36 protein-coding genes and 3 tRNA genes are annotated in these 46,900 nt (G+C 52.1%); 20 read left to right on the top strand and 19 right to left on the bottom strand.

Annotation, left to right across the window (positions count from 1 at the left end; genetic code table 11):
* Nucleotides 1–58: 58 nt before the first annotated feature.
* Nucleotides 59–646 (top strand): class I SAM-dependent methyltransferase, encoded by a 588-nt coding sequence (locus RC73_RS01195; protein WP_039032927.1) that lies wholly within the window; start codon nt 59–61, stop codon nt 644–646.
* A 1-nt stretch (nt 647) separates the two neighbouring features.
* Here the strand turns inward: RC73_RS01195 and RC73_RS01190 are convergent, their stop codons facing one another.
* Nucleotides 648–926: a peptidylprolyl isomerase gene (locus RC73_RS01190; protein WP_039032926.1), complete on the bottom strand. Its 279-nt coding sequence runs from the start codon at nt 924–926 to the stop codon at nt 648–650.
* Nucleotides 927–1,236: 310 nt separating this feature from the next.
* Here RC73_RS01190 and RC73_RS01185 point away from each other — a divergent pair, with 310 nt between their 5' ends.
* Nucleotides 1,237–3,186, top strand: coding sequence for a PKD domain-containing protein (locus RC73_RS01185; RefSeq protein WP_039032925.1), 1,950 nt, complete (start codon nt 1,237–1,239; stop codon nt 3,184–3,186).
* Nucleotides 3,187–3,265: 79 nt separating this feature from the next.
* Here the strand turns inward: RC73_RS01185 and hda are convergent, their stop codons facing one another.
* Both hda and RC73_RS01175 read right to left on the bottom strand, forming a co-directional pair.
* Nucleotides 3,266–3,976: a DnaA inactivator Hda gene (gene hda / locus RC73_RS01180; protein WP_039032924.1), complete on the bottom strand. Its 711-nt coding sequence runs from the start codon at nt 3,974–3,976 to the stop codon at nt 3,266–3,268.
* A 76-nt stretch (nt 3,977–4,052) separates the two neighbouring features.
* Complete coding sequence (locus RC73_RS01175; RefSeq protein WP_082014207.1) at nt 4,053–5,198, bottom strand: DUF2066 domain-containing protein; 1,146 nt, start codon at nt 5,196–5,198, stop codon at nt 4,053–4,055.
* Nucleotides 5,199–5,409: 211 nt separating this feature from the next.
* Here RC73_RS01175 and RC73_RS01170 point away from each other — a divergent pair, with 211 nt between their 5' ends.
* Nucleotides 5,410–6,663: a uracil-xanthine permease family protein gene (locus RC73_RS01170; protein WP_039032923.1), complete on the top strand. Its 1,254-nt coding sequence runs from the start codon at nt 5,410–5,412 to the stop codon at nt 6,661–6,663.
* A 216-nt stretch (nt 6,664–6,879) separates the two neighbouring features.
* On the opposite strand, the gene RC73_RS01165 is transcribed toward RC73_RS01170, so the two are convergent.
* Nucleotides 6,880–8,262: a Na+/H+ antiporter NhaC family protein gene (locus tag RC73_RS01165; protein WP_039032922.1), complete on the bottom strand. Its 1,383-nt coding sequence runs from the start codon at nt 8,260–8,262 to the stop codon at nt 6,880–6,882.
* A gap of 575 nt (nt 8,263–8,837) precedes the next feature.
* Between RC73_RS01165 and RC73_RS01160 the strand changes: the two genes are divergently transcribed.
* The 3 genes from RC73_RS01160 to RC73_RS01150 all read left to right on the top strand — a co-directional run bounded on the left by RC73_RS01160 (nt 8,838) and on the right by RC73_RS01150 (nt 12,094).
* A complete protein-coding gene (locus RC73_RS01160) occupies nt 8,838–10,052 on the top strand; it encodes a pyridoxal phosphate-dependent aminotransferase (RefSeq protein ID WP_039032921.1) in 1,215 nt (404 codons plus the stop codon).
* Nucleotides 10,053–10,160: 108 nt separating this feature from the next.
* Nucleotides 10,161–10,748, top strand: a complete 588-nt coding sequence (gene yfbR / locus RC73_RS01155; RefSeq protein WP_039032920.1) for a 5'-deoxynucleotidase — start codon at nt 10,161–10,163, stop codon at nt 10,746–10,748.
* An 11-nt stretch (nt 10,749–10,759) separates the two neighbouring features.
* Entirely contained in the window at nt 10,760–12,094 is a 1,335-nt protein-coding gene (locus RC73_RS01150) for an anti-phage deoxyguanosine triphosphatase (RefSeq protein WP_039032919.1), read from the top strand.
* 372 nt (nt 12,095–12,466) lie between these two features.
* Here RC73_RS01150 and RC73_RS01145 read toward each other — a convergent pair.
* The 4 genes from RC73_RS01145 to RC73_RS01130 form a co-directional block, all read right to left on the bottom strand.
* Nucleotides 12,467–12,553, bottom strand: a tRNA-Leu gene (locus RC73_RS01145).
* Nucleotides 12,554–12,595: 42 nt separating this feature from the next.
* Nucleotides 12,596–12,669, bottom strand: a tRNA-Cys gene (locus tag RC73_RS01140).
* A 20-nt stretch (nt 12,670–12,689) separates the two neighbouring features.
* Nucleotides 12,690–12,765: transfer RNA gene (locus RC73_RS01135), tRNA-Gly, on the bottom strand.
* Between the two features lie 592 nt (nt 12,766–13,357).
* A complete protein-coding gene (locus tag RC73_RS01130) occupies nt 13,358–14,800 on the bottom strand; it encodes a glyceraldehyde-3-phosphate dehydrogenase (RefSeq protein ID WP_039032918.1) in 1,443 nt (480 codons plus the stop codon).
* Nucleotides 14,801–14,993: 193 nt separating this feature from the next.
* Here RC73_RS01130 and RC73_RS01125 point away from each other — a divergent pair, with 193 nt between their 5' ends.
* The 4 genes from RC73_RS01125 to RC73_RS01110 all read left to right on the top strand — a co-directional run bounded on the left by RC73_RS01125 (nt 14,994) and on the right by RC73_RS01110 (nt 20,147).
* Complete coding sequence (locus RC73_RS01125; RefSeq protein ID WP_313954996.1) at nt 14,994–15,941, top strand: DUF2989 domain-containing protein; 948 nt, start codon at nt 14,994–14,996, stop codon at nt 15,939–15,941.
* Between the two features lie 211 nt (nt 15,942–16,152).
* Nucleotides 16,153–17,163: a type I glyceraldehyde-3-phosphate dehydrogenase gene (gene gap, locus RC73_RS01120; protein ID WP_025010313.1), complete on the top strand. Its 1,011-nt coding sequence runs from the start codon at nt 16,153–16,155 to the stop codon at nt 17,161–17,163.
* A gap of 345 nt (nt 17,164–17,508) precedes the next feature.
* Nucleotides 17,509–19,059 (top strand): YjjI family glycine radical enzyme, encoded by a 1,551-nt coding sequence (locus tag RC73_RS01115; protein ID WP_039032917.1) that lies wholly within the window; start codon nt 17,509–17,511, stop codon nt 19,057–19,059.
* Between the two features lie 11 nt (nt 19,060–19,070).
* Complete coding sequence (locus RC73_RS01110; RefSeq protein WP_082014206.1) at nt 19,071–20,147, top strand: YjjW family glycine radical enzyme activase; 1,077 nt, start codon at nt 19,071–19,073, stop codon at nt 20,145–20,147.
* Here the strand turns inward: RC73_RS01110 and RC73_RS01105 are convergent.
* Complete coding sequence (locus RC73_RS01105) at nt 20,134–21,069, bottom strand: LysR family transcriptional regulator (protein ID WP_039032916.1); 936 nt, start codon at nt 21,067–21,069, stop codon at nt 20,134–20,136. The genes RC73_RS01110 and RC73_RS01105 overlap by 14 nt on opposite strands.
* A 119-nt stretch (nt 21,070–21,188) precedes the next feature.
* Nucleotides 21,189–22,502, bottom strand: coding sequence for a CDP-diacylglycerol--serine O-phosphatidyltransferase (pssA, locus tag RC73_RS01100; protein ID WP_039032915.1), 1,314 nt, complete (start codon nt 22,500–22,502; stop codon nt 21,189–21,191).
* A gap of 348 nt (nt 22,503–22,850) precedes the next feature.
* Here pssA and RC73_RS20935 point away from each other — a divergent pair, with 348 nt between their 5' ends.
* Nucleotides 22,851–23,015, top strand: a complete 165-nt coding sequence (locus RC73_RS20935; RefSeq protein ID WP_100143596.1) for a hypothetical protein — start codon at nt 22,851–22,853, stop codon at nt 23,013–23,015.
* 51 nt (nt 23,016–23,066) lie between these two features.
* A complete protein-coding gene (dacB, locus tag RC73_RS01095; RefSeq protein WP_052247913.1) occupies nt 23,067–24,605 on the top strand; it encodes a D-alanyl-D-alanine carboxypeptidase/D-alanyl-D-alanine endopeptidase in 1,539 nt (512 codons plus the stop codon).
* Between the two features lie 104 nt (nt 24,606–24,709).
* Here dacB and RC73_RS01090 read toward each other — a convergent pair whose 3' ends face one another.
* From RC73_RS01090 to RC73_RS01050, 9 genes are all read right to left on the bottom strand, one after another.
* Nucleotides 24,710–26,479, bottom strand: coding sequence for an acyl-CoA dehydrogenase family protein (locus RC73_RS01090; protein ID WP_039032914.1), 1,770 nt, complete (start codon nt 26,477–26,479; stop codon nt 24,710–24,712).
* 252 nt (nt 26,480–26,731) lie between these two features.
* Nucleotides 26,732–27,466, bottom strand: a complete 735-nt coding sequence (gene bluB, locus RC73_RS01085; RefSeq protein ID WP_052247912.1) for a 5,6-dimethylbenzimidazole synthase — start codon at nt 27,464–27,466, stop codon at nt 26,732–26,734.
* Between the two features lie 174 nt (nt 27,467–27,640).
* The gene (locus tag RC73_RS01080; protein WP_039032913.1) at nt 27,641–29,629 is read right to left on the bottom strand and encodes a cation:proton antiporter domain-containing protein; all 1,989 of its coding nucleotides are present in this window, start codon (nt 29,627–29,629) and stop codon (nt 27,641–27,643) included.
* A gap of 341 nt (nt 29,630–29,970) precedes the next feature.
* On the bottom strand, nt 29,971–30,975 hold the full coding sequence (gene ruvB / locus RC73_RS01075) for a Holliday junction branch migration DNA helicase RuvB (protein WP_039032912.1): 1,005 nt from the start codon (nt 30,973–30,975) through the stop codon (nt 29,971–29,973).
* Nucleotides 30,976–31,010: 35 nt separating this feature from the next.
* Nucleotides 31,011–31,628 (bottom strand): Holliday junction branch migration protein RuvA, encoded by a 618-nt coding sequence (gene ruvA / locus RC73_RS01070; RefSeq protein WP_039032911.1) that lies wholly within the window; start codon nt 31,626–31,628, stop codon nt 31,011–31,013.
* Nucleotides 31,625–32,146 carry a crossover junction endodeoxyribonuclease RuvC gene (ruvC, locus tag RC73_RS01065; protein ID WP_039032910.1) on the bottom strand — a complete coding sequence of 174 codons (522 nt, stop codon included), beginning with the start codon at nt 32,144–32,146 and terminating at the stop codon, nt 31,625–31,627. The genes ruvA and ruvC overlap by 4 nt, the downstream gene beginning before the upstream one ends.
* Before the next feature lie 11 nt (nt 32,147–32,157).
* Nucleotides 32,158–32,904, bottom strand: coding sequence for a YebC/PmpR family DNA-binding transcriptional regulator (locus tag RC73_RS01060; RefSeq protein WP_039032909.1), 747 nt, complete (start codon nt 32,902–32,904; stop codon nt 32,158–32,160).
* 106 nt (nt 32,905–33,010) lie between these two features.
* Nucleotides 33,011–34,792 carry an aspartate--tRNA ligase gene (gene aspS / locus RC73_RS01055; protein ID WP_039032908.1) on the bottom strand — a complete coding sequence of 594 codons (1,782 nt, stop codon included), beginning with the start codon at nt 34,790–34,792 and terminating at the stop codon, nt 33,011–33,013.
* Between the two features lie 188 nt (nt 34,793–34,980).
* A complete protein-coding gene (locus RC73_RS01050) occupies nt 34,981–37,788 on the bottom strand; it encodes a diguanylate cyclase domain-containing protein (protein ID WP_443018371.1) in 2,808 nt (935 codons plus the stop codon).
* 156 nt (nt 37,789–37,944) lie between these two features.
* On the opposite strand from RC73_RS01050, the gene cmoA reads away from it, so the two are divergent.
* From cmoA to RC73_RS01010, 8 genes are all read left to right on the top strand, one after another.
* Nucleotides 37,945–38,676 (top strand): carboxy-S-adenosyl-L-methionine synthase CmoA, encoded by a 732-nt coding sequence (gene cmoA, locus RC73_RS01045; RefSeq protein ID WP_039032907.1) that lies wholly within the window; start codon nt 37,945–37,947, stop codon nt 38,674–38,676.
* Complete coding sequence (gene cmoB / locus RC73_RS01040) at nt 38,673–39,641, top strand: tRNA 5-methoxyuridine(34)/uridine 5-oxyacetic acid(34) synthase CmoB (protein WP_039032906.1); 969 nt, start codon at nt 38,673–38,675, stop codon at nt 39,639–39,641. The genes cmoA and cmoB overlap by 4 nt, the downstream gene beginning before the upstream one ends.
* A 63-nt stretch (nt 39,642–39,704) precedes the next feature.
* Complete coding sequence (locus RC73_RS01035) at nt 39,705–40,469, top strand: ATP-dependent zinc protease family protein (RefSeq protein WP_039032905.1); 765 nt, start codon at nt 39,705–39,707, stop codon at nt 40,467–40,469.
* An 8-nt stretch (nt 40,470–40,477) separates the two neighbouring features.
* Nucleotides 40,478–41,983 carry an inactive transglutaminase family protein gene (locus RC73_RS01030; protein WP_039032904.1) on the top strand — a complete coding sequence of 502 codons (1,506 nt, stop codon included), beginning with the start codon at nt 40,478–40,480 and terminating at the stop codon, nt 41,981–41,983.
* A gap of 1 nt (nt 41,984) precedes the next feature.
* Complete coding sequence (locus RC73_RS01025) at nt 41,985–42,932, top strand: alpha-L-glutamate ligase-like protein (protein WP_039032903.1); 948 nt, start codon at nt 41,985–41,987, stop codon at nt 42,930–42,932.
* Complete coding sequence (locus RC73_RS01020) at nt 42,904–44,742, top strand: M3 family metallopeptidase (RefSeq protein ID WP_152608402.1); 1,839 nt, start codon at nt 42,904–42,906, stop codon at nt 44,740–44,742. The genes RC73_RS01025 and RC73_RS01020 overlap by 29 nt, the downstream gene beginning before the upstream one ends.
* Nucleotides 44,702–45,772: a DUF3541 domain-containing protein gene (locus RC73_RS01015; protein WP_235369943.1), complete on the top strand. Its 1,071-nt coding sequence runs from the start codon at nt 44,702–44,704 to the stop codon at nt 45,770–45,772. Before RC73_RS01020 ends, RC73_RS01015 begins: the two co-directional genes overlap by 41 nt.
* A 58-nt stretch (nt 45,773–45,830) precedes the next feature.
* Nucleotides 45,831–46,727, top strand: coding sequence for a LysR family transcriptional regulator (locus RC73_RS01010; RefSeq protein WP_039032901.1), 897 nt, complete (start codon nt 45,831–45,833; stop codon nt 46,725–46,727).
* Nucleotides 46,728–46,900 lie beyond the last annotated feature (173 nt).

The raw sequence follows: 46,900 nt of genomic DNA, 5'->3' as shown, positions 1-46,900 counted from the left end.
TGGTGCCAAACTCTTTGTTCCTAAACAATAAAGTTTCCATTATTGATGAAGATAAGCAATGACGGCGCAGCTTTGGGATAAGGTTGCCAATCAGGTCAATTTCAATCTGGAAATCGATGTGCAGCGCTTCTGCCACTTGGTAAAACCCGACGCCAGAATACTGGACTTTGGATGCGGTTATGGCCGGATAGCCAAGCAGCTAAAACAGTTAGGCTATCCTGAAGTGCTGGGGGTCGATCCCTCAACCGCCATGATAAAGCGCGGCCTCAGTCTGTACCCGGACATCAATTTAATTCAGCTGCCACAACTTCCATTGCCTTTTGCCGATGAAACATTCGATGTAGTGCTGAGCTGCGCCGTTTTAACCTGCATGTCATCTGAAATAGCGCAAAAAGCCGCCATATTGGAGCTTAAACGCGTGCTTAAGCCGGGTGGCTTGTTCCACCTGAGTGAGTTTTGCGCCCCCATTGCGAAACGTTTCACCTCACGGCTGGGTACTCCTATGTGTTACCACACGCCCATGCAGTTGCAGGAGCTGCTGGAAGACTTTGTCGACCTGAAAGATGAAGTCACAGCCTGTAGAACTTTGGCCGGCGATACGGCTCAATGCTATCGAGCCTTTGCCAGAAAACCGCAGCAGCTTTAGCTTAATTACGATAAATAGTCTGGATCAGATGAAAACCAAACTGGGTTTTGACCGGGCCATGCACTTCCAGCACCGGCTTTTTGAACACCACTTGATCGAAGGCCTTAACCATCTGGCCCGGACCAAACTCCCCGAGATCGCCACCGCGTTTTTTTGAAGAGCACTGAGAGTATTGTTTCGCCAGCTTGCCAAAGTCCTCTCCTTTGGCGATCCGGGCCTTGAGTTTTTCCGCCTCTTCACGGGTTTTAACCAAAATGTGTCGGGCACAAGCTCGGGCCATGTTGTTTCTCCTGAGTCATCTTCGTTTGCTAACCATTAGCAGACGATTTTACCATAATCTTGGATCCTCCCTTCATTCGATATGAAACAAGCTGCACTATGTTGACCTTATTTGCCTGGGGCAAGCTTTAGCCAAACCTATGTCAGAGCTTCAAAATAGCTTCTGCCACCGCTCTCCTACTACAAAAGTCCCAATCCCCCGGACTATTGGTGACCCTAACGGCCCGTGCTATAGTGCCCAATGCTTACAACCATTTTGATACAAAACAAAAACAAGCAACAACAAACTGTCAACCAAGTGGAGTCGTGCCATGAAGATACTGTCTTACCTCCCTTTAAGCTGTACCCTATTGCTCAGCGCTTGTGGCGGTGGTGGCAATGATAATGGCGGCGACCTTATCCCTCCTGTCGTTACTCCACCTCAGGCCTTGTCTCGCTGTGAGCAACAAAGTGAATTCAACAATCAAACAACAGCATCCGGTCTGGTTTTTAAGTTGCAAAGCCGTTATTTAGCCGGCCAGCAAAGCAGTGTTATTGCCACTATGGGCACGCTCAACAGCCGTAATATGCAGTTCCAATGGCAGCAGTTGTCCGGGCCCGGTGTCGATATGAGCATCAATGACAGCCCAGTGCTGGCGTTTGTAGCGCCACAAAGCGGTGATTACCGCTTTCAGTTAAATGTCAGCGGCAATGATCTCAGCCTGCAGGAGACGGTTACCCTGACAGTAGCAGCGGGAAGTGGCCTAAATATCCGCCAGGATCACCAAGTGGTAGAAGGCAATAATGTCAGCGTACGACTGGATAGAGTCAATGGCGCTGCGGCAAACAATATCAACTGGTGTATTGCTGCCGGGCCTGACCTTAATCTGGACTTGTCCAATCTTGAGCGTCCCTTATTTGTCGCCCCCGGGGTTAGCCAGGATACGGGGGTGATCTTGCGAGCCAGCGCCAGTGTCAATGGTGAGATCTTAAGCGATGAAGTCAGCATACTGATAACTGATGAAGCGCAAATTACCTCAGAGTACTTTGATGCGCCAGTTGCCCGCACTCATGCCTACAGGCGAAACTCGCCCTATGCCGATGTACTAAAACGCTGCACTTATTCCAATCAGTTGAGCGCTTGCCAGCTTAGTACCCTGCCCTTGATTGGACAAGTCGGCACCGGCATCAGTGATAAAGAAGCGATAATGGACCGGGTACTGGTATCCCACGATTGGATGGGGCGTAATTTTGAAGCCTTTATCGATCAAATGGACACTCATGGTGACTTTGCCACCTTATTGCAATCTGTCACCGCCGTGGTGATAAGCTACGATGTCCGTCCCTCCTTTTATTGGGTGGTTAGCGGCGCCATCTATCTGGATCCGGAAGATCTTTGGTTGACGGCTACTGAGCGCGACAGCATCAATGAAGCGCCGGATTACCGTGCCGGTTTCGGTAATGAGCTGCAGTTCCTGATCCCCTGGCGTTATGTCAAAGACAACGATTATGCTTCTGTCTATCGTGATCGCAACCAGCGCAGCAATCGTCCTATCAGTGAGTTGACTACCGATCTTTCCTCGCTGCTATACCACGAGTTGGCTCATGCCAATGACTTTTTCCCGCGCAGTGTTCATTCAAGCCTTGAGGGACCAACTTTGCTGGATGATTATTACCGGCGCACGGCGCAAAAAGCCTTGATATCGGATCAGCTCAGCAGCGCTTATCCGCTTAATAGCACAGAAATGAGAGCCCTGGCCAGCGTAAGCTTTATGGGCGAAACCGCCACAGCGACCCAAAAGGCATACTCGCCCGGGGATGTCAGCGGCTTCTTCTTTGCCGACAGAGCCAATGACTTTTACAACTACAGTACCTCCAGGGAAGATGCCGCCATGCTGTTTGAAGAAGCCATGATGAGTTACCGTCTTGGGATGCAGCGTGATGTGGCAGTGACAGACAAACCCGCAACCGTGACCGCAAACAGCATCAGTGTCGACTGGGGCCAACGGGGACGGATCGGTGCCACCGAACTTAGAAACCGAACAGGTTTGGTGTTGAGCGAGATGATGCCTGAGCTCAATAATCAGCTGCTGCTGGATAGTTTGCCGGCGCCGCTGCAGATGCAACCAGGCTTGAGTTGGGCAGCCAACCTCGGCATATCACCCACGCCCATGGCGCCAAAGAGCAATATCCAGCATCAACAACAGCGTGAACAAACTCAAGTGCCGCTGCGTTTGAGTGGCGATCGCCACAGAGCTCCTGTGGGTGTAAACAGACACTGATTGTTATTTTAGTTTGTCATAGTATAAAAAAGCGCTGCTCTAGGGCAGCGCTTTTTTACTATCTTTAGCGACTTAAAGACTAAAGCCGTAGCATCTCTTTGATAAAGGGAATGGTCAACTTACGTTGATGAACCATAGACGCCTTGTCCAGCCTATCCAGTACATCGAACAGGGTACGTAAGTCTCTGGCTAAACGATTAAGCAGAAAGCGGCCTACATCTTCCGGTAACTGTAGGCCACGCATGGCAGCGCGACGTTGCAATGCCACCAACTTTTCTTCATCGGCCATGGGCTGGAGCTGATAATTGAGTCCCCACTGCATCCTTGAGACCAGATCCGGCAAGGCAAAACCGGCATCTATAGGCGCTGCGCTGCCACTGACCACCAGAGCACAATGTTTCTGTTCGGCTACCCGGTTATAGAGATCGAATATCGCCTCTTCCCATAAAGGATGGCCGGCAATCGCATCGACATCATCAATACAAACCAGATCGAGCTGCTCCAACCCTTCAAGTAAAGCGGTGGAGATACTGGCATGAATACCCAAAGGAATATAAAAACTGCTGCGTTCCAACTCATTGGCGTGAGCACAGGCGGCGTGCATCAAATGGGTTCTACCCGATTTTACCGGTCCCCATAAATAAACGGCTCCCTGGCTGTGGCCTTCGGCACAGGCCCTCAGAGTCTGGATAAGTTCATCGTTTCCTGCCGCTGGATAGTAACTGTTAAAAGTCTCATCGTCCGGCAAGTGAACGGGCAGTGAAAGTTGCAAGGGTGAGTTTTGTGTCACTCAGGATCGTTCCCAATCGCGGTCAATCAAAAATGCGGGCGCCAAGTCTAGCATGACTGGCGCCGCGGTTAAAACCTCAACGGCTGTGCCACTGGTAAGGACCTAAGGGCTGGCTCACATTCTCGTTGAATTTTGTGGTCTCGGATGCCTGCGGCAATGAGTTAAAACCATCGTAACCCTGGCCGTCGGCGACATCTTGAAAACCGCTCTGGGCCGAAGATAACCGAGGCTCCAAACGCAACAGGTTTTTCAAGTCGTCTTCCGAGCCAAAAAGTTGCACCTTAAAAGTAGCGCTATCACCCTGCAAAGTGCTAAGGCTTGCTTCACGCACCGCGCTGAGTTGATTGAGAAACGCTTCAATTTCCACCAACTGCTTCATCTGGCTGATGCCGGTAAAACGTACCTTGCTCAGCAAACCATCCCCAGAGTCGGCTATGGCGTACCGGGACACAAAGTAATCGGACAGTGACAACATCATCTCGGCCACAGCCTCGTCTTTACTGACAGCTTGTCCCTGACGATTGAGCAGAGGCTGGCCGAAGGACTGACTGATATCCGTCTTGGGATAAAGTACCAATTGATAGTTAAATTCACTGCCATTTGCCTCAAGTGCGCCCATCGCAAAGAAGTCCGCCTGATAGCGAGTTGAGGCGGTAGCAACAGTATCGGCAAATAAACCGCGCACGTCATTGACATTGATACGCATCAAATCATCAAGATCCATCAAAGGAAACATCAGCGGCACACCACGTTCCATCGAAGCATCGGCAAACGCCTTGCGCTCTTCAGCGCTTGAGTCATCACTTAGGATAACTCTTTCATTGTTGATATCCGTACTGAGCCAAAACAGAGTTAAGGGACGCTGTTTGCCCCATACAGGCAAGCCGGCTTCACGCAACATGTCGACTATCTTCCGGTGTTCGAAATTAGCTTTTAGCTTGAGCCCTTCTTCAGTATCAAGATAACCAAACTGACTGACCAGGGCATCGGCATTGGCAAGTTTGGCTTGGATCTCCGGGCTTTCGAGAGCACTGCGTGAGCCGGAATTTTTTAAAATAACATCTTCCAATGCCTTCTTGAGCCCCTTGCTCTTCTCGGCACTGGATCTGGACCCAACGGCTACAGTAGCTTCATCCAGCTGTTTAACCTCAACAGCCTGAACCAAAGTCGTGGCGCAGAACAGGGAAAGAAAAACAACTGGCTTTACAAATAAATTCAGCATCTTTGCGACGGTAAAAAGTGGTCGGAATGGCAAAAGTGTATCATATATGCCCCACTTGGCGAGCCGGTGGAGATGAAAAACCTGCCTCTTGGTTCATCTCGGGTTCAACTATGGAAATTGTGAAAAATTTGATCTAAAACGGCAAATAGCCCCCCACGCTTTGTGGCCATCTGGTAATATTGGCCGGTTTAACCACAATACGGATAAAAAAATGAAATACCTTGCCCGTCCTCTGCAAGGCGCACAAATGTTATTTGTCGCTTTCGGAGCCCTGGTGCTGATGCCGTTGCTCACCGGCCTCGATACCAGCGTAGCCCTGTTTACCGCCGGATTCGGCACCCTGTTATTCCAACTGATCACCAAACGTCAAATCCCTGTTTTCCTCGCGTCGTCTTTTGCTTTTATTCCACCTGTTATGTATGGCGTCCAAACTTGGGGTATCCCTGCCACCATGGGCGGGTTGATGGCAGCCGGCTGTGTCTACCTAATGCTGGCCTCTGTGGTAAAACTGCGTGGCAGCGGCATTATTATGAGGCTTCTGCCCCCTGTGGTTGTGGGGCCGGTTATCATCATCATAGGTCTCGGCTTGGCACCGGTTGCGGTGAATATGGCGCTTGGTAAAAGTGGAGATGGCAGCCAGGTGCTTGTTGCCCAAGATACCGCGCTATTTGTTTCTCTGGCATCACTCCTGACCACCATAGCCGTGGCCATTTTTGCCAAGGGACTGTTGAGGCTGATGCCGATCCTGGCCGGCATTATAGTCGGTTACAGCTTGAGTCTGTATTACGGCATAGTGGACTTCAATGTTGTACACGAAGCCGCCTGGCTGGCCATGCCTAACTTCGTCGCTCCCGAATTTAACTGGCACGCCATAGCCTTCATGATCCCGGTTGCCATCGCCCCGGCGGTGGAGCACATAGGGGATATTCTGGCTATCTCCAATGTTACCGGTAAAGATTACCTGAAAAAGCCCGGCTTACATCGCACTCTTGCCGGTGACGGTGTTGCCACCATAGCAGCTACCGCTTTTGGCGGCCCACCCAATACCACTTATTCTGAGGTCACAGGCGCAGTAACCCTGACGCGCAACTTTGATCCGAGAATTATGACCTGGACAGCCATTACTGCTATTTTGCTGGCCTTCGTCGGCAAGTTGGGGGCTCTGATGCAGACCATTCCGGTACCTGTAATGGGCGGTATCATGTGTCTGTTGTTCGGCTCTATCGCTGCAGTGGGCCTCAACTCATTGATCAAACACCAGGTGGATCTCAGTGAACCTCGCAACCTTTCTATCGTTGGAGTGACACTGGTATTCGGTATCGGGGGGATGGCTTTCGGTATCGGTTCATTCAGCCTGACCGGCATCAGCCTTTGCGGTATCGTAGCTATATTGATGAACCTGTTGCTGCCAAACAGCAAACCTCACGCGAGCAAAACAGGTAACTCTGTAGCAGATGAAACCTAAGCTGAGTACTGGCTGCGTTAGAACATATTAATTAAAAAACCGATGGCGTTGTCATCGGTTTTTTGACTTATAATCTGTCATTTCCCAATGGGAAGCATAAGAACACATAACGAGCCTCACAGACTCGAATAAAAACCGTCTGGGATGTTCAGAAAACAAAAATCCCCAGGACATACCCGGGGATTTTAGGTCACTGTTTAGAGTTCAGGTTAGGGCTCAAGCCACTATGATAAAGCCAACAAAAGTCAGTGCCGCTGCGATTAAGGCATAAGGCAGTTGAGTGACTGCGTGGCTTACCAGATTACAGCCGGAGCCTTGCGCCGCAAGGACGGTGGAGTCTGAGTAGAAACATGCCTGGCTACCAAAGGATGAAGCTGACAACAAGGCGCCTATCACCAAGGGGATATCGGCACCAACAGATTGCGCCAGCGGCATTACAATAGGAATGGTCACCGCAAAAATACCCCAACTGGAACCTGTGGCAAAGGCCAGAATTGCCATGGCTACAAATACCACTGCCGGCAAGAGCTTAGGTGTCATAAAGGGACTCAGGGAGTCGATGACATACTGAGGCAGCAGCAGTTGATCGCAAACATCCTTGAACACAAAGGCGGCGATAACAGTGCCTATAGCCGGTAGCATGCTCTTGAAGCCATCTATCATCTGATCCATCATTTCGGACAAGGGCATCAAACGCTGTACCGTGTAATATGGCAAGGTAATCACCAAGGTTGCCAACAAGCCTTTCCATACATCGATATCGAAGTAGACGGTAAAGCCAACCAACAGCAAAATAGGTACCAGGAAATTATGTAATTGTCCTTGCTTATCGGCCAGCTCAAACTCCTCTTCCATCGCGCGCACGGCATATTCATCCAAGGTCTGGACTTCATCAAAATTTGTTTGTTCTTTGGCTGGACTACCGGCAGCCGCAGCAAGCTGTGCTTTTTTCATTGGCCCTATGGCCGGGACTATGCCGAGAATCACCAACAACACCATGGCAACTGCCAACCAGGCATAAAACATGTACGGGATTGCCTGCATATAGATTTGGATCCCCTCACCTTCGGCAGCCACTCCGTTGTTGACCAAGAGCCCGCCGAAAAAGACCGCCCAGGTAGATAGCGGCACCAACACGCACACTGGCGCAGCGGTAGAGTCGACCACATAGGCCAGCATCTCACGGGAGATCTTGAATCTGTCGGTGACCCGTTTCATGGTTTCACCGACCGTGAGCGCATTCAGGTAATCATCAATGAAGATAACCAGGCCAAGTACAAAGGTCATTAGCAGGGACGAGCGCGGCCCCTTGGCTAACTTAATTGCCTTGCGGCCAAAGGCCAAGGCACCGCCGGTGCGCACCAATAAGGCAATCAGGGCACCGAAACTGCCACACACCAGGATTAACCAACCTATGGTCTCATCGGCCATCACTTTGAGTGAAATATCGGCGAAGTTATTCAGTACCTGACTGGGATCCAAAAGTAACAGACCACTGACCGCGCCTATGATCAACGCCAGGATGGGACGACGCAGCCAAATGGCCAGCACCAATACAACAATGGGGGGAACAAGACTTAACGCTGTCGGCTCAGACATGCACTTAGGTCCTCAAAAAGATGGCCTTACGGCCCTATAAAGTCATGTGGGGCGTTCAAGACACCGCCAAAACAACTGCTTTATTTACGGCTTTCCGCCAGACGGACAGTAACAACTGGTCGCTTTTGTTGGAGCCTTGCTAAAAACATCGCGCAGAAAATAATGCTCAACTGCATATGAGTCAACCATAATCTGAATCAGTCAGCGCAAATTTTGACCTTGCAGGCAATTACCGAAAAATTTCTATATGATTCAATAGCTTTTACATGCACATTTTAAGCCCTTTTAGTGCTATTGACATATAAGCATTCAGTTAAACTGCCTTTTTATTTTAAACAATGTCAAATGAGTTTTGTGCTAATCACCAGTACCTTGGAGATTAAGCAGTTTTAAATACTGATATCCAACAAATTAGCAGTCGCATCATCTTTTAACTGGCATATTTGTTTGACGTGAAAAGATAAAAATTCTGTTAAAAGCAAAAAATATGGCTCACCCCCCCTTTCTAAGATGCTTTAAATTAGGTATCGTGCCGAAGGTTAAACTCTTTCATATCAGCCAGTTTCGAGGTAGTAATGCGGCCAATCATCAAATCCAATAAGCTCGACAGTGTTTGTTACGATATTCGAGGACCGGTACATAAAGAAGCACGTCGGTTGGAAGATGAAGGGCATCGTATTCTTAAACTCAATATAGGTAACCCGGCCCCCTTTGGCTTTGAAGCCCCGGAAGAGATAGTTCGTGACGTCATCCTCAACCTGCCATCGGCTCAAGGGTATTGTGAGTCCAAAGGTTTGTTTTCTGCCCGTAAGGCGATAGTGCAGCATTACCAGTCCCAGGGGATCTTCGGTGTCGATATTGAAGATATCTATATAGGTAATGGTGTTTCCGAACTGATAGTGATGGCCATGCAAGGGCTACTCAATACCGATGATGAGGTGTTGGTTCCCTCCCCTGACTATCCACTATGGACCGCGGCGGTTAACCTGGCCGGCGGCAAGGCGCGCCACTATCGCTGCGATGAAGCGGCCGACTGGTTTCCCGATCTTGAGGATATCAAGAGCAAGATTGGCCCAAGAACCCGCGGAATTGTGATTATCAACCCCAACAATCCAACCGGTGCCGTATACAGTCGCGAGCTGTTGCTGGAGATTGTTGAGTTGTGCCGGCAACACTCCATCATACTGTTTGCCGATGAGATTTATGACAAAATTCTTTACGATGGCGCTGTGCATATCCCGGCCTGCAGCTTGTCGGACGATATTCTCACAGTGACGTTTAATGGCCTTTCCAAAGCCTATAGAGCCGCCGGTTTCCGGGTCGGTTGGATGATGCTGTCCGGCAATCTCAAGGCGGCGCGAAGTTATATTGAAGGGCTGGAGATGCTCTCCTCTATGCGCCTTTGTGCCAACGTGCCCAATCAACACGCGATTCAAACCGCATTAGGTGGTTATCAAAGTATCAATGAGCTTACCGCCATAGATGGCCGCCTGACCCAACAGCGGGATATCTGTTATGAGCTACTCAATCAAATTCCCGGCGTGAGCGTGGTGAAACCCAAGGGTGCCATGTATGCATTCCCTCGCCTCGACAGCAAGCGTTTCGGCCTCAGGGACGATGAGCGCCTGGTGCTGGATCTACTGAAAGATAAGAAAATTCTCTTGGTACAGGGCACTGCCTTTAACTGGTCAGAGCCGGATCACTTACGAGTGGTGTTTCTTCCTCATAAGGAAGACTTACAGCGGGCCCTGCTCGCCTTCGGTGACTTCCTCGAGTACTACCGCCAATAACAAATGCCAGCCGCCCGTCGAGGCGGCTTTTTTATCGCCGCCCGGCACTGACAGCCTTTAACCACTGAGGTAAAGTAAGGGAAACGCGCAAAAACTTAGAGAAGTTGTATGAGTCACCTTTTTGCCCACCTGGCCAGGATGAAGTTAATTCAGCGTTGGCCTTTAATGTATAACGTCCGCCCCGAGAATGTGCAGGAACACTCATTGCAGGTCGCCATGGTGGCCCATGCGCTGGCCATCATCAGTAACCGTAAATTCAATGGTCAGTATTCGCCCGATCGCGCCGCTACCCTGGCCATCTTTCACGATGCCGGCGAAATTCTTACCGGCGATCTGCCCACTCCGGTCAAATACTTCAATGCCGAGATAGAAGCCGAATACAAGAAGATTGAAGCCATAGCCGAAGCCAGGCTGCTGGAGATGGTGCCCGAAGAGTTTCGTGACGACTACCGCTCGCTGTTTATCAGTGATAACGCCGAGCTCAGCCATCGCAAGTTGGTCAAGTCCGCCGATACTCTGTGCGCCTATCTTAAGTGTCTCGAAGAAAAGCGTGCAGGCAACAACGAGTTCAATAGTGCCCGCAAGCGACTCGAAACCATGCTGGATGCCAACCCCGACCCGGCAGTGGCGTATTTTCGCGAGCATTTTATTCCCAGTTTCACCCTGGATCTGGATGAGATCAATCAACTGCTCTAGCAGGAGATATTATGAGCCAAGCCCACTGGCAAGCCAGGCGCGAGCCCAATAACAGTCAGCGCCGCGACGATAATCGCAGTCCCTATCAGAGAGACAGAGCCAGAATTCTGCACTCTGCCGCCTTTCGGCGCTTACAGGCCAAGACTCAGGTACTTGGGGTGGGCATGAACGACTTTTACCGCACCCGCCTGACCCACTCACTGGAAGTCTCGCAAATAGGCACGGGCATAGCCGCCCAGCTGAAGCAGCGCTATCCCGAAATGGCCTTTTTGCTCGATTCCATGAGTCTGCTCGAAGCCCTGTGTCTCGCCCACGATATCGGCCACCCACCCTATGGCCATGGCGGTGAGGTGGCGCTCAACTACATGATGCGTGAGCACGGCGGCTTTGAAGGCAATGGCCAGACCTTCAGAATTCTTACCCGGCTCGAACCCTATACCGAACACTTTGGCATGAACCTAACCCGGCGTACCCTGCTCGGTGTACTCAAATATCCAGCGCCGGTACGTACGCTGAGAGTCGATAGACCCCAGCCGGAACTGAGTCACTATCGTCAGTTAAGGCCGAGCCAATGGCCGCCGGTCAAAGGGGTTTTCGATGATGATGAAGCTATCCTCGATTGGGTGCTTGAGCCGCTGGATAGTAAAGACAAGCAAGGCTTTCTCAGCCACTATAGCCCGGGCGAAGGGCTGCACCATCGCACCCGCTATAAATCATTCGACTGCACCATTATGGAGCTGGCCGATGATATCGCCTATGCGGTGCACGATCTCGAAGATGCCATAGTGATGGGAATTGTCACCTGCTCCAATTGGCATGAGGATATGCGTGCACCGCTGCAAGCCATTGAGGATGAATGGATCCAAAGCCAGCTCGGGAATATTGAGCTCAAGCTGTTTTCCCGCAAACATCACTTGCGTAAGGATGCCATAGGAACCTTGGTAAATGCGCTGGTAACCGCCATCAGAATCGACCAAACTCCGGACTTTGCCGAACCCTTGCTGAGATTCAATGCCAAGTTGGAGCCGGCCTTTGCCGAGCTATTGGAACTATTGAAGCAGTTTGTACTTAAACATGTGGTACGTAAGCCCGAGATCCAGATGCTGGAGTACAAGGGGCAACAGATAGTGATGGAGCTGTTTGAAGCCTTTGCCTCGGATCCCCTGAGGCTTTTGCCTCACAACACACAATCTCGTTGGCAGCAAGCCAACAACAAGGGCGAAAACAGCCACAGAGTAATAGCAGACTATATCTCGGGAATGACAGATGAGTTTGCCGCCAGGTTACATCAGCAACTGTTTAGCCCAAAGGGCGGTGCCATCATAGACTTGAGCCAGAATTATTGACCACATCAAGCCAATGCCGTTCAGTTAATAATGGGTCGAAAAAATTGATCTTCATTTCACATGAGGGGAATACGATTTACGCAGGCTTTGCCATATCGTTGCGAAGGGGCGAACTCATCAAGGCAGGCCGTATAATAGCTGTTATTTTTTGATGATTTATACCAAGGAGGACATGGCGGTAGTTTTACCATCATGAACCACTACATGATTGATCATGAGCAATCACTCTAGATGGCTGCATAGCCGCTTGATGTTAAAACGTGATTGAAAAAGAGGGTTACCTTTGTTGGGTAGCCATCTAGGGAAATATTCGGAAAGCTAGCTATGGAAATAAAAAAGAGGCCGCAAATTTGCTTGGCCTCTTTTTTAATATGGTACCCGAGGACGGACTTGAACCGTCACGCTGTTACCAGCGAGGGATTTTAAATCCCTTGTGTCTACCGATTCCACCACTCGGGCAAATTGTGCGACAAGGAGCATATCTCATCGTCGCTGAAAGAGTGGAGGCGCGACCCGGAGTCGAACCGAGATCGACGGATTTGCAATCCGCAGCATAGCCATTCTGCCATCGCGCCCCAAGCCGTAAGGCTGGGATTGGAGCGACATATCGGGTTCGAACCGATGACCTGTACCTTGGCAAGGTACCGCTCTACCAACTGAGCTAATGTCGCATCACTTGTTTGCTTCATCTTCCGAGTTGACAATCAACAAAGGTACCGACCTTCTGTTTTACCAACTGAGCTAATGCCGCATCGCTTGTTTGCTTCATCTTCCGAGTTGACAATCAACAAAGGCACCGACCTTCTGTTTTACCAACTGAGCTAATGTCGCATCGCTTGTTTGCTTCATCTTCCGAGTTGACAATCAACAAAGGTACCGACCTTTTGTTTTATCAACTGAGCTAATGTCGCATACCAGTTCCGCTATCCAAGCGAAAGCCAGAGTCTTATCCCCTGACTGCGGAATGGCATTCTACCGATTTAAGGGCGGGAGTCAATCGGCAAATAAGCATTTTTATATCAAAATGGCTTGAATGCTGGCAATTTACTCAACAGGGGACTATTTCCGGTCAAAATGATTAAAATGCAATCTGATTCAGTAGCTTGTCGACTCCCTTCCCTATCAAATGACATCCTAAAAAACCTTGTACAACGCCTCTCTAAAATCACTTCTCAAACGGTCCGAGGTGAATCCAATAATATTCAGGCTTGGATATAACAAGGCCCGGTACTCAGACCGGGCCTTGGCTATTAAGAGTCGGAATTAATCTTCAGACAATGGCAGAGACAAGTAGTTAAGACCTAACATCTTCTGCATTACACCCACCACCTGGCAGCTATAACCAAACTCATTGTCATACCATACGTAGAGGATGGCGCGCTTGCCATCGGCGATAGTGGCTTGAGAGTCAACCACGCCGGCGTAGCGTGAACCCACCAGATCACAAGAAACGATTTCCGTAGACTCGGTGAAGTCAACCTGGTTTTGCAGCTCTGAATGCAGCGCGATATCACGCAGATACGCGTTCATATCTTCTTTGCTGGTTTCAGCATTCAGGTTCAGACTAATGATGGCCATAGACACATTAGGAGTCGGCACCCGAATCGCATTACCGGTCAGCTTACCGGAAAGCACCGGCAAGGCCTTGGCAACGGCTTTGGCGGCACCGGTTTCGGTGATCACCATATTCAGCGGCGCGCTGCGACCACGACGGTCGGCTTTGTGGTAGTTATCAATCAGGTTTTGGTCATTGGTATACGAGTGGATAGTTTCCACGTGACCATTTTCGATACCGTACTTATCATTAACGGCCTTCAATACAGGCGTAATGGCGTTGGTGGTACAGCTGGCAGCAGAAACAATAACGTCTTCCGGCAGAATATCGCTGTCGTTAACACCAAAGACTATGTTCTTGATACTGCCTTTGGCAGGTGCAGTCAGTAGAACCTTGGATGCACCAGGGCTCTTAAGGTGCAGACCCAAACCGTCTTCATCTTTCCAGATACCTGTGTTATCGACCACCAAGGCATCAGTAATACCATACTTGGTGTAATCCACTTCATCGGGTGAGTTGGCGTAAATCACCTGAATATAAGTACCGTTGGCGATGATGGCGTTGTTCTCTTCATCCACCTCAACCGAACCGTTAAAAGGTCCGTGTACTGAATCACGGCGCAGTAGGCTGGCACGTTTTTCCAGATCGCCCTTACGGCCACCGCGCAGTACGATAGCGCGCAGGCGCAACTTGTTGCTGCGACCGGTTTTTTCGATCAACAGACGGGCCAGCAGACGACCGATACGGCCGAAGCCGTACAGTACGACGTTGCGTGGTTCAACTTCATCTTTGCTTTCAATGGCACTGGCCAGCTCGCGGCTCATATAAGCCTCGATTTCGCTGCCATCGGTATGATTACGCCAGTACTTAACCGCCAGTTTACCTATATCCACTTTGCACTGTTTGACATCCAGTTTGCTCAGGGCTTCTACGAAGGGGAAGCTCTCACGCAGGCGCAGCTTGTCGCCCACATGGCGACGAACCAGACGATGGGCCTTGATAATATCGATAGTGGAGGCGATCAGCAGGGGTTTACCATAAACCACCACTTCTACGCCCTGATTGCGATACAACTTGCCCAACAGGGGCTGCATGGCCTCTGCCAGTTCGAAGCGTTCTTGCCAACTTTGTAGGTGTTTATCAGCGCTCATTTACAGATCCTTTATCTCACTTTTCCACTTAAATTAACGGGAAAGGTTTGAGTAACAAAAAGAAAAGACCAATAATCATATTTATGACAGCTAACCTGCCCCTCTTTGGTCGGCGCTATTGTAATGAAAACTGCAGCTTCAAGCTAGTAGGAGATTTTCGCTAAATCTCTAATTAAATTACAGATTTAACCATGTGGAGCGTATTTTGACGCGTAATCTAGTAATAATTACATCATTTATCCTTATAGCATGGGTTAGTGGCTGTGATAACGGCGGTAACCCCGCCACTATTTGTAAGAATAATCCTGAACTTTGTGACGATTTGCATAAGGATAGCTGGTGCAGGCGGGAAAAAAACAGTCTGATTATTCAGCGCTACCAGGTCAAAACCACCGCTGAACCCTCAGGTGAGCAAATTTATCACTTGCTCACTAAACTGGAAAACTACAACCGCTGTGTGGGACTTGCGTCCGGAGTACAACATATTCTCAATCCAGAGCGCACCAATGACAGAGCCAGAGCCTATGGTTTAAGCGCGCAAAGCCTGTCTGAGCTGCAGGCCTCCACCAAGGGCAGTAATGACATTTATATTGCCTTCTATCACTGGGCACATTTAGGTGACGATGCGGCGCTCAAGGTATTGCTTGAAGCAGAGAAACAGCAACAGATAGATTCATCCGAGATCCTTGCCGGGCTAGCGGGCTATTATCTCAAGTTTGATGCCATCAAAGCGAAACAACTCTATCTTAAAGTGTTTTCAAAAAGTACAGATAAGAACTTCGACCCCGATTGGTTATTGGGGCTGGCGAGTGCTTCCCGGCAGTTGCAGGATATGGAGCAGGCCTATCTGCTTTCAAGAACCAATCTACTGTTGACCGACAACCCGGTCGATGAGGTCCAGCTTCAGGCCATGATAGGCAACAACAGTCAGCTGAGTACTCATTTGGATCAACAGGCAAGTAGTCTGGCGGACGCTCTCAAAAGCGGTGATTACCTTGAGAGTGACTGGCCCAAACGCCTGCAAGGCAATGCGGGGACACAAGTTGCTCCTGAGGTTGGAGCAACACAAGCCGCAAATAGCAAACCCATTGATAGCGACAGTAAGCTTGAGAAAAGCGCCGAAGCGGCCAAACAAAACTGATGATCTATTCTCCGGGCGGCAAATTACTTGCCAGTTTGTAATTTACGCCTGTCGGTCGCACAATTAAAGCATTGTTTCGCGACCGCTGTAATAAAAACACCTAATTTGTTAACGGAATAGCCAGTTACAGCGTGATTTAACTTGACGACCCGCGACACTTTTGTAATTTTACTACCAATTACTGTTTTTACATTCACCAGAGGGATATGAGATGACTATCCGCGTAGCAATTAACGGTTATGGCCGTATCGGACGCAATGTTCTGCGTGCTCTATACGAGAGCGAGAAAGACTATCCTATTCAAATCGTTGCCATCAACGATCTCGGAGACGCTTCCATCAACGCTCACCTGACCAAATATGACTCTGTTCACGGCCGCTTCAACGCCAAAGTAGAACACGACGATGAAGCTATTTATGTCAATGGCGACAAGATCCCGACCTTCCAGGAACGCGATCCATCCAAACTGCCATGGGCCGAGCTGCAGGTAGATGTGGTTTTCGAATGTACCGGTATCTTCACTTCCAAAGAAGCGGTACAACCACACCTGGATGCCGGCGCCAAGAAGGTTATCATCTCAGCTCCCGGTAAGAATGTTGATGCCACCGTGGTATACGGGGTTAACAACCAGGAAATCACCAAAGAGATGACTGTTATCTCCAATGCTTCCTGTACCACTAACTGTCTGGCACCAGTGGCCAAGCCATTGAACGATGCCATCGGCATTGAATCCGGCCTGATGACCACGATTCACGCCTACACCAATGACCAGCGTCTGTCTGATGTGTATCACAGCGATATGCGTCGTGCCCGCGCGGCGGCTTTGTCGATGATCCCAACCAAAACAGGTGCTGCTGCGGCTGTTGGTTTGGTTGTACCTGAGCTTCAGGGCAAGTTTGACGGTCTGGCAGTTCGGGTTCCGACTGTCAACGTGTCTCTGGTTGACCTGTCCTTTATCGCTTCCCGCGACACCACAGTGGAAGAAGTTAACGCCATTATAGAAGCGGCAGCCAAGACTTCCCCCATGAACGAAGTGCTGGCGGTTAATAAGGAGCCTCTGGTTTCCATCGACTTCAACCACAACGCCTTCTCATCCAACTTCGACGCCACCCAGACTCGCGTCAAGGGACGCCTGGTGAAAGTCATGGCCTGGTACGACAACGAGTGGGGGTTCAGCAACCGTATGCTGGACAACGCCGTTGCCTTGATGACAGCCAAGTAATATAAGTTCAAAGCCGAACGCCTGCCGAGTGCAGGCGTTTTTTATGCCAGTTGTACTAGCTTTGTCTTGCCACAGACTAGGTCTTTATTTCTCAAACTTCCATAGCCCGTTTTATCCGTCTGTCAGCAGTGCTTCTCCCGATATCCCCCTGCTGTCTCATTGCTCTTTCAATATTTGATGTAAAGCAGCGGATTTCCATTTTAGACAAGCGCCATCAAACACATTTCACTTCCGGAAAATAAAGTCCCTACTTAGACTTAGGTTAAAAGCCATTTCAATTATTGTGTTTGAAAGCCAATTCGGCCATTGCGCCGGTTAGCGCCTTGCCTTTAGCGGAGCCTCACTATGGACAATCAATTTCTTAGTCTTATTACCGATCCCCTGCTTGACCCCAAGCAAAAGACCCTGGCGCTGGCCGGTGCCGCCGATGCCAGTATTCCCTATCTGCCTCGCAGTGAAGCACTGACCCAAGCCATGGATAAAGGCATTATTTGCGATATGTTTGAGGGCCATGCCCCGTTCAAACCCAGATATGTTTTGCCCGATTACCAACGTTTTCTCGAGCAAGGCTCCGAGTATCTGGAGTTGACACCGGCCGAAGATCTGGATGATGCTCTGATGAAGCTGATGGTGCTGTATCACCATGTGCCGTCAGTCACCAATATCCCGGTTTTTCTCGGCTATCTCGATAGTTTATTGTTGCCTTACTGCCAGGACGTCAGTGATGAAGCCCTATATCAGAAACTGAAACGCTTCTGGATCCAGTTGGATCGCACCCTGCCGGACGCCTTTATGCATGCCAATATAGGCCCAGAGGACAACCGTGTCTGCCGCACTATTTTACGCATTGATGCCGAGCTCAAGCAGGTGGCTCCCAATCTAACCTTTATGTATGACCCCAGGCGCACGCCCAAAGCGCTGCTGCGATTGGCGACAGACAATATCATTGCCTGCAGCAAACCTCATATCGGCAACTGGCCGATACATGCCCAAACCTTTGCCTGTGCTCCCGGTGAGGCGCCAAATCAAACGTTCGGCATTGTCAGCTGTTATAACGCGCTCCCCACCCGAGGCGGTGCCAATACACTGGTCAGACTTAACCTCAAAGCCGTCGCCGAAGAAGCCGGTACCCTGGAGGAAATGCTCGAGCGCACCCTGCCCCATTACTGCAACCTGATGTATGAACTGATTGAGCTACGCTGTGAGTTTTTACACCATAGATCCCATTTCTTCGACTCCTTCCTGGTAAAAGAAGGCCTCATTGACGAATCCCGCTTTGCACCCATGTTCGGCGTTTATGCCATGGCCGAAGCCGTCAATCATCTGCAGCAGTTGGCAGGTATGAGTGGCGAATATGGTCACAACGAGCAGGCCAATGCACTCGGTTTAGCCATTACCCGCGCGCTCAGTGACAGAGTGACCACTACCCAAGTCAGTTTTGGCTTTAATGACCGCGCCTTACTTCATGCCCAGGGGGGCCTTTCCATCGACAAAGGCACCACTCCCGGAGTCAGAATAGCCTACGGCCACGAGCCGGACCCTGTCACTCATGTATTGGCGCTGGCGCCGCAACACGCTTTCTATCCTTCCGGGATCAGCGAGATCCTGACCCTGGATGAAACCATCAAGGCCAATCCTGAAGCCCTGCTTGAGCTGTGTATTGGCGCCCTGGATGCCGGCTTTCGTGAATTTACCGCCAATACCGCCGATACCGATCTGGTGCGCATCACAGGTTATATGGTGAAAAAGTCGCAGATCGCCAGTTACCGCCAACAAGGCTCACGTACCAACACCACCTTTCTGGGCACAGAAGCCAGTGAAACCACGGCCGTGACCCAAAGGGCACCGCGGGTAGTGAGCGCAGAGTTCCATGCCGCCGACAAGTCCCAGGTGTAAGGACGCAAGCTATGAAGAGTGCAGCCCCGGGAATAGGAATATTTGATAGCCCGTCTAATCATTCTGAGCTTAATCGCTATGAGCTGAATGGGCGTCAGTCGAATCGCCGTGAGTTAAATAGCGGCGACACTGGCACTTCGGCATTGACTATAAGTTCCAAAGTTGCCAGTGCCGACGTCGCCAGAGTGTTGCCCTTCTCGACCGTTGATGGCCCGGGCAATCGCATGGTGTTTTTCCTTCAGGGTTGCAACTTTCGCTGCCCCGGTTGCCATAATCCGGAAACCATCACTCTGTGTGACGCCTGCCAGGAGTGTATTACGCACTGCCCGGCAGGTGCCTTGAGCCTAAAATCAGCTGCGGCTGACATTCAAGCAGTTTCAAATAGCAAGGCATCTCTCAGGCTTGCCTGGGATAGTACAAGCTGCATCGGCTGCGACACCTGTCTCGATGTTTGCCCTTCGAGCAGCCAGCCCAAAACCCAACGCCTGTCAGTCGAAACAGCATTGACACTGATTAAAAGGCAGAAAGCTTTTATCCGCGGTATCACCTTGAGTGGCGGAGAGGCCAGCTTGCAGCTGAAATTTGTCAGCACCTTGTTCAAAGCCATCAAACAAAGCCCAGAGCTCAAACACCTGACTTGCCTTTTGGATACCAATGGTAGCCTGGGAGCAAGTGGTTGGCAGCGTCTGATCCCTTGGCTTGATGGCGCTATGGTTGACCTGAAAGCCTGGGATGAGCCGGCTCACCGACGACTGACAGGCCGTGGCAATATCAAGGTCAAGCAGAGCCTGCAACTGCTGGCCGAAGTAGGAAAACTGGCGGAAATCAGGCTACTGGAAGTCCCCGGAAAGAGTGATTATTGGCAGCACTTTGACGCTCTGGCGTCGTTTTTGCTCGACTTGCAACGCCGGCAAGCGCTGAAGGGGGAGCCGATGCGGCTGCGCCTAAACGGTTACAATCATCATGGTGTCAAAGGCGAGGCCTTGCGCTGGCCCAAGGCGAGCCAACAGCAGATTGATGACCTGGCCAAGGCGCTCAGCCGCGCCGGTATAGCCAATATCAGTCTGCCACCGGTTAACCTTGGCTGATGGACTGCTTAAAGCCACTCAGCAGGGTCGCTTTTAGCCATTGTAGCGCCGGATCTCGGCTACCACTTTGATGATGCACCATGCTATAGCCCACCTTGCCATAGGCAAAGGGCAATGGCTTAACTACCATGCCGCTTGCCTGCGCCGCCATTGAAGCCCACAGCGCCGAGCAGGTAAACAACAAGTCCGAGTGGCGGCAGATACTGGCGGCGGCGCCGAAGTCGGCGACTTCCAGCGCCAGCTCCCGCCTGCGGCTCAATTGTGCCAATGACTGCTCGAAAAAGGGTTGCTGCAGATCGGCATCCAAGATGCCCACATGGGCGAAGCTCAGATAGGCATCCAGCGTCAGCTCTTTTGCCGCCAGCGGGTGATCGGCCCGCATCAGGCAACACATCTCGTCCTCTGCCAAACGCTCCCAAATCAGTTCGTTGCGGCCAGTTGGCGGCTGTCCCAAGTCGTGAGGCAGAACCAGCAAGTCCACCCGTCCTTCACACAGGGATTGAAACCCCGTGCTCTCTTTGGCATGCACCGCCAGTGTCATTCCCGGCGCCCGCTGCTGCACGCTGGCGATAGCGCTCGCAAGCAGTTCGAAGCTGCTTTCCCTCAGCGCCAAATTCATCCGCCCTTGAAATCTTTCCGGGCGAAAGCCCTCTTCGGTAAACAGGTTATCCATCTCTCTGAGCATGGCGCTGATAACCGGCCCGAGTCGTTTGGCCTTGGCAGTCGGCAACAGCTGATTACCCTGACGGTAGAAGAGCTCATCATCGAGGCAATCCCTGAGCTGAGAGAGTATTTTGCTGACCGCCGAAGGGCTCAAACACAGACGTGTGGCCGCCTGGGTGACGCTTTGCTCTTCCAGCAGCTGTCTGAGCACCAGAAGATGACGGAAATTAATGCGGGATAAGCGGACGATATCACTCATTCTGGCTGTGTTTAACCTTGGCTGGATTTAACCTTGACTGAATAAGCCAAGGCTAAACCAAAACTGAATCAAGTTCTGCAATCAGGCTCTCATTCAGCCAAGCGCTTGGTAAAGCGCTGTCAGAGAATACGCCGCAGCAGAAAGTCGGCCTTGAGCCTGCGAATACGATTCATGATTTTTTTTACCGGCTTGGGGTAACTCTGCAAGGTATCTATCTGGCTGTAATGATACAAACGCTGGCTGTGCAGCAGCAGATGTTGCTGCTCTTTGGCAAAAGACTCGGCCAGCTCTTGTTTGTCATCATGCAGCAGTAAACCATTTTCCAGATCCAGGGCCCAGGCCCGCGGATTGAGATTGCTGCCGGTGAGCAGATGTTTGCGACCATCCATGCTCACCCCTTTGAGGTGATAACTGTTGTTGTCATGCTTCCACAGATGGATATTGAGTAGTCCTTGATCAACCGCCCACTGCTGGCGTTTGACAAACTTGCGCAGCGACTGCTCATAGAGGTACGGCAATGCACCTATGGTGGAAAAATCCTGATCCGGCGAAATATAGAAGTCATTGGCCGTCTTGTCACCCACCAAAATATCCAGACGCTTGCCGTTACGCAGATGTTTAACCAACGCCCGCACCAAAGCATAGGGCGGGTTAAAATAGGGAGTGCAGATAAAAAGCGATTCCTTGGACTCCTCAACCATGGCGAGTACCGCCTTGTTGAGCGGATTGCGCTTGCGTCCAAGCCCCAAAAGCGGCGTGACCCGCAATCCCTCTTCAACGCCCTTGAATTGATAGCTTGCCGCCGACAATCGCTGCTTAAAGCTTCTGACATCAATTTTTTCCGGCAGCACTTCCTCTTCTTCCGGACAGCTCAGGCAACTGACCGCTTTGTCGCTTAAAATAGCACTGTCAATCATCTCTCGCATGCTGGCAGCCAGCTCGGCCGATTCCAGCAAGTGATAGCGATCGAAACGGTATCTGTCTTTCTGCTGCAGGTAGATATTATTGAGGCTGGCGCCGCTGTATATCACGGCATCATCGACAATAAAGCCCTTGAGGTGCAGTACTCCCATAAACTCACGGGATTTCACCGGTACGCCATAGATGTTGAAACGCTGCTGCGCTTGCGCCATCACCTGACGGTACATCAGGTTGTTGCCGCCATCGCCCTTGTGGCCGATAAGGCCGCGGCGGGCACGGTGAAAATCTACCAACACTTTGATTTCGAGTTCGGGTCTGGCTGCCTTGGCCGCCAGCAGTTCGGCAAGTATTTCGCGTCCGGCCTCATCGTCTTCCAGATAGAGTGCCGCAATATAGATGGCCTCTTTGGCGCTACGGATCCGCTCAATCAAGGTCTGTTTGAAGTTACTTGGGGTCAGCAGCCAGTGCAATGCATCCGGCGCTATGGCAATTCCACCCAGCTTATCCAGCAAGGTATCCTCCTGTCACTGTATGTTCCGGCAATCCACTCGCTCCTTGTGTTTCCCGGCAAAATGTCCTTCCCCTGTGATGGCGTAATCGATAAAGATCCACGGCGGGGCGAATAAGGCAATAGAAATTACCCACTTGTCTTCTATCGGGCAAGCCTTTTCTAGTCAACAGCCGCTATTGGTTCACGATTTCGGCGCAATTTGTATCAAAAGAGGCTATGAGGACACCGCGCCAAGAGTAAAACCGACCCAGATCACGCTTTTGTGATGGCAGCCCTGTTATCACAGCATTAGCCTTATACACTAATATGCCCTTAATCCCTCACTCACTTAACTCAAACCTGGACGGCAATGAACAAACAATTCTGGTTGACGCTTATCGGTACCCTGCTCGCGGCCTGGGCTTTGTTTCACTTCAAAACCTATCTCGGCCCTTTGGTACTGCCGCTGTTTATCGGTTTGGTATTGATAGTCACACTTAAACTCTATGCACTGATGGACAAGGACGACAGCTAAGGCTCTGCAGGTTATACTCTCAAAAGCATTCACGGAACCGGAGGCTTTTTTATGCCACAGTTGTCCCTGCAGGGCTTGGCACGTCCACTGTTATTATTGAGCGCCATGGCGCTGTCTTCCCCTTTGAAGGCCGATAATACCTCTCTTGATGATCTTTTGGATCTGATTACTCCGGCTTCATCACAAACTGCCGTCTGGATAGAAGATCTGCAAAGCGGCGAGCAACTGCTGAGCCACAACAGTGAAACCCTGATGATCCCGGCCAGTACTCAAAAACTGCTGACCGCGGTAACGGCCACTGAGCTGCTGGGAGAGGAGTTTCGTTATCACACCAGCATTCTCAGTACCAATTCGCCCAAAAATGGCGTACTTCAAGGCGATCTCTATCTACTGTTCAGTGGCGATCCTACCTTAAAGCGCCAGGATCTGATGGAACTGTTCAAGCGTGTCACCGAAGCGGGTATCAACCAGGTACAGGGCAACCTTATCTTGATAGGAGAAACCCATGAGCAGCTTAGAGCACCCGGTTGGGTATGGGATGACTTGGGGATCTGTTACGCAGCCCCCGTCTCCAGCTATGTGATTAACCAAAACTGTGTCCATGGCAAACTCGAACCCACACTCGCCTCGGACAAAGCCAAAATTTCAGCGCCGGTTTATCTGCCGGTCAAGCTGACCACCAACGCCATTTTCGACAAAGGTCACAAGCAGGGCTTTTGCGAACTGCAACTGGACCGATTACCCGGCAACCACTTTCATTTCAGTGGCTGTTTCCCAGGCGCTCAGGTATTACCGTTGGCGCTGGCGGTCAACGACCCCGGCCAATATGCCATCGACAGCGTCGCCGGCATTATCAAGGGTAAACTCAGTATCAAAGGCAAGATACTGACCTCCAATCAGCTGCCGGCCAGCTCCAGGGTGGTAGCCAGTCATGCCTCGGATGCCCTGCCCGAGCTGTTGGAAATCATGTTACTGGAATCTGACAACCTGATTGCCGACAGCCTACTTAAACAGCTGGGGAAACACTATTATGGTGATGGCGCCAGTTTCAGTGCCGGCGCCAAAGCCATCAGGGAAGTGCTGGCAGAAAAAGGTGTAGTGCTGGAAAGAGCCCAGTTGATAGATGGCTCCGGACTGTCACGCTATAACCTGCTCAATGCCAGGCAGTTGGCGCAGTTGCTGCGATTAATTGCCGATACCCCGGATTACCAATGGTTGATGCACAAGCTACCGGTTTCCGGCCACAGCGGCACCTTAAAGTACCGCAAGCGCTATGCCAACAAGCCGCTCAAGGGCAGAGTCTGGGCCAAAACCGGCAGTATGCAGGGTGTGGTGAATCTGGCCGGTTATGTTACCGATGGCAGTGACAAGCAAGTGCCCAGATACCTGTTTGTAGTGCTGGAAAATGGTTTGAGCCCCCAGAGCAAGGAGCTTGAAGCCGCGCCCTTTGCCACACTTTTGCTGCAGGGGCTGACAGATTTTCGCACAAACAGCCGCGCAGAAGGCCAACTGGCGGCAAAAGAGCAAGACAAACCCAAAGCAGCACAACAGGAAAAAGCCCAGGCCGAGCTGAATGTCAGCGCCCGTTAGTAGGGCAACGTCAAAGCTTGTACTTAGATAAAACGCCAACAAAGCCATGAGAAAAGAGCCGCTTATAGCGGCTCTTTCGATTCAGCTTGAATACTTCTGCGTTCTCAGAACAGCTCGGGCGCAAGGGCCATCACACTGTCATCACCACCGGCCAGCTGACTCAAGTGGAAATCGGCTTTGGCCAACAGTTTGGCAAAGTAGAACTCCTTCAGTTGGTTCTTGACCTCAGTAAAGCCTGGCTCAAGGGTATCGGTTGCAGCGAGTGCCTTATCTGCCATCAACAGCCACAGGTAACCGTAGAGTATGTAACCAAAGGCATCCAAGGCTTCAACCGCCAAGGCGTTAATAAGCGCAGGCTTATCGCCTTTTTGCTCGTTAATGGCGGCAATCGCGCTGGCGAACTGGTCAAACAGGCTTTCAACGCGTTGTTTCTGCTCATTTGATACTTGTCCAAAAGTCGCCATATCGGCCTTGATATCGGCGATAAACTCATTCAAGGTTGCCAAGCGATCACCTGTCAGCTTGCGCCCCAAAAAGTCGATGGCCTGAATACCATTGGTGCCCTCATAAATCTGGGCGATACGGGTATCACGCACCAATTGCTCTATGCCGGTCTCACGAATATAGCCGTGGCCACCGAATACCTGCTGCGCCAATATGGTAGCGTCCAGACCGCGATCGGTCAGGAACGCCTTAGCGACCGGAGTCAAGAGACCCACGTAACGACTGGCTTTGGCTTTAATCGCTTCATCTTCGGCAAACTTGGCCAGATCCAGCTGTTTACCTGTGAGCATAGCCAAGGCCCTACCCGCTTCTGTCATGGCGCGGATATTCAGCAGCATGCGCCTTACGTCGCCATGTACCAAAATAGGATCTGAATCGCTGCCGGTGGGTGAGCCACCGGCGGCGACGCCCTGGAGGCGCTCTTTGGCATAATCGGCCGCCATCTGATAAGCGCCCTGAGCACTGCCAAGCCCCTGGATACCTATGGACAGACGTTCATAGTTCATCATGGTGAACATGCACACCAGGCCACGATTGGGCTCGCCGATAAGATACCCCTCGGCATCATCAAAATTCATCACACAAGTCGCCGAACCCTTGAGACCCATCTTGTGCTCGATGGCACCGACGGTTACACCGTTGGCTGCGCCCAAACTGCCGTCATCGGCCACTTTGAACTTAGGTACCAGGAATAGCGAGATGCCTTTGCTGCCGCTGATTTTGGCCAGCACCAGGTGAACCAGGTTCTCGGTCAAGTCCTGATCGCCACCTGTGATGAAAATTTTTGAACCACTGATAAGGAAACTGCCGCTGTCAGTTGGTTCAGCGCGGGTGCGGATATTACGCAAGTCCGAACCGGCCTGAGGCTCTGTCATATCCATGGCGCCGGCCCATTCACCTGAGTAGAGTTTAGGCAGATATTTGGCCTTGAGCTCCTCACTACCGTGGGCGTGAATACACAGTGCAGCACCTGAAGTCAGTGCACTGTAAAGTGTAAAGGCGTTACAGGCGCTATAGCCCATTTCATCGACCATGACACCGAGCATTTTCGGCATCCCCATCCCCCCCAGCTCAGGGTCGCCGCACAGCCCTACCCAACCACCGGCGGCAAACTCGGCATAAGCTTCTTTATAACCATCGGGTGTGATCACCTTGGCAGCCTCGAAACGGACTCCTTGTTCATCACCATTGCGGTTTATAGGATGAATAAGATCGCGGCACAGTTTGGCGCCTTCTTCGAGGATGGCAGCGGCAGTATCGAGATCGACCATATCGGCCATTGCCGGCAATGAAGACCAGGTTTGTTCGGCATCAAAAACATGTTCAAGCAAGAAGCGCATGTCAGTTAACGGAGCTTGGTAGGGATTCATCTAAAGACTCTTAAACGTTGGATTTAAACACTTGTTTCAATCTAACTCAGTTAACGCAGTAATACAATGCGCCAAAGGTAGAATTACCGAGGCGATATCCACAGAAATGAGGGTTTTATGGGTATAATCATATTCTGATTATCAAGCACAACGACCAAACCCAAAGCGGATATCCCCTGCCGCTTTCCGCCGGGCCACTCTTCAGTCTCATCAAGTAGTTACAGTCAAAACTGTCGCATTGAGTTGTGAAATCTATTCATATCCCTTTTCATGGAGATATTCAGCCAAAAGTTGCTCTGTTTGTTGCTGCTGGGTCGCTTGCCAGCCATCTTCATGGACAGCCAACTCAAGTGGTCGCCGTGGCAACCAGCCTTTACGTTCAAGCTCAGGGATATCGCTAAAGGCACTCACACGACCCAGACATAGATAGGCGATAATTCTTATCTGCTCCGGGATCCCCAATGTCTCACGCAGCACTTCATCATCGAGAATACTGACCCAACCCACTCCAAGACCTTCCGCTCTGGCAGCAAGCCACAGATTTTGCACGGCACAAACCGCACTGTAGTTGTCCATTTCCGGTTTGATGGTGCGCCCAAGTACCACAGGCCCGGTGCGGCTTGGGTCGCAAGTCACGCAGATACCCAAAGGCGCTTCAACAATACCTTCTAGTTTTAGTCGCTGATAATGGCGTCGTCTTTCACCACTGAACTGCTCGGCAGAACGGGCATTGGCAGCGTCAAACCCTTCTTTAATTGCCTGGCGCTTGGCGTCACTACGCACCAGAATAAAGTCCCAAGGCTGCATAAAGCCAACGCTGGGCGCATGGTGCGCGGCATCAAGGATCCGCTGTAAACTATCCTCGGCAACCGGTTTTGACAAAAATTGGCTACGTACGTCACGACGGGCAAATATCGCCTTGTAGAGGGCTTCTCTTTCTTGCAGAGAAAACGCCTGTGCTTCGGAGGAAACGGTAAAATCAGACATGGTTCACCTCTTTGATGACTGCAGTGCCCGGACTATAGCAGGCATTTTACTGATTGGGCCAATCCGACGTTCGCGGATTTGATGCCATATCAGCAAGCGCTTTATGGAAAAATACCAGGTCGTTTGAATGACCCGGTATTTTCAATACAGTTCAAGGCAAAGGTTCAGGCTTTATCAGACACTCACTTCTCCACGATCTTGTTTATTGTCCGTGCCGCCGGCTTTTCCATCTTCACTGCCGTTCTTGCCTTGTTCATCAGATGCCGTTAATGCGGCTTGCTGCTCTTTTGCTTCCAGCTCTTTGGCCTTTTGCTCGGCTTCAGCCCTTGCCTGCTTGAGGGTTTCTTCAGCTTCCTTGAGTGCTGAAGCTTCTGCCATCGCCTCTTTAGGGATAAGGCTGATAAGTTCAATTCCCGTTGGCAAGTCTGTCGTGTTACCGGTCAACATAGTGACCTTGCCGTTTTTCAAATACATCAGTGGTACTACAGTTTCACCATAACGACGGTAAAAATCTTTGTAGCCGAAGCTCTCCGTCAGATTAGTGCTCTTAAGCACTCCGCCCTTAGACATCAAGCTGGCCAGTTTGGCGTAGGAAACTGTCTCCCCGAATAGGCACATACGCTTCAAGTAGGATTCCGATAACTGATGGCGAGCGCTGGTACCATTGTTTTCCGAGTTACTTAGACCATAAACCTTCTTCTGCCCGAGGATATCCTGGAAATGGAAATAGACCAAAGGATTGAGCTGACGATATGGAGACAGGATCAACACCTTGCCGATGCCGGTCAAATCCAGATAAGTGTCGGCGTGTTCGGAAGCCGGATTACCGAAATAAACCGGAATATTATCCATCCGTGCCAAACGAATATTATCCCAGTTACTGTCGGCGAGAATGACCTTGATATCCTTGCTCTTGAGCACCTTGGCCAGCTCCCGGGAAAACTTGGAAGCGCCAAAGATAAGCAGGCCGCGGGCGGACCCCGCTTGTACCCCAAGCATATTGGCCCAGCGCCTGGCCGTGAGTGACTGGATCACAACCGTGCCTATGATGATTAAGAACACCAACGGCACTATAGTTTCAGCCCCGGGCACTTGCATCTTCTCCAGCTTGATGGCAAACAGTGATGACACTGCCGCCGCTACTATCCCTCTTGGTGCCACCCAGCTCAAAAACCACTTTTCAGGGCTGCTAAGAGACGTCCCTATACCAGAGATCCAGATACTCAAGGGCCTAGCCACCAAGAGTACCACTGCCAGTACCCCAAGACCGCCCAGCCCTAAGTCGAGCATGGCAGATGAGTCCAACCTGGCGGCGAGCAAAATAAACAGCGCCGAGATAAGCAGTACCGTGAGAGTCTCTTTAAACTCGAGAATATCGGCAATATCCACACCGCGCATATTGGCCAGCCAAATCCCCATTACTGTCACTGTCAGCAGGCCGGACTCCTCCTGAAGCAGGTTCGAGCCGACAAAGACCCCGAGCATTATGGTTAACACTGCCGTATTGGTGAGATAATGAGGCAAGAGATTACTTCTCAGCATCCGACCAACAAGATAACCGGCCAGAGCCCCCAGGCCCAGGCCTATCCCCAGCATGGAGCCGAGCGCCAGCAGTACATGCGCCGTCTGCCCGGCGCTGACAGTAATATACTCAAACACCAATACCGCCAGCATGGCGCCTATCGGATCTATGACTATCCCCTCCCAGCGTAGAATGCTGGCCAACTGAGACTTGGGTTTAACAGTTCTGAGCATGGGGACTATTACAGTCGGGCCGGTCACCACGACCAAGGCACCAAACAGCAACGCCAGCGGCCAGTCAAAGCTCAACAAAAAATGCGCCGCCGAGGCGATGCAGCCCCAGGTAATCAATGCCCCCACAGACACTAAATGCGTCACCATCCGGCCATGATCTTTGATCTCCTTGAAGTTGAGTGTCAACGCCCCCTCAAACAGAATCACCGCCACCCCGAGGGAAATTATCGGGAACAGCAGATCACCGAAAATCGCGTCGGGATTAAGTAAACCTAGTCCAGGCCCCAGCAATAAACCACACAATAGCAGCGGCAATATCGCCGGCAGACGCATCCGCCAGCCAATCCACTGACACGCCAGAGACAAGACTCCTATCAACGCCAGCATGGCGGTGATTTTTTCAACCATAAATGAATCCTTTTGTTTGGCTCGCCCCGAAAGCCGTTCTACCATCAGCCCAGTAAAAGCCGCATTCGCATTATGAGCATATATGAGTTAACGAAATATATACCAGCTTTGAATATCAATGATTTTCAAAACCCGGTTATACAAGAATAAAATCTGATAAGAACTGGAAGATGCACGTAATATTAAGCAAAAGTGCTTTTCCAAGGAAGTTGATAAGGCTGCAAAACTAACTTTATAAAAACAATAAGTTAACTATCGATTTTCAGTTTGCCAAGATGCAGGGTTTACCTATTTTGCGTGATTAGACAGGGAAAAGTCGTTAAGACCTTTCCCTTTTCTGACTATTCCGGCTTTATCATCTCAAAATGGCTGTAGGCCCTGGCAGTGGCTATCCTGCCCCTGGGAGTACGCTGGATAAAACCTTGCTGAATAAGAAATGGCTCCAGCACATCCTCTATGGTTTCCCGCTCTTCGCCTATAGCCGCCGCCAGGTTGTCGAGCCCCACTGGGCCTCCCATAAACTTGTCGATGATCGCCAGCAGCAACTTGCGGTCCATGTAATCGAAGCCTTCGCCGTCCACATCCAGCATATCCAGCGCTTGCTCGGCCACCAACTTGGTGATCCGGCCATCGTGTTTCACCTCGGCAAAGTCACGCACCCGTCTGAGCAGGCGGTTGGCGATCCGCGGGGTTCCGCGGGCACGGCGAGCGATTTCCCTGGCGCCGTCCGAGTCCATCTGCAGTTCCAACATCTTGGCAGAGCGGGCAACTATGGTGCTGAGGTCGTCCACATTGTAAAACTCTAGCCGCAGCGGGATCCCGAAACGAGCCCTTAACGGCGAAGTGAGCGCACCGGCGCGGGTGGTAGCGCCCACCAGGGTAAATGGCGGCAAGTCCAGTTTGATAGAACGGGCCGCCGGGCCCTCGCCTATCATGATATCCAGCTGATAATCTTCCATCGCCGGATAGAGAATTTCTTCCACCACAGGGCTGAGACGATGAATTTCATCGATAAACAGGACATCGCCCGGCTCGAGATTGGTCAGCAATGCCGCCAGATCGCCGGCTTTTTCCAGCACTGGCCCCGAGGTGGACTTGATATTCACCCCCATCTCATTGGCCACTATCATTGCCAAGGTGGTCTTGCCAAGCCCCGGCGGGCCGTAGATCAACATGTGATCCAAGGCTTCCTGGCGGTTTTTGGCGGCTTGAATAAACACCTTGAGCTGAGCGCGAGCCTCATTCTGACCTGTATACTCGTCCAGCAACTTGGGACGCATTGCCCGATCGATAAGCTCCTCCTGAGGAGAGCTTTGGGGTTGGATCAGTCTGTCGGCCTCTATCATGCCTTTACCTTCATTCCTCAGTTATCCGCTCCATGTTACAGCATGGATTTGAGTGCGGCCTTGATCAGGGTTTCTGAATCTATGCCTTCAACAAAGGCGCTGGAAACCGCTTTGCTGGCCTGGGCGGGTTTATAACCCAAAGAGAGCAAGGCTGCAATGGCATCTTCTTCGGCGTTGTTGGGCGCTTCTGCCGGGGTAAAATTGGACTTGAGCACAAACTCACGCTCATTGCCGCTGGAGGCTTCCATCAGGCTCTTGAGCTTGTCGCGCATCTCAACCAATAAACGCTCGGCGGTCTTCTTGCCCACCCCCGGCAGTTTCACCAAAGTGGCGATATCATCGCGCTCGACACAGCTGACAAATTCCTGCGCCGTCAGCCCCGACAGTATGGTCAGCGCCAACTTGGGGCCGACCCCATTGGCCTTGATAAGTAACCTGAACAGGGCTCTTTCCTGCTTGGTAATAAAACCATACAGCAGCTGAGCATCTTCACGCACCACAAAGTGGGTATAGAGAGTGGTGCTCTGTTGCAGTTCCGGCAACTCATAAAAGCTGGTCAGCGGCATCTGCAGTTCATAGCCCACGCCATGCACATCCAACAACACTTCCGGAGCTTGCTTTTCCAGCAATATTCCCTGTAAACGCCCTATCATCTGTATCTTCCATAGCTGCGGGCCGTTGCCCGGCCGCCGAGGGCAACCAGACTCTGGCAAGTATGATAATGACACACGGCCACGGCGAGCGCATCTGCCGCATCCGCCTGCGGGGCGGCCGGCAGTTTGAGCAGCTGCTGGATCATGTGTTGTACCTGGGTTTTCTGGGCCCTGCCCGTCCCGACCACGGCGCTTTTGATCTGGGTTGCCGTGTATTCAGCCACCGGCAAATGCGCCGCTGTGGCCGCCACTATGGCCGCGCCTCTGGCCTGGCCCAATTTCAGCGCCGAATCGGCATTTTTGGCCAGGAACACTTTCTCAATGGCAAACTGCTCCGGCTGATATTGGCGGATAATCTCCGACAGGCCGTCGAATATCTGTTTGAGACGGGAGGGAAGGTCCTCGCAGCTGGTGCGAATGCAACCGCTGCCGAGGTAAATCTGGTGTCTTCCCTGACACTGGATCACGCCGTAGCCAGTGATCCGCGAGCCAGGGTCAACACCTAAAATAATCGCCATAGTCCGCCTTATCAGCCGAGGCGTTCCATCACATCATCGGCAATTTCCGCGTTGTGATAAACTTCCTGAACGTCGTCGTGATCTTCCAGCGTGTCGATAAGACGCAGGAACTTGGCGGCGGTATCTTCATCCAGATCGGCCTTGGTCGATGGCACCATGGTCACTTCAGCATTCACCGCTTCAACCCCAATCGCATCCAGCGCATCTTTTACCGCACCGAAATCGGCAGGTGCAGTGTATACATCCACAGAGCCGTCATCATTGCTGACCACATCCTCGGCGCCGGCTTCCAGCGCGGCTTCCATGATGGCATCCTCATCAACGCCTTCTTCGTAGCTGATAACGCCCTGCTTGGTGAACAGATACGCCACTGAGCCGTCTGTGCCCAGGTTACCACCTGACTTATTGAAGGCGTTACGTACGCCGGTCACAGTGCGGTTGCGGTTGTCTGTCATGCACTCGACCATAACGGCGGTGCCGCCTGGGCCATAACCTTCATAAACAACGGTTTCCAGCGCCTGGCCGTCGAGCTCACCGGCACCGCGCTTAACCGCACGATCGACTGTGTCACGGGTCATGTTGTTGGACAGCGCTTTGTCGATAGCGGCACGTAAACGGGGGTTGGAATCCGGATCTGAGCCACCTTCGCGGGCTGAAACTGTCAGCTCGCGGATAAGTTTGGTGAACAGTTTACCGCGCTTGGCATCCTGAGCGGCCTTGCGGTGTTTGATGTTGGCCCATTTACTATGACCTGCCATAGGTATATCTCCTCTCAATACCGGCTTAAATTCAGACCGGTAAAAAAACAGACCGAGGCTTATGCCCCGGTTTGATTCACACTTTTATGACTTCAAGCTCAGTCATTCAGACTTCAGCTTTGTCGGCGGCCTTTTCGGCAACCTTGATACCCAATTCCACCAGTTGTTGTGGATTGGCCTCACCCGGTGCATTGGTCAGCGGGCAGGCTGCGGTAGTGGTTTTCGGGAACGCCATTACGTCACGAATCGAGCTGGCGCCTGTCATCAGCATAACCAGACGGTCGAGACCGAAGGCCAAACCTGCGTGCGGTGGTGTGCCGTAGCGCAGCGCTTCCAGCAGGAAGCCGAATTTTTCTTTGGCTTCTTCATCTGTGATCCCAAGAATACGGAATACCGTGGCCTGCATCTCCTGATTGTGGATACGTACAGAGCCGCCACCGAGTTCGGTACCGTTGAGTACCATATCATAAGCGTCGGATACCGTCTCGGCCGGGTTGGCTTCCAGCTCGGCCGGAGTCACGCCCCGCGGCGCGGTAAACGGATGGTGCACTGCGTACAGGCGACCATCGGCCTTTTCGAACATAGGGAAGTCCACCACCCACAGCGGCGCCCACTCGCCCTGGAGCAGGTTGAAATCTTCACCCAGTTTCAGACGCAGCGCGCCCATTGCTTCGGCAACCACGTTGGCCTTGTCGGCACCAAACAGTATGATATCGCCGCTTTGCGCGCCGGTGCGTTCCAGCAGCGCCTTAACGATATCTTCATTGAGGAACTTGAGCACAGGTGACTGAATGCCTTCCATGCCTGCAGCCAGATCGTTGACCTTCATCCAGGCCAAACCGCGGGCACCGTAGATACCGACATACTTGGTGTAGTCGTCTATCTGCTTACGGGACAACTCGGCGCCACCCGGCACCCGGATAACCGCCACACGGCCTTCAACATCGTTGGCCGGGCCGTTGAATACCGCAAACTCAACATCCTTGACCAGATCGGCCACGTCCACCAGTTCCAGCGGGTTACGCAGATCCGGCTTGTCGGAGCCGAAACGGCGCATGGCTTCGGCATAGGTCATGGTCGGGAATTCACCCAGGTCCACGTTGAGCAGTTCGAGGAACAGACTGCGCACCATCTCCTCGGTCTTTTGCATCACCTGCTCAGAGCTCATGAAAGAGGTTTCGATATCAATCTGGGTAAATTCAGGCTGACGGTCGGCGCGCAAGTCTTCGTCGCGGAAACATTTGACGATTTGGTAGTAACGGTCGAAACCGGACATCATCAACAGCTGTTTGAACAGCTGAGGCGACTGAGGCAAGGCAAAAAACTGCCCCTTGTATGTGCGGCTTGGCACCAGATAGTCACGGGCGCCTTCCGGCGTGGCCTTGGTCAGAATGGGGGTTTCGATATCCAAAAAGCCGTTGCTGTCCATAAAACGACGCACGGCACTGGTGACCTTGGCGCGGAAAATCAGTCGCTGGGCCATTTCCGGACGACGCAGATCCAGATAGCGATACTTGAGACGCTGCTCTTCGCTGTTGTTCTGGAAGTTATCCATACTCAGCGGAAGAGGGTCGGCGGCGTTGATTATAGTCAGTTCCTTACCCAGCACCTCAATTTCACCGGTACGCATATGGGCGTTGACCTGGCTGTCGGGACGGGCTCTGACCACACCTTTAACCTGGACACAGAATTCGTTGCGCAGTGTGCTGGCGACATCGAAAACCTCAGGCAAGTCCGGGTCATATACTACCTGGATCAATCCTTCACGATCCCGGAGATCCAAAAACACCACACCACCCAAGTCGCGGCTACGGTTTACCCAACCCACCAGGGTCACTTCTTGTCCAACGTGGGACTTGTTTACGTCCCCACAATAATGACTGCGCATCTGCTTTATATCCTTTATTCCGGCCTGCTGAGCTCTGGAACGATTCAACACGATAAGAGCGGCATTATAGAGAAAATCTGCCGCTTACCAAAGTACTTCACTTTCAGACGGTGAAGTATCAAACAGTTTGCTCCCTTTGACCAGTGGCTGAAACCAGGTCAAGGCACGAGCGTTCAAAATAACAACAATCAGGCACTGCGATAACAGTTACCGCCGCCCTTCTTGGCGCGATACATGAGTTGATCGGCCCGTTTGAGCAGTTCGATGGCGTTGTCACCATCCATCGGATACACGCTGATCCCGATACTGAGCGACAACTGCACACTGATATCTTGCCACTTAAGAGGTCCTGCCAGCGATTGGATCAAGTTTTCCGCCACCTGGCAGACAGCATCGAAATCCTGAATCCGATTGAGGATCACCACAAATTCGTCGCCACCAAAGCGTACCAGGGTATCAGATTTGCGAATAACAGTAGCCAAGCGTTCCGTTACTTGTACCAGCATTCTATCCCCAACCTCATGGCCATAGGTGTCGTTAATGGCCTTAAAGCCATCGACACCCAAAAACAGCACAGCAAAGCGCTCCTGCTCTCTGGCATGTTGCAAAAACGCCTGCTCCAGCCTGTCATCGAGTAGCGCCCTATTGGGTAAGCCGGTGAGCGGATCGTGATTGGCAAGATGCTTCATCTTGAGCTCGGCCTCGCGCCTTAAGCTCGTTTCCCGGCTGAGGCGCCGATTGAGCTGCAACACCAGCAGTGCAATAAACAGCGCAATCAAGAGTGCCAGCAGAAAATAGCCAAGCCACTCCTTATATTGTTGGCTCTTGTCGGTAATCACAGTGCCAATCCATTTTTCATGGATCCTTTGCCTTTGGCTGTCATCTATACCGCTTATTACCCGGTTAATCAAAGGCACCAAAGGTTTGTAGCCTGACGTGACGCCAATATGGCTCTTTTGATCGGCCATATCGGTTATCAGGTTCATCTTCAGTGCCGGATATTGCCCGGTAGAAAGTGCCGAGGCCAGCGATATCACTTTATCGATAAAGAGATCCGCCCTTCCCTGGTTGACCGCCTCCAATCCTTCACGCATGCCGGGCACCAATACCGGGATTATCCCCTGGCTCTTGGCCATAAGTTCACCGGCGAGCTGATAACCTTCAACAATCGCCACCCGCTGGCCATTGAGTTGCCCCAGGCTATAAAGATTCAGATGATTTACAGTGGATACCATGGCCCAGGGCGATGGCCAATAACCATCGGAAAAAGCCAGCGCAGCATCTTGCTCATCCCTCGCCGCCAGGCTGGCGGCCATCACCACATCGCCGCTGCCAAGCGCCTTGAGGAGATCGCGCCACTCATCGAAAGCCACGGGCGCGAGTTTAAGCCCCAACTGTTGCGCCACCCTGGTCATCACGTCGGCATTAATTCCGGCAAACTGCCCCTGCTCATCCTTGAATTCAAAGGGCGGCCAATCCTTGAGATAGCCCACTTTAAGCTTGGGCAAGCTTTCAAGATAGCGCTGCTCTACCTGGGCCAATGGCAGCCGACTCTGCTCCTTGTTGTAAACATGATCGTCACCATTGAGCATCCATCTGTTTTCCAGCGCCGCCAACTCGTCGCGGGTCAACAGATTAAAGCCCGCGCTCAGTCTTTGGGTCAGGCCATGGTCCTGCCTGCGGGTCAACACATAGATATCTGAGCTGAATTGCAAGGCTTTTGCTTGCTGGTAACCGGCCCAGAGTCCATGAGTCAACAGGTAGTGCTGAGTCCAGGCCGAGGGCGAGACGAAGCCTGAGATATCACCGCGGTCGGCGGCATTGACCATGGCATCGAGAGAGTCGAAATATTTGAGCTGTACCTTGGGCAAGGCCTGTTTCAGCTCTGTGATATAAGGTGATGACGGGAAAATGCCTAAGCGTTTGCCGTCCAAAAGTGCAGGCGAATCCACCACCTGCCCTTTGAGAAATAACCGACTGTTTTGGGTGTGCAAGTGCCAGGCACGCTTGAGTCCTGAGCTGAGGTCATCACTTTCCGGATAGCCTATATGGGCATCAACAATCCCCTGCTTGACCTGCTCCAGAGTGCTGTTCATGCTACCGGCAACAAACTCCACCGGCACCCCGGTTTTGGCAGACCATTTGTGCCAGATATCCACATACAGGCCATGGGGTAAACCATCCGGGCCAAGATCGGAAAACGGCTCCATATTCAGTGGCATGGCAACCGTGATCCCATGCTGATCGGCGCGATAGCCCAGCCAGCGCCTCTGGGTCTGGACGATAAACTCAGGAGTAATCTGGGCAAAGCCACTATCGATTTCGGCCACCAATGCCTGCCTGCCTTTGGCAACAGCCGGCGCCACCGGCGAGTGCTTTATCAGCATCCTGTTGGCGGTTGGATATTGCTGGGCAATACTGCGCGCCAATTGCCGATCACGAAGATACCCTTCCATGCCGGCAAACACCTTGATCTCTCCGCGGGATACCGCCTTGAGCAAAGCGTCGCGACCTGGGTATAAGGCAAATGACAGGCCGGACTGCTGCGCCTTAAGATTCGATTCGTGGGACGAGCCTGTGACTATCCCTATCCGATACGGCAGCAGCTCATCGAAACTGTCCTTGCGTCTTAGTTCAGAGTGCAGATAAAGGTAGGTGTCAATACGACTGATGGGCTTGGCAAATTCAAACTCGGCTTCGCGCTCCGGGGTCAGCGCCAACGCCAGGTGCACATCCGCCTTGCCTTCTTTGAGCTGTTTCAAAGAGTCGTTCCAGTGCCGTGCCACTAGTGTGATGGGTCTTTGATTGACCCGGCTCCATTCCTGCCAAAGGTCAACCAATATCCCCCGTGGCTGGCCGGCATCATCAACAAATTGGTAGGGATAGCTGTCCTCCCCCATGACGATGACAAGAGGGGGGGCAGAAGACAGATCTTGGGTGGCCGCTTCCAGCGGCAGACATACGAGCACCAACAATAGACTCAAAAGAGAGGTCAGCGATTTCAAGTGCTTATTTCCTGATAAGGCGATGTAATTATTTTGTTATTCCCGCATCATTAGACAAAAAATTTGCGTCAATTACCAGAGCACACTTGCTGCTTTCAGGCGGGATTCGGTAAAATACGTCACTGATTTTCCCGCACAAGATTTCAGATGAACACTTCTCAAGACACCATATATGCAACTGACTGCGGTCAGGTCTCAGACTTTGCTTTTGATGATAGGGTGGCCGGCGTATTCAGCGATATGATCCGTCGCTCTGTGCCGGGTTACGGCCAGATCATCAACACCATAGGCGATTTCGCCGAACGCTTTGTGACACAAGACAGTAAAGTCTATGATTTAGGGTGTTCTCTTGGCGCGGCGACTTTAAGTATTCGTAGGCGTATTGAAGGCAAGGGCTGCGAGATTATCGCCGTCGACAACTCACCGGCGATGACCGAGCGCTGTCAGGAGTATCTCAATGCTTATGTCAGCGATACCCAAGTGCAGCTTATTTGTGGTGATATTCGTGATGTCGCCATCGAAGACGCCTCCTTGGTGGTACTCAACTTTACCTTGCAGTTTCTGCCACCCGAGGATCGCGATACCCTGATCCAGAAAATATATGCCGGCTTACGCCCCGGTGGTGCCTTGGTACTGTCGGAAAAAATCCGCTTCGGCGATGAAGTTATCCAGCAAGTACTGGATGAACATCATCTGGATTTCAAACGCGCCAATGGCTATAGCGAGTTGGAGATCAGCCAAAAGCGCAGCGCACTGGAAAACGTGATGAAACCCGATCAACTCGACAATCACTACAACAGATTATCCCAGGCCGGTTTTGGCCATTACGGTGTCTGGTTCCAGTGCTTCAATTTCACATCCATGGTAGCTATCAAGTGATCAGTTTCAGTAATTTCTATCAACAGATTGCCGATTCCAATCTGCAGCATTGGCTGGAAACACTGCCGGCCAAACTCGGCGACTGGCAAAGAGAACACAAACACGGCGCCCTGCCCAAGTGGGAAAAAGTACTCGCCAAGCTCAACTACCCCACCCCCGACCGTCTGGATTTCAAAGACAGTGTCACCATAGGTTCAGGTGAGCAATTGGCAACAGGGCAGCGGGAAAAGCTGGAAAACCTGCTGCAGTTACTGCATCCCTGGCGCAAGGGACCATTTCATATTCACGGCATTCATATCGATACCGAATGGCGCTCTGATTGGAAATGGGAGCGCGTCGCGCCCCATATCAGCCCGCTGGCAGGTAGAACCGTGCTGGATGTAGGCTGCGGCAGCGGCTATCACATGTGGCGCATGTATGGTGAAGGCGCCAAAATGGTGGTCGGTGTCGATCCCTCCTCACTGTTTTTATGCCAATTCGAAGCGGTCAAACGCCTCACCGGCGGCACTCCGCCAGTGCACCTGCTGCCTTTGGGGATAGAAGAACTGCCGCCACTGGATGCCTTTGATACCGTGTTCTCCATGGGAGTGCTCTATCACAGGCGTTCCCCCATTGATCACTTGTTGCAACTACGTGATCAATTGCGAACCGGAGGTGAACTCATTTTGGAGACTTTGGTCATAGAAGGTGATGAAAATGCCGTACTGCTGCCACGGGATAGATATGGAAAGATGAATAATGTATGGTTTATCCCGTCCGTTGCCGCGTTGCAACTCTGGCTTGAGAAGTGCGATTTTCGTGAGGTTCGCTGTGTCGACGTCGATGTCACATCACTGGCCGAGCAACGCTCCACGCCCTGGATGCGCAACGAATCTCTGGTGGATTACCTCGATCCGACCGACATCAATTTAACAGTGGAAGGTTACCCCGCTCCCAAACGGGCTACCTTTATCGCGATTAAGTAAATCGAGCTCACCGAGCCCTATATAAAAGTGACGCAATCTGGAAAACAGAATACAGGAAGCAACATGTTGAAACAGACGATTTCAATCGCCGTCATGGCCTCCATGGCAACACTTGCCGGCGGCTGCGCCAGCACTCAGGAAGTGGCCAATGCCCCGGTGCCGGTCGACGCCCAGACCTTGCAGTCCAACCTCGCCTCTCAGGAAGCCAGCATAGTCAATGTGATTGCTCAGGCGCAGAATCAACAGCAACAGCATCTGGATGCCTTGAATACTCAGCTTCAGAGTTTGCAACAGCAGATGAAGAAACTGCAGCAGCCCCCCAAGGAAACCATCAAGGAAGTACAGGTGCCTGCGCCCTGCGAAGCTTCACCTATTGGCGACAAATATATTCTCGGTGAAGTCGAAAGCGTCTTTATCGATGAATTGAATGCCAGTTTCGACACCCGTATCGATACCGGCGCCGAATCTTCGTCACTCGATGCCCGCAACATAATTCTGTTTGAGCGTGACGGCGCCCAGTGGGTTAGATTCGATGTGATGATCAATGGCGCAGATGCACCGGGAAAAACCTTCGAATCCAAGGTGGTGCGTTTTGTGCGTATCAAACAAGAGGCCGATGAAAAGGACGATCGTCGTCCGGTAATCCACGCCCACCTCAAAATAGGCAAATATGCCGCTGAAACCGATCTTAACCTTACCGACCGCAGTCACCTCGAATATCCTTTGCTGCTTGGCCGCAAGTTTATGAAAGACATAGCCGTTGTCGATGTAGGCCAAGCCTATCTGCATGGCAAAGCCAAAGACTTAGTGATTTCGAGCCATAAATAGGAGCGGTAATGCATTCACGGAAACCTTTCTACCTGGTGGTAGCTCTGCTGTTTATTGTTGGGCTAAGCGCCAGTATTTATCGCGGTATTGAACACAATGTGCCCTTCCTGCCCGGTGAGCAGGTGCAAAGTTGGGCTGTCGATGCCAAGGTGAGTTTTCAGGGCACGGGTGGCCCGGCAGAAGTCTCTTTCTCCCTGCCACAAGACCCGGCATTTGAAGTCTTGATGGAAAATGCCACCTCCCCGGGTTATGGCCTGACTATCAGCAACAATGAACAGGGCCGCCGCGCGCTTTGGTCGATTCGTCAAGCCAATGGCCAACAGGACCTCTACTACAAGGTCACCCTGATCCCCACAGGCCGAGAAGAACTCAAGGCACAGGAAGAACCCCTGCCGCCGGCACCTTATATCTGGTCTGCGACCGAGAAAGCCGCCGCCGAACAGGTGATGGACGAAGCCTGGGCCCGCAGTGCCGGTAACCTCTCTTTTGCCCGTGAGATCATGCGCGCCATTGCCGGCCGTGATCGCAGTCAGAACATAGAGCTGCTGCTGTCGGCCAACTCACCCACCAAGCTGTTTGTCCATATGCTCAATAGCCGCGGTATTCCAACTCAGGAAGTCAATGGTCTGTATCTGGAAGATCAGCGTCGTCGGCAGCAACTGTCTCCCTTTGTCGAAGTCTATCAGGACGGTAAATGGCACCTGTTCGATCTGGTCAAAGGCACAGAGGGCCGTCCGGAAAACATGGTGCTGTGGGAGCGCAATGGCAAATCGGTATTGGACGTACTGGGTGGCAGCAACTCCCAGGTCAACTTCTCCATGCTGAAAGACACACGTTCAGCCCTTGCGACCTCCATTGATATGATGGCCAAAAACAGCGCCTTCGACTTCTCTCTCTACCAACTGCCGCTGGAAGAGCAGAGCCTGTTCAAGGGGATTTTGCTGATCCCCATCGGAGTGCTGATGGTGGTATTCCTTAGGGTTATCATAGGAATAAAGACTTCAGGTACCTTTATGCCTGTGCTTATCGCCCTGGCCTTTATCCAGACCACACTGCTGACCGGCCTGATAGGTTTCCTGCTGATTGTGGCCTTTGGCTTGATGATCCGCTCCTATCTATCGCATCTGAACCTGTTGCTGATTTCGCGAATATCGGCGGTGATCATAGTGGTGATAGGCATTATTGGCCTGTTTACCCTGCTGTCGTACAAGTTTGGCCTCAGTGAAGGCCTGACTATCACCTTCTTCCCGATGATCATTCTCGCCTGGACCATTGAACGTATGTCTATCCTCTGGGAAGAGGAAGGCGCCAAAGAGGTGATGGTGCAAGGTGGCGGTTCACTTCTGGTAGCCACTCTGGCTTATCTGGCCATGAGCGCCACTTGGGTACAGCACTGGGTATTCAACTTCCTGGGTATTCATTTGGTGATCCTGGCGCTGGTGCTGCTGATGGGTCAGTACACGGGTTATCGACTGCTGGAGCTCAAGCGCTTCAAGCCACTGGCAGGAGAATAAAATGAATTTTGCCTGGCCATGGCAGCTACGCCGCGCTGGCGTGCTGAATATGAACAAACGCAATATCGACTATATTGGCCGCTACAATCCGCGCAAGTTTTACAAACGGGTGGACGACAAGCTCACCACCAAACAACTGGCGCTTGCCAATGATATTGCCGTGCCCGATCTCATAGGTGTGGTGCGCGAGCAACACGGTATCAATAGCATTCCCGAGCAGGTAAAAGATCGCAGTGGCTTTGTGATCAAACCCTCCAAAGGCTCGGGCGGCAAAGGGATCTTGGTGATCACCCATGTGGAGAATGGTCGCTTCTATAAGCCCAATGGCAATGAAGTCACCCCGAGCGAGGTCGACCGCCACGTTTCCAACATCCTCAGCGGTCTGTTCTCCCTCGGTGGCAAGCCGGATGTGGCCATTATCGAGGGCTTGATTGAGTTCGATCCCGTCTTCGATGGCTTCAGCTATGAAGGGGTTCCGGATATCCGCCTGATAGTGTTCAAGGGGTTTCCTGTGATGGGAATGCTCAGATTGTCCACCGCCGCTTCCGATGGCAAGGCCAACCTGCACCAGGGCGCGGTTGGTGTCGGCTTGGATATCGCCACCGGCCGCGGTCTGCATGCGGTGCAGTTTGACCGCCCGGTCGATTTGCATCCGGATACGGGGCGTAACCTGATTGAAATCGAGGTGCCCCACTGGGATACCTTGCTGCACACGGCTTCGAGCGCCTATGAGATGTGCGAACTGGGTTATCTGGGAACCGATATGGTACTGGACCAAAACAAGGGACCACTGCTGCTGGAGCTCAACGCCCGTCCCGGGCTTGCTATCCAGATAGCCAATGGCATGGGGATATTGCCAAGGCTGCAGCATGTGGAAAGAATGACGGGCAAACCCATGTCAGTGGAAGAACGGGTCGCTTATGCCAAGAAGCACTTTGCCAGCCGCTAACTCCGGCCTGAGTCAATCTCGCCTCAAGTCCAGACTGCCACTGTCGTTGTTGGCTTCCCTGCTGGCATCGACAATGGCCTCGGGCATTTACCCCGCCCTGGCCGCGCCTAATGCCGTCCCCTTGCTGACGGCCCAATGTGTCGAATACAGCAGCAATTTTCAACCTGAATTTCAGGATCTGCAGTTGCTGGAGCGACAAACCCTAGGGCTGCACAATATCAATGACCGCCTCGGTTATTATCGGAGTTTCCCCCTGTCAGCGGCGCAGCATGAGCTGCTGTTGCAATGTCAGTTGAAACTGGCCGACACCATGGATAGATTCCTGAGCGAACCGGCGCTGACAAGCCTGACATCCGAACTGACCCAGGATGATGAGCCACAGCTTCAGGCATTGGCCCAGAGGTTGGACTGGTTGATGCAGCAACATCTGGGCATAGAGGAAAAGGCACGCCTCCACGGCGCCCAGGCCAGCATTCGCCAGGGAATGCGCAGTGACGATCTCAAGCTGGAGTTGGGACAATGTGCCCTGCCCGGCATGCAACAGGCTCTCAATCCCGAAGAGAATTCAGCGGAGCAGGAAGCCGCTCAATCAGCCCAAAAGCCCGGCTTTTTTGCAGTCAATATAGCCTCTTACTTGATGCAACAGGCAGATAGTGATTGTCGCGCCAAGGTTTGGCGCACTTATCAGGGCCGCGCCAGATTACGCAATCAACTGCCGCTGTCATCCGTTTTTGCCCTCAGACAGGAGCAAGCCAAAGCGCATGGTTACCCGAGCTACAGTGATTTTATCCTCAGTTCTCAGTTGCTGAGCACGCCAAGCGATGTGGCCAAATTTCTCGATGCCAGCACTCAAAAACTGGATTACGCCCCTTGGGATCTGGGCCGTGAGTTACAACAGGCCCACTCGACCGAAATGGTCGCGCTCAAAGGCTCTGAAGTACTAAAAGCCCTGTTTGACCATCTCAAACCGCTGGGATTAACCGCAGAGCAGATTAACGACGACTGGCTCAGGGTGTATCACCATGGTCGGCTGCTGGGTGAACTGCTTATCAGCGAAGGCAAACACAACCGCCATAAAATGCTGCGCCGCGCTGTTGTCGGCCAACAAACCGGCCAGAGCGAGCTGGTGCTTAAGCCTCAGCAACTTAGGCTAAAAGATTATCAGACCGCAGTTTCTTCCCTGAGCGCCGCCATAGCCCAACTCAGTGGCGGCGGCCGTTATTATCTCAACAACAGTCTGGAGTTGCCTCAGGATGGCGCCGGAGTGGGCAAAGCCTGGCTGGAACGCTATCTGAGCGGCGCCTTTGCATTTTCACTCAAGCCGGCTCCCGGCTCGCGCGAACAACTGGCCGAAGAATACCAGCAGCAGCTCAAGGTGTTTCGTGCCAAAGTGGCCCTCACCAGCTTTGAAGCCTTTGGCAACAGCCAATACCCACAGCTGCACAAGGCGTTTGAAGCCAGTTTTAATGGCTCCTGGCCCGAAGTCAGTGATTATAGCTACAGCTTTGGCGCCATCAGCGTTCAGGGGCCGCTCTATTATCTCGGGCTCTGGCAACAGCAACTTGCCAGAGCCATAGATGTTCACACCCGGGGCTGCAACCCGGCGCAACTATTTGATCTCTTGCTGGTCAACGAATCAGCCCAACCTATGGCCGCCCGTTTGCAAAGCCTGTTTGGCGCTGCCGATGCGGCCACACTCATCCGGAGGATACGCGATGCCAATACTCAAGAGAACCGGTCAACTGACACTTGCCCTCTGCCTGGGAGTGATGAGCAGTACCCTGGCCGCCAAGAGCCAGCCCAGCGCTGATGAGGTTTATCAACGCATTCAGCAGAATCTGGAGCAACATCTCTACCAGCTGCCCCCAAGGGTGCAGGGTCATTACGGGATCCGTCTCTATCGGATGACAGGTGACGAGCAGTACGCCAACGCCGCCTTGGTGGATCTGTTTGCGGTTACTGAAGCGCAAAGCTTCTATGCCTGCCAGCTGGACGACCCTGAATTTGTCAAAAGTGAATCGCTCAAGGCGATATCCCAACTGGGCAATGGCCCCCGGGCCAAGGCACGCAAAAAAGCGCTCAAACCCTTCCCCGAATTTCTGTTTTATACCGATGTGCTGCTGCGCTACGCCAGCCGTATAAATGAGTTTGGTTTTACCGGCCCCTGCCACGACAAGTTGCTCAAAGGGCTCAAGAGTACAGATCTGCAGCACGGCTTGACCGACGAAGCCATGATTGAAGCCTGGGCGGCGCAGCTGATCAATTATGTTTACTGGGCCAAGCAACTTGGCGTTGGCGATTACCTGGAAGACTACAAAGCCGCCTTCAAACGTGTCTACCCGGATGCCGAGGATGGCAAGCTCAGTAAGGCACAATATCGCAATAAGCTCTATGGCCTGACTCACTTTATCTTCGCCGCCAGTGAATACTATCAGCACCCGGTAGATGCCAAGGAGTTCGCCTGGATCCTCGACTACTTCGAAGCCAACCGCCAGCGGATCCTCAGTGATGCCACCGACGATATTATTGCCGAAGTAGGAATAAGCTATCTGCTCGCCGGCAAGGGCAAAGATCATCCCATGGTGAAAGCCACTCAGGCGCACATCATCAAGTCCTTCGATCCTGAGGTGGACTTTATTCGCTCCCCCAAAGGCAACCCGGCGCTGGCCCTGGGTGAACACCGTAATGTGCTGGCGATGATGCTGCTCAAATGGCCGGAAAAACTGCATAAAGGCCCCTATTTGAGTGAGCTCAAGGCGACCCGGAAATACCTGCCGATGCAGGTGACGCCACTCGAGTCGGTCAAACAGGCGACCGAGTCGACGAAAAAGGCTAAATAGTTTGAAAAACTGGCAGTTTCCACCCATGATAGGCCGAAATCTGACGAGTTTTTAGAAAATGAACAGACCCAAGTCCACATTGGAACAGTGGCGGATCCTGCAGGCCGTCGTCGACTTCGGTGGTTACGCCCAGGCCGCCGAGCAGCTCAACAAGAGCCAATCATCCCTCAACCATGCTGTGGCCAAGCTGCAGCATCAGTTGGGGATCCAACTCCTCGAAGTGCGTGGCCGCAAGGCCTATCTGACCGAATGCGGCGAAGTATTGCTGCGCCGCTCTCGTCACGTCACTCAGGCTGTGGGGGAATTGGAGCAGCTCGCCAGCAATCTGGAACAGGGCTGGGAGCCGAGTCTGAGCATCGCCAGGGAGCTGGTCTACCCCATGGAAACCCTGACCGAGGCGCTGGCCGCCTTTCTGCCCCAGAGTCGCGGAACCCGGGTCACAGTGCGGGACACTGTGATCAGCGGTACTCAGGAGATGATCAAAAACCATCAGGTGGATATTGCGATTTGCGGTACCCCGCCCATGGGGTATATCTCAGAGCCCCTTTGCGACTTGAACTTCTACCTGCTCTGCCACCCTTCCCATCCGCTGGCGGCTCAAGTGGAAATTGAAGACGACAGAGTGCTGGCCCAACACCTGCAAATTGTGATCAAAGATACCGGCGTCAATAGTCAGCAGGAAATCGGCTGGCTCAAGGCCGAGCAGCGCTGGACCGTCAGCAACTTCCACGAAGCCAAGGTGATCCTGGCCAAAGGCATAGGTTTTTGCTGGATCCCGGCGCATCTGGTCAAGCAGGAGCTGGAAAATGGAGAGTTGGTACGGCTCAGTCTCAAAGGTTCCAGCAGCCGCAAGATACTGCTCAGTCTGGTGGTGCCACAGAGAGATAAACAAGGCCCGGCCTGTAAGCTGCTGGAATCACTGATCCTAGCTCAACATAAATCGGGCCCAGTATAAATCTGGCTCATTATAAATAGTAAGAAACGGAGCAACTTCATACTTACCCTGTATCCCTATGGTATGACGTCACGAATATCAGTTAGAAAGTGACTCGAACTGCTCCGGAAGCACACCGTAACGCGGCGTTGTTGATCAAATCATTCGCTTGAACGCAACTGCCCCTAGGCTTT

The sequence above is a fragment of the Shewanella sp. ECSMB14102 genome, from assembly GCF_000813075.1.
Classification (GTDB): Bacteria; Pseudomonadota; Gammaproteobacteria; order Enterobacterales; family Shewanellaceae; genus Shewanella; species Shewanella indica.
The sequence above is the reverse complement of the archived record's forward strand: the minus strand, read 5'-3'. Positions and strand labels throughout refer to the sequence as shown.

What these genes read in the sequence shown, in the direction of transcription:
- dacB (WP_052247913.1), top strand. Translation starts at nt 23,067, where the DNA reads ATGCCACAGTTGTCCCTGCAGGGCTTGGCACGTCCACTGTTATTATTG.
- ruvB (WP_039032912.1), bottom strand. Translation starts at nt 30,975, where the DNA reads ATGATAGAGGCCGACAGACTGATCCAACCCCAAAGCTCTCCTCAGGAG.
- RC73_RS01025 (WP_039032903.1), top strand. Translation starts at nt 41,985, where the DNA reads ATGAATTTTGCCTGGCCATGGCAGCTACGCCGCGCTGGCGTGCTGAAT.
- yfbR (WP_039032920.1), top strand. Translation starts at nt 10,161, where the DNA reads ATGAGTCACCTTTTTGCCCACCTGGCCAGGATGAAGTTAATTCAGCGT.
- RC73_RS01035 (WP_039032905.1), top strand. Translation starts at nt 39,705, where the DNA reads ATGTTGAAACAGACGATTTCAATCGCCGTCATGGCCTCCATGGCAACA.
- RC73_RS01165 (WP_039032922.1), bottom strand. Translation starts at nt 8,262, where the DNA reads ATGTCTGAGCCGACAGCGTTAAGTCTTGTTCCCCCCATTGTTGTATTG.
- ruvC (WP_039032910.1), bottom strand. Translation starts at nt 32,146, where the DNA reads ATGGCGATTATTTTAGGTGTTGACCCTGGCTCGCGGATCACTGGCTAC.
- RC73_RS01150 (WP_039032919.1), top strand. Translation starts at nt 10,760, where the DNA reads ATGAGCCAAGCCCACTGGCAAGCCAGGCGCGAGCCCAATAACAGTCAG.
- RC73_RS01185 (WP_039032925.1), top strand. Translation starts at nt 1,237, where the DNA reads ATGAAGATACTGTCTTACCTCCCTTTAAGCTGTACCCTATTGCTCAGC.
- RC73_RS01080 (WP_039032913.1), bottom strand. Translation starts at nt 29,629, where the DNA reads ATGGTTGAAAAAATCACCGCCATGCTGGCGTTGATAGGAGTCTTGTCT.
- RC73_RS01160 (WP_039032921.1), top strand. Translation starts at nt 8,838, where the DNA reads ATGCGGCCAATCATCAAATCCAATAAGCTCGACAGTGTTTGTTACGAT.
- RC73_RS01130 (WP_039032918.1), bottom strand. Translation starts at nt 14,800, where the DNA reads ATGAGCGCTGATAAACACCTACAAAGTTGGCAAGAACGCTTCGAACTG.
- RC73_RS01020 (WP_152608402.1), top strand. Translation starts at nt 42,904, where the DNA reads ATGCCAAGAAGCACTTTGCCAGCCGCTAACTCCGGCCTGAGTCAATCT.
- RC73_RS01060 (WP_039032909.1), bottom strand. Translation starts at nt 32,904, where the DNA reads ATGGCAGGTCATAGTAAATGGGCCAACATCAAACACCGCAAGGCCGCT.
- RC73_RS01010 (WP_039032901.1), top strand. Translation starts at nt 45,831, where the DNA reads ATGAACAGACCCAAGTCCACATTGGAACAGTGGCGGATCCTGCAGGCC.
- RC73_RS01195 (WP_039032927.1), top strand. Translation starts at nt 59, where the DNA reads ATGACGGCGCAGCTTTGGGATAAGGTTGCCAATCAGGTCAATTTCAAT.
- RC73_RS01030 (WP_039032904.1), top strand. Translation starts at nt 40,478, where the DNA reads ATGCATTCACGGAAACCTTTCTACCTGGTGGTAGCTCTGCTGTTTATT.
- RC73_RS01105 (WP_039032916.1), bottom strand. Translation starts at nt 21,069, where the DNA reads ATGAGTGATATCGTCCGCTTATCCCGCATTAATTTCCGTCATCTTCTG.
- RC73_RS01190 (WP_039032926.1), bottom strand. Translation starts at nt 926, where the DNA reads ATGGCCCGAGCTTGTGCCCGACACATTTTGGTTAAAACCCGTGAAGAG.
- RC73_RS01090 (WP_039032914.1), bottom strand. Translation starts at nt 26,479, where the DNA reads ATGAATCCCTACCAAGCTCCGTTAACTGACATGCGCTTCTTGCTTGAA.
- gap (WP_025010313.1), top strand. Translation starts at nt 16,153, where the DNA reads ATGACTATCCGCGTAGCAATTAACGGTTATGGCCGTATCGGACGCAAT.
- RC73_RS01110 (WP_082014206.1), top strand. Translation starts at nt 19,071, where the DNA reads ATGAAGAGTGCAGCCCCGGGAATAGGAATATTTGATAGCCCGTCTAAT.
- RC73_RS01115 (WP_039032917.1), top strand. Translation starts at nt 17,509, where the DNA reads ATGGACAATCAATTTCTTAGTCTTATTACCGATCCCCTGCTTGACCCC.
- bluB (WP_052247912.1), bottom strand. Translation starts at nt 27,466, where the DNA reads ATGTCTGATTTTACCGTTTCCTCCGAAGCACAGGCGTTTTCTCTGCAA.
- cmoA (WP_039032907.1), top strand. Translation starts at nt 37,945, where the DNA reads ATGAACACTTCTCAAGACACCATATATGCAACTGACTGCGGTCAGGTC.
- RC73_RS01170 (WP_039032923.1), top strand. Translation starts at nt 5,410, where the DNA reads ATGAAATACCTTGCCCGTCCTCTGCAAGGCGCACAAATGTTATTTGTC.
- RC73_RS01175 (WP_082014207.1), bottom strand. Translation starts at nt 5,198, where the DNA reads ATGCTGAATTTATTTGTAAAGCCAGTTGTTTTTCTTTCCCTGTTCTGC.
- ruvA (WP_039032911.1), bottom strand. Translation starts at nt 31,628, where the DNA reads ATGATAGGGCGTTTACAGGGAATATTGCTGGAAAAGCAAGCTCCGGAA.
- aspS (WP_039032908.1), bottom strand. Translation starts at nt 34,792, where the DNA reads ATGCGCAGTCATTATTGTGGGGACGTAAACAAGTCCCACGTTGGACAA.
- RC73_RS01015 (WP_235369943.1), top strand. Translation starts at nt 44,702, where the DNA reads ATGAGCAGTACCCTGGCCGCCAAGAGCCAGCCCAGCGCTGATGAGGTT.
- RC73_RS20935 (WP_100143596.1), top strand. Translation starts at nt 22,851, where the DNA reads ATGAACAAACAATTCTGGTTGACGCTTATCGGTACCCTGCTCGCGGCC.